Raw genomic sequence first — 57,671 nt, 5'->3', positions numbered from 1 at the left:
TGGTCGTCGGATATGGAACCACTGCCAAGAAAAATCTAACAACGGCCATCTCCAAAGTTGATCCTACCAAAATTCCAACATCGGCCAATAACAATGTCTCCGAGCTTCTTTTTGGTCGTGCGGCGGGGTTGCAGGTTACACAGCAAAGTTCGCAGCCGGGCGGTAACATTTCTGTCTCAATCCGCGGGAAAGGCGATCCATTGCTGGTCATCGACGGCGTGGTGTATCCGGGAAACAGTATGGAACCTGGTAACGGTTCTGTTGAAATGCAAGGTGTTAATCGCGGCGGATTAGCTGGGTTGAACCCTAATGACATTGAATCCATTGAATTTCTGAAAGATGCAAGTGCGGCCATTTACGGTGTGTCGGCGGCCAATGGCGTAATGATTATTACAACCAAAAAAGGAAAAGCGGGCCGTATGAGTGTAAGCTACGACGGCAATCGTTCTTTTTCACGAAATATGCCGTATCTCAAACCATTGAATGCATCGGATTACATGCTGTATTTCAATCAATTGAATGTAGACAAATACCAGTCGGACCGCAATATGGCGCCATTTGGAACTGTACCAGCCGACCTGAGCGGCTACACGCAAAAATTTACTGATGAGCAGATCCGTAACGCGGGAGAAGGAACAGACTGGCTTGGAGAGGTTTTGCGCCCGGGAAGCATTGATAACCATAATGTGAGTGTTAATGGAGGCACCGAGAAAGCAACCTACTTTTTTTCCGGCAACTATTTCAACCAGGTTGGATCCATGGAAAAATCCGATCTGACGCGATTCTCGGGCAGGCTGAATGTTTCGTTTGTTTTAAGCAAAATATTCAGACTGAATGTGAATGTGAATGCAAACCGCAATGCCTATTCCAATCCGCAGGCAGGCTGGCAAACGGGCGGGTCGGGTTCGCAGGGTTTTAACGCATTACAAGCCGCACTGGCATACCCTTCCTCTGTTCCTGTGTACAATGCAGACGGAACATATAGCCAGTTCGCTCAGACCGGCAATCCCGTGTCTTTATTAGATATTAAGGATAAAACAAAAGCACAGGGCTTGCTGGCTAATACGTCACTCGACATTGACATTATTCCAAACACGCTGACAGCTAAATTGCTATATGGTAATAATAGCGAATATTCAATTCGTGATTTCTACATTCCCGTTACCGTTTTTTGGGGGCAACTTTATAAAGCAAGGGCTTCACTGGCTGAAACACGCAGACAAAATCAGACGATGGAAGCGACCATGTCATACAAAAAGTCATTCGGCGACTGGCTGAATCTGGATGTTGTTACGGGCGTGGGTCAGTATCTGGAAGATTTTTCAGGTTTCAGTGTAGAAACTTCGGATATGCAGGATGCGATCAATACTGACAACCTGGCTTCTGCTACCGGCCCGAAAGTCATCGGTTCTTACAGGGGAGTTAACAAGCTGCGCTCTTTCTTTGTCCGTAGCAATTTCGATTTTCTGGATCGTTACCTGCTTTCGCTGACCGTGCGTCGCGATGGTGCAGATAAGTTTTTCCCGGATAATAAATACCAATATTTCCCTTCTGTTTCGGCAGGTTGGAAGATTAATAATGAGGCGTTTATGCAAGGTATTCAAACGATCAGCACATTAAAACTGCGCGCCAGCTACGGTATGACGGGCGAGCGTCCGGGCAGCGTTGCTTATGGCGCTTACGGTGCTGATCCTAATGCGGTTACATTTAATAATGGCTCGGCGGTCTATTTTCCTTATCGCCTCACAGCATTTGATAATCCAAACCTGCGCTGGCCGATTACAAAGACGTTTAATGCGGGTCTGGATTTTGGTTTGTTTAAGGAGCGCGTAACCGGTTCTGTGGATGTTTTTACAGAAAACCGCACGCGTTTGCTAAGCAGTGCGACCACCCAGCAATTGTCCATTATCTCAACTTCTCCGATCAATGGCGGTCATCAGCGACGCAAAGGTTTTGAATTCAGCATTAATACGGAGAACTTGAAAACCAAAGATTTCAGCTGGAACACGACATTGAATGTCACGCATTTTACAAACCGCTGGGTGACCCGTTTCCCGAACGATCCTCCCGCCCAGTATGGTCAAGTGAATGATCCTGTGGGTGGCGATATTATTTATGTGTATCAGACAAACGGCATTTTACAAGCAGGACAGGAAGTGCCTGCCTGGCAGCCGGCATCTGCCAGTAAGCCTGGAAACCCCATTTTTGTCGATAACAATGGCGATGGAAAATTGGATTTCAATGATGTTAAAAGCTACTCCGGGATCCCCAAAGCCATCGTCGGATTTGGTAACAACTTCACCTATGGCAAGTTTGACCTGAGCGTATTTTTCTACGGGCAATACGGTGCGTGGGGTAATGACTTCACTACGCTGTGGGGTGATCCGGTAAGTTTGCTGTCGAGCAACCAAAGCGGAACAGAGCGAATCAAAGATGCATGGAGCACGTCCAATCCAAACGGAACGCTACCTGGCGCAGCTTACAATGAAGGTGCGATTGCATTGGATGCCGGACTTGACACTCGGCTTGTAAAAAGGGATTTTCTTCGCTGCCGGAATGTCACTCTGGGCTATACCATCAATTCAGGTGGTTTGACCAAATATGTGAAGAGCCTCAGACTTTTCGCGGATGTACAAAACGCATTCATCCTGACAGGTTTCAAAGGCGTCGATCCAGAGATTCAGGCGAGCTCTATCAAAGGCGGGCCAGCCCCTTATCCGATGGTAAGAACGGTATCACTTGGTTTGAGAGCTAATTTTTAACATTTCGACATCCAAAATCACATGAAAAAGATAATCATTGCCGGTATACTGGCTGCCAGCTTATCCATTACCAGCTGCGAGAAAAACTTTGATCCGGTGCTCACCGGCGTACTTTCCCCTGCCAATTTTCCAAAAACCGAGGCAGACTTTAAACTTTATGCTTTGCAGGCCTATAAGCCCTTTGGTTCCAAATGGGGATATAGCGATGTGGAATACCAAAACATGTTTTTCAGCCCGGAATACGGACATCTGGCGATGTTTGATCTACCCACGGATCAAATGAATGTGTTTACGGAGTGGGGCGGTTTCTGGGAATTTTTTAGCAAAGGAGATTTTACATTTCTGAGAACGCAGGGCAAACAAAGTCATTTTGAAAAAGTGCGTTATATCACCAGAATGACTCAGGTTATTGCCGATATTGAAAAAGCAACCATTAGCGATGCCGCCAAAAACAAGTTTATTGCCGAGGCCAGAATGGGACGCGCCTGGACGATGTACTATCTGTTGCACATGTACGGTCCAGTGCCAGTGATATTTGACGCGTCCAAGATCAACACCGATGCCGAAAGTGACCTGACGCGCCCATCGCGGGAAAATTATGTATCGATGATTGCAGCTGATCTCAATTTTGCGGCTGAGAATCTGGAATTAAGTCCTTCGGAATATGGCAGGTTCAACAAAGGGTTGGCACTGGGGATGCTTACGCGGTTATATTTGAATGAAAAAAATTGGGCTGAGGCCGAAAAAGCGGCGCGGGCAACGATTGCATTGGGCAAATACAGCCTCGTTTCCGATTACGCCGGATTGTTCCGCGAATCGACGGAAGTGAATACAGAAACCATTTGGGCTGTGAACTGTGACCCGGTTGCACCTACTAATGGTGAAGGCGGCGGCAATTTTAATGCGATGGCGTTGTATTGTCTACCAAACGACTTCAAAAGTATCAAGCTTGGTGGTGGCTGGGCCAACCCGAGCGGCGTCTTCTGCCCTACCTGGGCATTTTACGACACATTTGATCCAGCTGACAAGCGGAGGAATCTGCTGGTTGCGACGTATACCGACAAAACCGGCAAAGCGAGAAACCGCACCAACATGCGGGGTCCCGTTTTGAGAAAATATCCTGACGAATCTTCGCCGGGTGCTGATGTTCAGGGGAATGACATGCCGGTTCTTAGGTACGCTGATGTAACGCTAATGCTCGCTGAGGCCATTAATCAGTTAACAGGCCCGACGGCTGAGGCTATTGCGCTGGTGAATGACGTGAGAACGAAACATGGTGGCGTTGCAGCACTACCCGCGACGGCTAAGGCTTCGAAAACTGCATTCAATGACGCTATTCTGCGGGAAAGAGGCTTCGAGTTTTATTTTGAAGGCATCCGGAAGATCGACCTGGTTCGTCACGGAAAATGGTCATCCGCGCTGGAAGCAGCGGGAAAAGTAAACCACGGCCCGTCTGAATTATTTCCTTTACCGCAATATGTGATCAATGTAGGTGAGGGAAAAATCGAACAGACACCCGGATATTGATATTAAAAAAACAACTGACCCATTAACCTTTTCTTAAAATGAAGATTGCCCTTACCTTTTTACTCCTCCTCTTTTTTGCTTGCCCAATCGCTTTTTCGCAAAAGTCTCAGGATGTTTATGTGGACAAAGATGGCGTGATGCGCTGGGGTACGACGAATGAGGAAGTAAAGGGGTTTGGGGTAAATTACACCGTTCCTTTTGCCTACGCTTACCGTGTGGCAAAACAACTGAATGTGTCCCCGGAAAAAGCCATTGACGATGATGTGTACCATTTCTCCCGCTTGGGTTTTGATCTTTACCGGGTTCACGTCTGGGATACAGAAATCAGCGATACGCTAGGCAATTTGTTGGAAAATGAGCATTTGAAACTGCTGGATTATGCATTAAAAAAAATGAAGGACCGCGGTATTAAGTTCGTGCTCACACCCATTGCCTACTGGGGAAACGGCTGGCCGGAAAAGGATGAAAAGACACCGGGATTTTCCCGGAAATATGGAAAAGCAGCTTGTCTGACTAATCCCGATGCGATCCAGGCGCAGCAAAATTATTTGTATCAGTTTTTGAATCACGTCAATCCTTACACAGGAATTGCCTACAAAAATGAACCGGACCTGATTGCCTTTGAAATCAGTAATGAGCCTCAGCATGGCGGGAAAGCCAGCGATGTGACAGCATTCATTAACGGCATGACGAGCTCGATGCGAAAGACCGGCTGTAAAAAACCGGTCTTTTATAACATTAGCCACAGCATTCACCTCGCGCAGGGTTATTTTGATGCTGATATTCAGGGCGGAACATTTCAATGGTATCCCACCGGATTGCAGGCCAAACATGAGATCATGGGCGATTTGCTGCCAAATGTGGACGACTACAAAATCCCCTTCGCAGCCAATCCGAGGTTTAAACAAATGGCGAAGATCGTCTATGAATTCGATGCTGCGGATGTGGGCCGCTCTTACATTTATCCCGCCATGGCGCGCAGTTTCCGGACGGCGGGCATGCAGCTTGCCACGCATTTTGCCTATGACCCAACCTTTTTTGCATATGCCAATACGGAGTATGACACACATTACATGAACCTGATTTACACGCCGCAGAAAGCTTTAAGCTTAAAAATAGCGTCGGAGGTTTTTCACAATGTGCCGCTTTATAAAGATTTTGGCAAATTTCCCGCAGATACCGCTTTTGGTGATTTCAGGGTGAGTTACGGGCAGGATTTGGCGGAAATGGTGACGAAGGAAAAATTTATCTATACTAACAATACGGCCACCCTTCCCCGCAATACAGCAGCATTAGAACATATCAGCGGCTCGGGCAACTCGGCGGTTGTAAAATACGAAGGAACGGGCGCGTATTTCCTGGACAAGCTTGAAAATGGCGTGTGGCGATTGGAAGTTTTGCCTGATGCGATCTGGGTGCAGGATCCATTTGGCTACAATAGTTTGGACAAAGTGCTTGCTGTGATCAACTGGCGACAGTGGCCGATGTCGGTACAGCTACCGGATTTGGGAGATGAATTTGAGATCAGACCATTGAATAAGGGAAACACGGCTAAAAGTGTCATGACCAAAAATCAGAGATTTGACATTACTCCCGGCACTTATATGCTCGTTAAAAAAGGGGCTTCAAGCAAGTTGAATGCAACCAGCAAATGGAAGAATATCACATTGAACGAATTCGTAGCACCTGAAACAACGCTGACAAAAACCCACGTGCTTCACACGCCAATGAAGGAGGTTTCAGCGGGCGAAAGCGTACCAGTCAAAGTGCAGATTGTATCTTTAAAAAAGCCCGAAACTGCCAATATCAGAATTCTTACACAAGGTGAAAAGCCTGCGGACTTGGAATTAGCGCACGTGGGTGGCTATCATTACTCTGCACTTATCCCATCTGAAATCTTGAAAGGCAATGTATTGAAATACAGCATTGTAACCAGAGATAACGGAGTAGAAAACCTGTATCCCTCCGACCAAGAAAAACCTTTTGAAACCCAAATTCAGCCGAAATCTTCACCGGTCACCATTTTTAACGCTGCGCAGGATCACGAACAATTATTAAGACCATATCTGAAAACTTCACGCTTAACGCCCACAACCGAAACCGGACCTTCCGAACTGAATATAAGCCCAGAAAAAGCGGAAGAATATGCGATGCGGTACAATTTTAAAAGCAATATAGCGGGCCGTACTTCGGATTTGTCATCGAGAAAGAAGCTGGTCTTTTACGGACGCTCACTCAATGAGAAACCTTGCACCATTCAGCTTGCTTTAATCGGCAAGGATGGTTCCGTATACGGCGCGACATTGGATGTGAAACCGGAAAACAGCACATATGCTGTGTCGCTGGACAATCTTAAAAAAGTAGATTTCATCAGTCTCCCGCGCCCTTACCCGGGATTTTTACCCTATTCGTTAGACACCACTCCGAAGGCTGGCAAAGTAGATTTAATGAATGTTGAGACATTACAGATTGCCATCCTAACACAAGCAACCGATCAGCCTCAAAAATCCCTTGTGGGTATCGCCATTCAGAAAGTGACTTTGGAATGACATAACCTCCCGGTAACTTACATTGGGTCCCAGTAATTTATCCGAGCACTTCCCGGAGGATTTGTATAAATTGCCTTTTTTACGAAACACCTTTTTCCAATGTCACATACTACCTCTAATCCGAAGATCCACGAAGGCCGTAACTTGAAGAGATTCAGGGAAATGCTTCAAATCAAACAAGATTATCTGGCGTTTGAGCTCGGCGAAGACTGGAACCAGCAGAAAGTCTCTTTACTCGAACAAAAGGAAAAGATTGACTCCGATATTTTGGAGCAAGTGGCGGCGATCTTGAAAATTCCAGTTGAGGCGATTCGGAATTTTGATGAGGAGAGAGCCGTGAATATTATTGCAAATACTTTTCAGGAATTTCACGATCAATCTGCCGGGGTGAATTTTCAGCCAAATTACAATATCAACCCGGTTGAAGAAATCATGAAATTTCACGACCAAAAAATGGAGCTTTATGAGCGGATGTTGAGGGAGAAAGATGAGATGATGGGACGGTTGGAGCGGTTGATTGGGAACAATTGAATAGGAAGCTCTTTTTCCAATAAAATATAAAAAAATAACACACCTATGAATAGATCTGACACTCCAGCAACATCTTTTATACACGATGTTGTACAAATTTTACAGCTGGCGCGGCAAAAAACTTATAGTGCGATAAATAGTGAAATGGTGATCGCCTATTGGCAAATGGGAAGAAGGATAGTTCAGGAAGAGCAAAATGGAGAGCAGAAAGCCACATATGGTGAGGCAATTTTGAAAACGCTTTCCGTCGCCCTTACCGCTGAATTAGGCAAGGGGTTTTCTTACGCTAACATTAGAAATTTCAGACAATTTTATCTTACATATCCTGACGAAGCAATTTGCTACACAGTGTGTAGCAAATTGTCATGGAGCCACAACAGGCTCATTATGAGAGTAGAAGTTCCAGAAGCAAGGGTGTATTACCTAAAAGAATGTTCAAACCAAATGTGGAGTGTAAGGACGTTGGAGCGCAATATCAATTCCCATTATTATCAGCGTTTACTTTCTTCGCAAACCAAATCAGACGTTTCTATTCTTGATCAAGACTCCGATAAGATTCCAGCCAACGATTTTATTAAAGATCCATATGTTTTCGAATTCCTAAATATTGCCGAACCAGTTAGTGCATTGGAGCAGGACATTGAAAAAGCTTTAATCGGAAACTTGCAACAATTTTTACTAGAATTAGGAAAAGGCTTTTCCTTTGTCGGACGACAATTTAGGATCAGCACAGAAACAAGTCATTTCTATATTGACCTCGTTTTCTACAACTATCTTCTTAAATGCTTTGTACTTTTTGATTTAAAAACAGGCAAGCTAACACACCAGGATACGGGGCAAATGGATATGTATATTCGAATGTTCGACGACCTGAAAAAACAAGATGATGACAATCCAACGATTGGAATTATTCTTTGTACTGAAAAAGATGAAACTGTTGTGAAGTATAGTATTTTGAATGATAGCAAGCAATTGTTTGCTACGAAGTATATGCTTTATTTGCCAACAGAGGAAGAATTGATTGCGGAGATTGAGCGGGAGAGACGGCTTCTGTCAATGCAATTGAAAGGAAATGAAAAATTAAAATAAATGGAAGAAAATTCCACCGGGGAAAGAATAAGAAGTCAGTTTTAATCACGCCAATTGATGAAAGTACTGAAACTGATGTTTTTTTTTCGGATACCACAAGTGTTAAATTCTATTAAAGAAGGTATTGAAGGCTGGAAGAGTAACTTCCAGCCGCGATCTTAAAAACATATGGGCAGATATTCTGTAAACTTGTAATCAAGTCACCCAACCCTAACCCCAATCAACTCCCCTCCTAGCTCCTCCTCAATCCGGAAAATCGTTTCAATCGTTAAATTGCTACTCCCTTTGACCCAAGAATTGACAGTTTGAAGAGTTACCTGCGACTTCTCCGCCAAATCCTTTTGGCTCATTCCAAGTTTTTGTAGCTAATCAAAAATACATCAGATTAGCCGCCGGTCAGTATCAATTATCCTACAACCAGACTTTCATCGGGGCGTTTCAGCCACTCTCTGTAAATTCCGAGATTTATAAAACACACTAAATCTGAATGCATCTTACTTCCAACCAGTACCCGCAAATTCTCGCGGAACTAAAAGTTACCATCCGTCAAAGTCGCCTTAAAGCATCCCTTTCGGCCAATGCAGAAATGCTGATGCTGTATTGGCAGGTCGGAAAAACGATCGTGGAGCAGCAGAAAGCCGCAAGTTGGGGAGCGAAAATCATCGATCAGTTGGCATCAGACCTTCGAAAAGAATTCCCCAACATGCAGGGACTTTCGCCCAGAAACCTCAAATACATGCGACAATTTGCGACTGCATACCCCGACCGGGAATTTGTGCAAGCGGCACTTGCACAAATTACGTGGTACCATCATATCACACTTTTGACCAAAGTCAAAGAGCCGGAGGAAAGGCATTTCTACATTCGAGAAACCGCGACGCAGGGATGGTCCAGGGACGTGATGGTCGCCCAGATCGAGACGGGTTATTACCGTAGAAAAGGCTATGCACTCACCAATTTCAACAAAACATTGCCCGACCCAATGTCGGATTTGGCTAAATACATTACAAAAGATCCATATGTATTTGATTTTCTGACGCTGGCAGATGAACACAATGAAAAAGATCTCGAAGATGCATTAACCGATCATATCACAAAGTTTCTGTTAGAGCTAGGAGCTGGATTTGCCTATGTGGGCCGACAATATCATTTGGAAGTTGGCGAACAAGACTTCTTTATTGATCTGCTGTTTTATCATGTGAAGTTGCATGCCTATGTAATAGTCGAATTGAAAAGAGGAAAGTTCATGCCGGAATATGCCGGGAAATTGAATTTCTATCTATCTGTAATCGACGACCAACTTAAATCAGAAATAGATCAGCCGAGCATTGGAATATTAATATGTCAATAGAAAGACAAAGTTGTGGCGGAATATGCATTAAAAGACATCAGTAAGCCAATTGGAATTTCTTCCTATAAATTGACTGAATCCATTCCGGAAAATTTGAAGGGAAAACTGCCTTCGATCGAAGAACTGGAAAAGGAGCTCGAAGTTTTGACGAGTCAGGATGTTGCAGACAATAGTTGATATATTCCTTTTTTAATTCACCCCACCTCAACCCCAATCAACTCCACACCAAAACCTCCCCAATCCGCACAATCTTTGCGGCTGCGCGCTCTTTCCAACTTATTAAAAGGTAGCGCTCAGTACCCTTACTTTTTCTGAACCATCCCAATATCCGTTAACCACCACAAAAAACTTTCAGGCCAGTATTTCAGGGTTTCTCCTTTTGTAAAATCCATGGCAAATCCATGAGAGCCTTTATTGTAAATATGCATTTCGGCCGGAATCCCTGCTTTCAGCAACGATGAATAAAAGTCAACACTTTTGGAGGCCTTAGTCAACTTATCGTCGTGGGCATTGATGATAAAAACCGGCGGACAACTTTCCTTTTGAACAGTATAATTCTTTAAAAATGCAGCATAAAAAAGACCTGCGAAATTGGGTTTCCAGCTCACCTTCCCGGAGCCCTCATTTATTTCGTCGGTTGCAGCGAGTTCTACAGCCAATGTTCCACCAGCCGAAAAACCTGCTATGCCAATTTTGTTCGGATCAATTTTAAGTTTAGCTGCATCTTTTCGCAAAGTGATAATGGCTTGCTTTGCATCATCGAATGCCGCTTCGAAATATGTATCTCTGGGAATTACAAAATTTTTGCTGCTATCTCTGGTATTCAAGCGATATTTTAGCACCATCGATGCCACGCCCTGTTCTTTTAGCCAAAGTGCAAGGTCGGTTCCTTCCCGATCGAACCAATTATCTACAAAACCGCCTCCGGGACATATCACTACGGCGACCCCAGTTTCTTTTGCGGGCGGTGGCAGATGAAGAACGTAAGTTGGAACGGACACTTTGCGAAAGACCCGGTTCTTCTTTGAAAGAGACTGGGGATTTACATCGAAATTTACCACCTCTTCGGCAGGATATTTCACGGGATTATCTTTGATACCCGACGGCCATAGTGGTTTTTCTTCGGATGTTTGGGCATCAACGGTAAGTCGCAGGGTAAGCGAAAGACCAAGTGTTAAAAGAATTATCGAAATGTTTTTCAAGTTCATAGCGTAAGATTTATAATCAGAAACTCTTCAAAAAATAAGAATTTAGTTTTTTCCTTAGGACAAAATCAATTTTTAAAGATTTCCTGCAAGGTCGTAGCGAGGTATTGCTTGCAATTTATCCAGTTGTGCCCGCCAGGTACGATATAACTTTTGACACGGATTTTCTTGTCCTCAAACATGGCAATGTTCTTTTTCACGCTTTCGTATAAGAAATCATCTGTACCCACACTGATGGTAAGCAGCTTTAACTGGCTGTTGATTTTGTTGGCGTCAGGAGAATAATTCGAAAAGTTTTTTTGAAACTCTTCCGTAGCGGTATAGGGTGCATAAGAACATATGTAGGCAAACTTGTCGGTGTTAGTTAATCCAATATTAAGCGTTTGGCCTCCACCGACAGAGAATCCTGCAACGGCTCTATGCTTACTGTCCGTAAGAACCGGGTAGTTCGATTCAACAAAAGGGATAATATCGTTCACTACATCTTTGGTAAAATCGGACATTGGAGCAGGCCTGACATTACCATAAGGCATCACAATGATCATTGGAACTGCATTGCTTTCTGCAATCAGGTTATCCGCAATCAGATTAGCACGTCCTACTTTGGTCCATGTTTCTTCTGTATCTGACCCTCCATGTATTAAATAAAGTACAGGATATTTTTTTGTGTCGTTTGGTTTAAATCCGGGAGGTGTATAGATCAACAATTGGCGGGTTGTTCCAAGTGTTTTTGATTGATAATAACGATAGCTGATCTTTCCATGCGGAACATTTTGCAGGGAATGAACCAGCGGTGTTTTTCCAGGAATCTCAATGATGCTGCGCTTAAAGCGTTCATTCGCAAAAATATGGGTGTTATTTGGATCTGCGATCTGTACACTATCCACCAGGAAGGAATAGGGATAAATTTCCGGCTTCACCGGGCCAATCGTAACGCTCCAAATACCCGACGTATCTTTGGTCATGGACTGTGGAGCATCCAGGAACTCTCCGCTCACCATTACCTTTTTAGCCGTCTTTGAATAGTATTTGAATGTTACCTTGTTATCAGCATGTACTTGTGGTGAACCGATAGAAGGTGGCCGTTGGGCAAAAGAGTTGGTCGACCCCAAGAATATCAGGATTATGATAGAAATGAAGTATTTCATCGCTGATTGATTGTTCATTTAAAAAGCAGTTGAGCGGTTTCCGTCAAATAAGTCCTGACGTTTATCCATGTGTGACCTCCTCCTGTGATCAGGCTTTTATAGTTGATCTTTTTTGCGGTGAGATAGTTCAAAAATGTCGCAACGTCATTGTACATGAAATCTTCGTTTCCTACACTTACCCACAGCAGTTTCAATTGTTTATTGGTGGCCTCCGCATTGGAAGTAATGGCTGAATAGGTGCCATCCAATTCACTTGTAGGTAGGTTGGCAGCATAGGCACAGATCCAGGAAAATTTAGCAATGTTCCAAAATGAAGTGCGTAAGGTTTGTCCCCCACCACGGGAAAAACCACCGATGGCACGACTGTCCCTGTTAGCAATGGTGCGATAGGTTTTGTCGACAAAAGGAATCACATTCTCTGTAAGGTCATCTGAAAATCGGCGCATTCTGACAATTCCATCCGGGCTGTCTCTTACCGGGTCCGGGGGCGTAGGGTCACCCTTTTGATGCGCCATTCTTGCTTCCATATTGCCATAGGGCATGACAACAATCATAGGCTTTGCTTTGCCTTCTGCAATCAGGTTATCAAGTATGAAGTTGGTACGGCCGACCTTGAAAAAAGTCTCTTCTGTATCTGTTGTCCCGCTTATTAAATAGAAAACCGGGTATTTTTTAGACGCATCTTTATCATAACCGGGAGGTGTATAGACAACCACTGTACCGGTTGTACCTTCAACAGAAGAATAATATTCGTAATTCACGGAGCCATGCGGAACGTCCCGAACAGCATGTATCAAGGGCGTAAAGCCGGAAACTTCAAATAGACTTGATTTGAAACGTTCATTGGGAGAAAAATCTTCATTTGCCGGGTCCATTACACTTACACCATCTACGACAAAATTGTAAGAATAAATGTCAGGTCGTACCGGGCCAACAGTTACACTCCATATGCCAATGCTATCTTTTATCATGGCAACGTTTGAAGCCCCAAACAGCCCACCTGCAAGCTTTACTTCCCGTGCCGACGGAGCCAGGTAACGAAATGTAACTTTCTTGTCGGCTAATACCTGAGGCGATACCACAAAAGGACCTCTTGGCGGCTGCGCCTTCCCATAAAAGAAAAGACAAAGCATCACCCAGGTAAAAAAGATTCGTGCAACAGTTGTACGGTGCATTTTATGTAAGTTATTTGAAAATCTTCTAAAACGGTTTCATATCTGTTTTAAAAACGCATTCAATACTTCCACCGTTTTCGCCAGCTTGTCGTGATGCAGATTGTGCCCTGCTCCATCAATATGGATCAATTTGCCGTTTTGCATGACGCGAGCCGCTTCTTCATTGGCCTTGCGTACTTCGGGCTTCGCATCTGCTTTTAGAATCAGTGACGGCACCTTGATTTTTGCGAGGGCATCTGCAGTACTCATCGTGCCTGTAAGGGCCTGGGCTTGCTCGGGCGTGTAAGGCCCGTGATATTGCTTTTTTGAGACTGCCCAATAATATATATCCAAATCAGCCCACAATGGATTTTGGCGCTTGCCTTTTGCTACAACCTCTTCAAATGGCGTATTATTCTGGGCTACTAGGGTATCCGGACTTTTGAACATATTGGGCCTGCGTACTTGCGCCGCGCTTGATTGTGCAGATGCAGTTTGACCTCTACGGGCAGTATCAGCTGCCGATGGTGCAGGCTGGGCTGGACGATTACCAACAAATGGATCAAGCATGATAATGGCTTTGGCCAGATCAGGATACTGCGCCCCTACCCGCATGACGGTGGCTGCTCCCATCGAATGCCCCATTAGTATCGGCTTGTCAAATTTCATGAACTTTACAAAATCCACTACGTCTTTGATCATCGTTTCGCCATTATCCGTTGCCGTAGGCGGATCGGTCAAACCGTGACCGCGTGCATCAATCATATAAATATCATAAGCGTCCTGCAATTTCAAGGTCAGTGTAGTCCAGCTAAGCCCGATGTCGGTATAACCGTGCACCATGACCATCACAGGTTTACCCGGCGCCGGCTTGGCGTGATAGTAATGCGAGCGTATTCCATTGACATAGGCATAACCATCGGTCCAGCCTTCGGGAAATTTCACAGATTGAGCATTGACGGATATCGTCGGGATTAGCACCGACAGCATCAGCATGGATAGATACTTTTGAGCTTGTGACTTCATGGTTAATTTCATTTGTGGTTTTATTTTAAATCATGGACAAAAAATGAAAGCACAAGATTGGTTTATCCACCTGCGCCAAACCGAATTGCTTTGATTCTGATTGGAGCGCCGGTAAAGACAAAATAAACATCCTTTACACCCGATGCTGCACCGGCAGCAATGTCAAGAATCATTTTATCACTGTATTCACCGGAAAACTTACCTAACAGAATTCCGTCTGCGCTGCCTGCATGTGCCTCGATTGTTCCGGAAGGAGGTGTCGGTGCATTACGCCCGGGAGCACGGATAATTTCAATTTGTTTGATGCCGGTCAGATCAGTTCCTTTAAGCCTGAAAGACGCGCCGGAATTCCTGACAAATGCCATGGTACTGTCATTGTTAAAACTTATTTCTTTGACCTGGTCGGCAAGAGTGACCGGCACTACTGGATTTCGAAGGATAACAGTTGCTTCCGAGGATTGGGAGGACGCTGTTTTTGTACCGCGATCGGCGTATGCGGCGCGGAATATGAAGCTGCCTTCCGTATCACCCTTAGGCACAGCCGTTGTATAAGTACCTTTTACAGGCAATGTTTTGGCTGGTTTCGGTGCATCCGACAAACTCATAATGTAGCGGACAATTCCTTTCACATCGCTTTCCGCCATGGTCGGGTGCGCTGGCATAAATGCGTCGCCCCAAACACCCGAGCCACCATTTAATATCTTCTTGGACAAACCTGCAACAGCGGTTGGATCACCCTTGTATTTGGCAGATATAGCCGTAAAAGAAGGGCCCAGCACCTTTTCTTTAATGGCATGACAAGCCTTGCAATCGCCATTATTGATCAGCGAAATCGCGGTTGCATATTGCGCCGAAGCATCCACACTCATTTGCTTTTGTGCGATCCGGGTTAAGTTAAAACCCTCTGACAGATAGTTGGTACTGACAGAAACCTGAGAAGGCGCTATTTTCTTGTTGGCAAGACTGCCATCTTCCTTGTCGCTTACACGCACCTCATAGTCAATGCTTTTTCCTGGGAAATAGAAGGTCGAGTTTCCTTTGGTAATTTTAAATTCGACCACCGGAGGTTCATTACCTGCTTTCATTTCAACTGATTTGCTATTTTTCTCCCCCGCTTTGTCCGTTACAGTCAGGGTTGCCTGATAAGTGCCCGGCGTGGTAAAAGTGATGGACGGATTAGCCTCTTTCAGTGTTTTGAAAACAGCATTGTTTTTCCTGACTACCCATTCATATTGCAGCGCGTCGTCTTCATCAAAGTCTTTTGTGCCTTCCGAAGATAGCGTGACTTGCATCGGAAGCGCGCCTGCCGTTTTACTGGCTGATGCCTCTACCAAAGGTTTTCTGTTCCCGCTGTTGTATTCGATCCGGATCAATTCTGCCTCCGGATTATCTTTAAAATACCCGTTTCCATATTCCAGCACATACAGGTCACCGTCAGGCCCGAATTTCATGTCAATCGGCCCTTTTAATTTCAAATCGGGAAGAAAGCGCTCCATCGATTTGTATTCGCCGTTTTCATCCATTTCCACCACATTGATCCAGCCCCGTACCCAGTCGGTGATGAACCATTTTCCTTCGTAGTAGTCGGGAAATAATCGTGATGCATTTTTGAAATCATCTTTCCTGAATACCGGCCCGCCGACTGCGCTGTTGCCCCCGCTTTCCATCAGCGGAAATTCCTGGCTTTGCGCTTTTGAATACCAGATAAATGCAGGCTGTGCAGCCGGAAGCTCTTTTAAGCCTGTGCTGTTTGGAGAATTGTTGACCGGATGGGCAGGGTCAAATGGTGCTCCGGAAACTTTGGTGGCGAAGTCATATTTCACGTAAGCCTTGTTATTGGCTACGAAATACGGCCATCCGTAGAAACCCGGTCCTTTGGCTCGGTTGAATTCATCATAGGATTGCGGTCCGCGTTTTTCGATGTCGTCACGCGACCCATCCGGACCTACTTCTCCCCAGTAGAGCCATCCCGTTTTCGAATCGATCGTTGGCCGCCACGGGTTTCTGTTGCCCATCGTGTAAATTTCGGGTTTGGTCTGTGGCGTTCCCGGAGGAAAAAGGTTACCCTTTGGAATGGTGTAGCTACCGTCCGGCTCAGGATGGATACGCAGAATTTTTCCTCTCAAATCATTCGTGTTCGGAGATGACTTCTGGGAGTCGCGAGGCGATTCTCCGGGTCTTTCGTCAAGAGGAGCAAAACCGTCGGAAGCACGGGAAAATGTATTGTCACCCGTAGTCAGATACAGGTTTTTGTCTTTGTCGAAAAGCATCCCTCCGCCTACATGGCAGCATTCTTCACGCTGAACGGGCACTTCCATAACCACCTTTCGCGAGCTTTCCAGTAACTCCTTACCATGCCACTCGTAGCGCACCAGCACGTTTTTCGCCTCGTCGCCAGCCAGGGAATAGTAAATGTAGATCCAGTGGTTTTTATCATAATCAGGATCCAGAATGACGCCCTGCATACCATCTTCCCCTTCGGTGACTTCTCCTGCTTTGTTTACATATTTTGTACTGACGGCAAACTCAGCCACCATTTCCATAGTCTGCGACTTTGGATCATAAACCTTCAACTTACCCTTCCGCTCCGCATAAAGTACCCTGCCGTCTTTTAAAATTTGAAACTGCATGGGCTCTTCAAGTCGTTGCGCAAGAACCACCTTGGTGAACCGGTTACTTTCCGGCTTTTTAGGTGTTTGCGCTAATAATGAGCGAATTGGCAGAAAGGCAATGAACAATGAGAAAGCCCCTAATAAAGGCTTTCTCAAACATTTTGTCAGGAAATTGTAAGTATGGAACATTATTTAAACAGTTGGTAGGCTTTACTAAGAAATGGTTTATACATCGGCTCGTGCTTCGGCATATTCAGGTAAAAAAGCACGATCATATTGTTTTCGGGATCGATGATATAATCCGTACCGTACAATCCTCCCCAGGCAAACGCGGTGTTGGAAACTTCCGGAACCGGTTTCTTTTCTGCATTGTAGAGTTCAAATCCAAGCCCGAACTGAAACCCCTTTCCACCGGAATTCTCGGCAGGCAGGCGGTTGACCTTTGTCATCAGTTCAATTGTCTCGGGTTTGAGAATACGCTTGCCATTGTACTCGCCTTTATTGAGCAGCATTTGGCAAAACTTGGCATAGTCGCCAATAGGTCCGTTCAGGCCAATCGCCCCTTCCGCATAAGTTTGAACCGGGCTGATCGTCGTTTCGCTGAACTTATTGGATTGCGGCACCAGTTTGCCATCAATGTCACTGTAAGCTTTGACGAACCGGTTCATTTTCGAGGGTTCATAATACCAGTCTGTTTCAGTCATCCCCAAAGGATCCAGAACCGTTGATTTTACATATTCACGCAGACTTTTGCCCGATATAAGCTCCACCATGTAAGCCAGCATATTCGTGCTGATATGGTAACTCCACTCGCTGCCGGGATCGAAGCCGAGCGGGTATTTTGCCAGCGCGATCATCTCATCTTTGAGATATTTCGCCGTGCCAGCCCCGCCTGTTCGTTGTCCCGGGCCTGCCGGTGGTGTGGCTCCTGAGGCCGCAGCAGCACTTTTTTTCTCCATTTCGGCGCGACGAGCCTTTCCGACCAGTCCGGCGCTGATTCCGGACGAGTGCGACATCAGATGTGCAAATGTCATCGGCGTCTTCACTGGCCTTGTTTCGAATGTTCCATCCTCATTAACTGAAACCGCCACTCTATCTGAAATCTCGGGGAAATATTTAGAAACCGGGTCATCGACCGAAACCAACCCTTTTTCCACCAGGGCCATAAAAGCCACGGTCGTCACTGCTTTGGTTTGAGAAAACAAGATATAGTAATCATCCACAGCGGCCGGCACCTTGTTTTCCACGTCTTTGTAGCCAAACGCTTTGTTGTACACGACATTCCCGCCTTTGGCAACAAAACCTACAATGCTGCTGGCTTTCTTCTGATCAATAAAACTTTGCAGCAGCGAGTCAATGCGGTTTGTTTTGTCTTCGCTTGTGCCGGTGGCTTTGAGATCAGCCTTGTAGTTTAATTCTTGTGGCGCGGGCGATTTTTGCTGGGCTATTGTGCTGGTAAATGCAGCCAAAAGCGCAATGCTCAAATATATTTTTTTCATAACTATAATTTTTAAATTGATAAAAACTATTCAGCAGCAGATAGCCTTTGAAATTCAGTGCCGTGTCAAAAAGCATATACATGTTGAAAACCCAAAAACAGATAAGACCTACCTATTACTAGAGGCCGTAAAAAGCGCTATCTGCCATATATGTTCTTCAAGTCGCTTTCAAACAGCGTGTATTCATTTTCATAAAACTTCTTGAAATCAGGTACGGCGGGATGCCCCGGAAACGGTGCGTAATAATGTGTTTCACTTCTGGTATCGTTGCGCCAGACAAGCACATAAGCCAGAGTCAACCTATTCTTTTGCAATACTTTAAGCAATACCTCGGTATACCAAACAGGATTTACAATGGATTCCAGACCTGTCTCGGTCATGGCAGCAAGCTTTTTGTTTTCCAAGGCAAAATCATTTACGATTTTGAGTTTTTTGATCGCTTGTTCCAGATTGTACTTCCCGTCGCGTCCCATGTCTCCGTAGTTATCCATCCCAACGAGGTCAACCCAGTCGCTGCCCGGATACCGCTCGGAAAATTCGGCTTTGCTATTGAATTTATTGTCAGGAGAAAAAGCATAAATCAGGTTATGCACATCCAGACTATCTCTAAGATATCCAGCCGTAAACTGCCATAATGATTTGAATTCATCCGGAGTGCAATGTGATTTGCCCCACCAGAACCAATCGCCGTCAAACTCGTGATAAGGCCTGAAAATAAGCGGAATAGCCTCTCCCCCGGCACCTTTCAGACTTTTAAACCAGCCTGCAAGACCTTGTAAAATGACCTTGTATTCCTGGTGGTTTTTACCTCCAGGAACAATGTATTTTACTGCCGGTAGCGAAACGGAATCTTTCCAGTAAAAACCGCCGCCCGATACTGGATTAGAGAAATGCCAGGAAATGGTTGTAATTCCTCCACGCGCGTAGGTATCGGTAACCAACTTTCTTAGACGGTCTTCACTCTTTTTTATCGATTCCTCAGATCTTCCCGTTAGTGGCGCAATGTCCACACCAATTACTGCCGGGTGTGAGCCAACAACTGATTTTACGTCCGATCGTCCCGGTTCGTCACGCCAGCCATGTCCGTAATCCGTAGCATCCTGATGTCCAAAAAGTGTATGTTTTTTGGCTAACTCATGCATATTGCGGTAAAGTGCGGCGGTTTCCCGTGTTGCTTTGGGATCAATTAGTTTTTGAGCCCAGGACAGCGAGCATGATGCAATAAAGAGTGCAGCGAAAGCAATTGCTATTTTGTTGATTTTGAAATTAATGTGCATTTGAAATTAGTATTGCTGTATTGAGATGAGTTCTTTGCCCTGGTAGAAAACCGTTTTTTTATCCGATTTGCCGTCACCATCATAAATAGCTTTAAGCTTGGGAATTATTTAACGGAAGGGATAATTGGGAATAGAAAAAATAGAACTTTTTATTGCAAAAGTAGGACGGATGAGAATGCAGATGGATTAAGGAAAACCCTACATTTTCAAAACTTAGGGTTTACCCTTAAAGTCAGTCCAAGAATCCACTCACGATATTCTTCGCAATCATTTCTTCGTCATCGCCCCTATATCCCGGAAGAAGAAAACCAGCTCCTTGAAACTTACGAACCGATTATGTCCACGTGGATCATACCCAGCTTCCTGGCTGAAGAGCGTGAAGCCGGTGTACATATCCCAGAGATCTTCGATCCAGGTCTCGGCATCACTTTGGCTTAGCAGATCCCTAACTTTCCGGCCGTATGCCCTGTAAAGACGGTCGGATTCAGAGTCTTCGGGCTCCTCAGAGTGCAGACTACGCGTCTGCGGCAGTGTGTCCATTTTGTTGATTTTTAGAGTGTGGTACAAATTCTTGAATTACGTTTTCTGCAAAGCACAGGCCGCCTGCGCCTGTTCGCAACACAATCCTACCGGTAACATACATCGCCAAGCCAGTAAGATATCCGAGCACTTCCCGGCAGATTTATATAAATTGCCTTTTTTAACCAAACACCCTTTCCACATGGCACATACTACCTCCAATCCAAAGATCCACGAAGGACGTAACTTGAAGAGATTCAGAGAATTAATGAGTCTTAAACAGGACGCGCTGGCGTTTGAACTCGGAGAAGACTGGAACCAGCAAAAAATCTCACTCCTCGAACAAAAAGAAAAGATCGATTCCGACATTTTGGAGCAAGTTGCGGCGATTCTCAAAATTCCGGCTGAGGCGATTCGGAATTTTGATGAGAATCAAGCAATCAACATCATTACTACTACTTTCAATGATCAGGCTGTCGGAAGCTCTGTGAATTATGGGACTATTCAGAAAGATCCAATTGATAAGTTAATGCAGCTTCATGAGGAGAAAATTGCTTTGTATGAGCGGATGTTGAAAGAGAAGGATGAGATGATGGGGCGGTTGGAGCGGTTGATTGGGAGGTAGCAGTAAAATAGCACACTATTAAAAAAACAGTTGACACGTGACACGTTTCGTGTTGCATTCATGTTATGATTGTAAGTTACCGACATAAAGGCTTGGAGCTTTATGCGACCAAGGGCGACCGTTCAAAGTTACAGCAAAAGCATATCCCTAGAATAAAACTGATTTTGACCCGTTTAGATGCGGCCAATGCACCAGAGAAAATGAACGAAGTAGGGTATCATTTTCATGCCCTGAAAGGGGATTTGAAAGGGTTTTATTCGGTCAAAGTATCAGGAAACTGGCGTATTATCTTTCGTTTTATTGGAGAGAACGCCGCAGATGTTGATTATGTAGATTATCACTAAAAAGGAGGTACTATTATGGCTTTATTTGATCCAGCTCATGCGGGCGAACTTATTCGAGAAACCCTTGACGGGATTTATGAGGAAACAGGGCAAAAACTTACAGTTGAGCAGGTTGCCGCAGTATTAGGGACAACCCGTAAAACGCTGTCTGCGATTATCAATGGAAAATCTGCGGTGTCGCCTGAAATGGCAATCCGTTTAGGTGCGGCATTCCCTAATACGGATGCCGAGTTTTGGTTATCCGTACAGAAAAATTATGATCTTGCACAGGCTAGAAAGCGTGTAGATGCATCTAAAATTCGTGTAATATGGGAGCCGAAAGCATTGCAGCCTGCGTAACATCGCACAAGATTTATTAATAACGACTAAACGTTGACCATGATCGCGACTAAGCCAAATATTCATAGACTCACCCAGGGACTAAGAAAGGCTGTATCTACTACGGCAACAATAAAAATTGTAAAAGATCAGAAAGATCTGGTTTCCTCCATCAGTCTGGCAATTAATAAGTTACAAGCCGGTCTGACAAGAAAGACTGCAAGCGCTAAAACTGTCAGCACCTACCTAGCGGAACTCACGTGGGTCGATATTTCGGATGAAAAAGTAAGAGAGACAATCGTCGGATTACTCGACTCCTCCCAAATCTGGTATAATTTGGAGTTGGAATACATTGAAACGATTCAACCTGTAATTATTAATGGGATTGCAGCAAAGGAATTCAAGGCATACAAAGAATCAATTGAAGAATTAGGTGAAGCGATTTCTGATCTAAAATCCGCAGTTATTACATTGCCTAGTTCCAAAGAATTTAATGATGCAATAAATGAGCTTTCAAATCTTTTATGAGAATATTCTGCACCGCTGAATTTGAGAAAATATTCAAAAAGCTTAGCAAGAAGAATGCTTACAAAGATTTGGAAAAAGAAATTGTCGATTATTTCTTCGCAGAAAAAATAGATTTCTCGGGTGGTAAACGTTTGGGAGGCCATGCCGAAAATCCGTATATCAAAAAGCGTCTGGGAGGATCTGGCGGATACCGCACCTATTTTTACGTTATCGTAAAAGACGATAACCTATATTTAATGTTCCTCCATCCAAAAACCGGCCCCGACGGATCCCCAAATATCATGGACGACGCCAAAACACAACTTCTTAAAGACTTGATTTCAGATATTAAATTGGGGAGATTGCTTTCAGTAACGAGGCATGAAAGTAAGAAGCAGCTGATATTTAGTGCGGTTGGTTAGGTTGTATGTATACACCAGAACATCAGATGTAAAGAGATAGAAAAAAAATAGGGCCTGGCTACGTGCATTACAAATTCATTCAGAAATTTAAAATTATCCTAAATATTATTCATTTGACTCAATAGTATCCCTCCTATCATAAATGCTACCTTTATCATGACGGTTCCTACTAGATTAATTGTATTTAGCGGCTCATTTTTAACTATGGACGATCAAGCCCTAGATATCGAAGAGTTCCAAGACAAGATACCTGAAAGTACATATTCAGTAGTCGAAAACAAAAAAATTCATAGTTACACTCTTAACTATTACAAACATTATTTAAAAATAAAATTTGGAGACGGCTCAGCTATGCCTCGAAATCCGACAGTCATTAACATCAGCACGAACGAAGCTTTGCCAAATCCAAGACAAGCTGATCAAGTTGAACAAAAAGAGACATTTGGGATCATCGATTTTAAAACTGGATTTCTTTGGGTAAGCAATTATAAGAAAAGGAACGCACTTTTAGAATTTCTTAGGCAAAATTTCAGAGGTAAAAAAATTCTATCAAAAGATGTATACAGTGAGGAAAAATTCATTCAAGCAATAAAGAAGCTTGACAATATTAAACTCTCTGCCACGCCAAATTTATTTACTCAATCCAACACACTCTCAGGAGTACTAAGTGATGAAATAAATGGATATGAAGCAACTACTGCAATTTTAAGTTTCCAGTACCATGACAAATTTGTGGGCAGAAATCTCACTGAAAAAATTAAATCTATATTTAATAACAGGCTCAACTTTACAGGTATTGTTATATCCGGTCGTGATGAAAAAGATTTAGGTATGCTATTTAACCCCGAGGGATTCTTTCGAAAGATAGAATTTAAAGCAGCAATTGACGAAAATGAAATGTTTCTCGCTGATGAATTATTTAGGCAAGTGATCACTAAAATTGAAAATGAAAATACTTAGAAGTGTTATCTTTATCTTGATATCGACAATATTGATCTTTCTATTATTGACTAAATGGAATTATGACAATGCAAGTGCTTTCGATACGATAGCATCGATTTTATCTATTACTACGGGATTTACAATAACGGCTCTTTCAATTATTGCTACATCGCCTTTTTCATCACTACTTTACAAGTTGGAAGATGAAAAAGATAATTCGAGGACTTTACTACATACACTTGTGGCAGAATTCAAGAACTCTATGTATCTGTTTATTTCTACAATTACACTTATATTAGTCCATAAATTTTTTCTATTTTCTCAGAATACACTATTTGATCTTAATAGTTGTCCTATTTCATTATTTACCATATCTAAGTCTATAATTTGGTATCTCACGACATTGTCAATTATCTCATTTGTAAGGTTGTTTAGCAAATTTTCACAATTCGTAGTTAAAAGTGCTGCTCCAAAGCATAAATAGATTGTTTGACTTAAATAGCACTAGGTTTCAAATTCCCGTATTGATCTTTTTGACATGCGAGAAAGTTGCCCAACGAACACAAGACATATGTTCTAGCACATCGCCGCGCAATACTACCATCATCATGGTGAACTTTCAGTTTTCCTTCATGCTATTTTTCGCAGAACTACAAAACTCCCCTATCTTTGTGTACACAAAACCGTACACCCATGAGAATTATAACAGCCAGGGAATTTCGGGGGAAACAGAAGGATTATCTGGATCTTGCCGAGAAAGAGCGGGTGATCATCCACCGGGGAAAGAATAAAAAGTCAGTTTTACTCACGCCAATTGATGAAAGTACTGAAACTGATGTCTTTTTTTCGGACCCGCAAGTATTGAATGCCATTAAAGAAGGTATTGAAGACGTGAAGGCTGGAAGAGTGACTTCCATTCGCGATCTTAAAAATATATGGGCAGATATTCTGTAACCTTCTCTGACAGAGCAAAAAAGGACCTTTCATTTTTACATAAATCCGGCGGCAAGTCACTCGTAAAACGCATTGAACGCATTTTCGAGGAGCTTGGTGAAAATCCTTACAACGGAATTGGCAAGCCTGAGCAACTCAAAAATAATCTTTCCGGACTATGGTCGCGGCGCATTGATAAGAAGCATTGCCTTGTTTACCAGATCATTGAACAAACTGTAACTGTTTTTGTGATTGCCGCAAAAGGGCATTATGACGATAAGTAGTTGGATCGCAATGAGTCACCCAACCCTCACCCCAATGAACTCAACCCCCAAAACCTCCTCAATCCGCACAATCGTCTCAATTGTAAAATTGCTATTCCCTTTCACCCAGGAATTCACGGTTTGAGGCGCTACGTGCAAATGCCCCTAACGTGAACAATGTATTATCCGCCTGCTATTTCCACGAAACATTGGGTCAGGGCTTAGCCTGAACGATTTGAACATTCCTGATGATTGCTTCTTCTACTTTTTCAGGATTATGGGAACAGATATACAAACCCACAAAAAGTGGCGTGGGTAAGTCGGGCATGTGATGCGAGCCAACAGTCTGCAAGGCTTCCCCTTTTTTTGCGACCCGCATGGTATACTCATTGCCTTTGCGCTCTACCTGGATTGTCTGAATATTTTTTTGGGGACTAAAAATTTCGTCTTCCGGATCACGCATCGCCATGCCTTTCTTCACCCGCCACTGAAATACGGTCAAGCCATCGCCATGCGCTACGGCACTGATGTGCGCGGCATCATCGGTCAGTGATTCACGAACCATCCAGCCCACTTTTCGATGCGGATCTGTACCGGCTCCTACAAACTCAAAATCGGCAGTTACGGTAAAATCACCACTTATTTTTTTGAACAGAAACTGAAATTCATCCCGCGCAAACCAAATGTTGTATCCGGAACCTTTCAACCTGTATTCCTTGGTCGCCGCGTTATAAGTTGATGAGCCGGCCAGTTTGGGCTTGCCAATGTCCTGATTGTGCTGGAAAGCACCAGTTGGATTGTCGGCGGTGAAGCTGATGGAAATACCGATCGCTACGAAAAAGAGAAAAAAGCGTGCTGTACGCATAGATTAAAAATGTTTAATAAATATCAAAACTAGTGCAACCCTTCATCGCCTTTCACCTGCAGTTGCTGACCTCTACTGTCTGTTATGGTGACATTAGCAACGTCTTTGTCAATCGTGAGAAAACGGCCCGATTGCGACAGAAATGAGGATCCGTAGGTGAATTCCTGTTTCAGAATTTTTCCGTTTTTATATTGCACTCGGGCACTCATATCCGTGATTTTTAAGGGAATGTAATGGACGTTACGTTTTAATTCAAATGCCTTTACTACGTCTCGATTCTGGCTGGCAATCAGCATATAGCGTCCATGACTACTTCGTAATTTTACCAGCGCTTTTCCGTTGCCTGGAATGTAAAGACCACTTTGTAGAATCGACTGAGGATTGAAATTGCCTCGCCCGTCGCCTAGTAATACCAAACCGTTTAACGCATCATACCGGCCTATCGAAACGTCGGTGCCGTGATCGTTGCCAGTTATTGCGACGTCCAGATTTCCGTCTCCGTCATAATCATCGACGACCATGCCGTTCAGGATAGAGATTTGTGCCTGTTTCGGAAGAGGAATCAGCGCGAATTTCCCATTGCCATCGTTTCTCAGAAAACAGGATTGCAGCATGTTCGCTTTCAGGCGAATGGCCCCTTGACGTTGTTCGACAGAGAGCAGATCCTCCATCGGGGTTTCGGCAAAAGATTTGAAGTCGCCGTACTTCTTTTTAAAACTGTTCATTTGTTTGATCAAATCCTCCCGACCGTGCATGGGAAATTCTTTGAGCTCCCCATTCTGGTTTGGCAAGAAGAGCGACGGAATAGCTGAGTAGTTGCCGCTATTGTCAAAATCTTTGGCCGTTATGTACACCGGGTGCTGTTCACTCGCCTGAAACAGTGTGTTCAGCCCCGCATTGCCCACAATGTAATCCATCCGGCCCGTGTGCCGAAAATCACCTGCGACAATGCTATTCCACCAGCCTGGTTTGTCACCAACGCCGGTTGTTTCGGTAATGGAGTTAAATCGACCATTCTTATTCTTTAAAAATGTAATGGGCATCCATTCGCCGACAAAAATCAGATCTGGCCAGGTATCATTATCAAAATCAGTGACTAAGGCATCGCAAACCAGACCAATATCCGTCAGGGCGGGCGCTACTTCCTTAGTAACATCTGTAAATTTGGTATATCCATTCTGGCTGTCGTTTCGCAGCATAACGCTGGACACGGGTTTGGGATAATGCCAGGGTTCGACCCGACCTGAAACAAATAGGTCCAATTTCTCGTCGCGGTTGAAATCGACGGCACGAACACAGAATTTGCTGGTCAGATTAGTAGGTAAGGCATTCGAGGCCTCTGCGAAATTGCCTTTACCATCATTCATGTACAGTTTGTCCTGATAACCGGACGTGTTGGGAGCATTTTTGTAGCCGCCCCGGGCGATGTACAGATCTAACGCCGAATCGCCATTAGCATCAAAGAGCAGGATACCTTCGTCTTTATAATCGCCTTGAACAGCTTGTTGCGGCACAACATTTCGCTGTGAAAATTTCCCGTTTCGCTGCTGTAAAAAAATTTTGGCGGGATCGTGCGCATTTCCTCCGATTACCAGATCATCCGTACCGTTGCCATCCACATCGCCAACCGCCAGACCCGGGCTATATTCCGATAATTTATGCGGTAACAGTTTTTGAATGTTAAAGTCGATGAAATCAAATTCTTTGTGTCGGTATGTTAAACCGACTTCTTTTGTTACATCGGTGAACAGCGCGTTAACGGCTAGTTTTGGCTCTGACCAATCATAGTTTACGGACGCATTTTTACTGGACACAGTCAATCGCTGATCGACTTTGACATTTTGCATAACCTGCTTTTTCCCGTTTGGCCATTTAACGACGACAGAGTCAAGCTTCACGACGTTGCCCAGACCGAAATGGGCGATCAACTGGTTTGTAGACAGGTAGCCACGATAGGGCGTATGTTCATAAACCTGTTGCTTGTTTCCAGCGTAGTGAATGGATACAAACGTACCCAAACCAGCAACGTTCAGGCTATCTCCCACTATTGTCAGTTGCAGATAATGTGCGTTTTCCTTATCCCGTTCGCGGGCGTTGTTCTTATAAATTAGTGCTTTGTCGTTGATGTTGTTGATGACGATATCCAGCGCACCGTCGTTATCCAAATCGGCGTAAACCGCGCCGTTTGAAAACGTCGGCTGGTCAAAGCCCCAATCCGAGGTAACATCCCGGAAGGTCAGATCACCCGTATTTTGATAGGCGTAATTGGGAATCTTGACGACCGGGATCTGGGCTAAAATCTTCGCTTTTGTGGTCGTTTCGTTGGGGTGATCCCGATAGGCGATGAAATCATGATCTGTTACGTCTTTCGGATAGCCGTTGGTAACGATTAAATCCCGGAAACCGTCGTTATTGAAATCAGTCAGCAAGGGCGTCCAGCTCCAATCTGTTTGGGCTATGCCGCTCATAAAACTGATTTCACTGAAGGCCGGACTACCAATTGAATCCTTCGGCCCAACGCGCGGCCCCTGATTGAGTTGGAGCGTATTTCGAACGTATTGATACTGATACCCGTATAGATCAAAGTTGAGATAACTAGCGTAGTTATTGGCCATCATCATCATTTTCTTCCGGTAATTATCTTCCGGATTCATGTCCAGCTCCACCAGATCGGCCAATCCATCGTTGTTGATGTCGCCAATGTCTTGCCCCATGGCGTTGAGTGACGTATGCTTGAAATACTCACGGGAGCGGTCGGTAAAACTCCCGTTCTGGTTGTTGATGTAGAGAATATTGCTGGACAAAAAATCATTCGCAACAGATATATCTTTCCAGCCATCCTGATTCAGATCAACCACCGTGGCCGTGTGGCCAAAGCCATCCAGCGACATGCCCGACTGTGACGATACGTCAGTATACCGGGCATGTTTAACCGCAGCATCCCAATCGTTACAGAATAAACGTCCCGTACTGCGTCGGCCTTCAAAACGGATCAATCCAAACTGATTCGGATTTTGTTCTGGCGAGGCTTCATTAACCGTGAGGTACATATCCAGATCGCCATCGTTGTCATAATCAAAAAAGTTGGCCATCGTCGATTGCACATGGATGTCCAAGCCATATTCGGCGGCCAGTTCTTTGAAAATTGGCACGCCGTCGTTTGTTTCTTTTTGATTAACATACAATAAGTTACGACGCTGCAGCGAGTCTTTTGAAAGGGTGTTACAGACATAAATATCTTCCCATCCATCATTTTTGATATCGACAATGGCCACCCCTCTCCCCCATCGGCCGTCGCCATCGACCCCTGCCTTTTTGGTTACGTCACTAAACTCAAACGTTGCTCCCTGCGCCCCTTTATTCAGATATAACCGACTCGAAACGCGGTTGCCAACGAAGTAAATATCCGGCCAGCCATCTTTATTAAAATCGCCTATCCCCACGCCCCCGCCGTTATAAATATTGACCATATCCAGTGGGTTAATCGAGTCATTTTCAGCAATAAGATTGTTAAACTGAATACCCGACTTCGATGATGAAATGGCCTCAAATAAGGTATCGTCTTTGCAGGAAGCCAGAACAAATACAAAATAAAGAACGTAGTGAAATTTCATGACTCTGTAAAGTGCACTGCAGATCAGTATCCCGGGTTTTGCACCAGTTTTTCGTTGGTCGCAATTTGTCGTTGCGGGATCGGCATCAAGTCTTTTCCCGGGGGCACTGTAATGCCATACCGTTCTTTTACATACTTGGCTTGCTCACCTGACCGACGTAGTAAAAACCAGAGCGAGAATTCGCCCGCCAGCTCATGCCGGTACTCTTCCAGCAGAATTTTCATTACGTCCGATCCAGCCGCCGCACCAAGACCAGCACGTTTGCGAATTTGTCCGTTAATGATGGCCAATGCACCAGCAGAATTACCACTTTTAAATAGGGCTTCGGCTTTACTCAGCAGCACTTGCCCGTAACGCATCAGAATCAGGTTTTGACCGCTGAAGATATAAGCCGGATTACCTGAATTCCCCGTCGCAGCAGGGTCCCGCCAGGTTTTTACGCCATAGTACCCCGACCGCAATCCGTCCGATCCTTTCCACGGCTTCGCTACGGTTCCCAACGTGTTCATGCCAGGGTAGTTTTGCTTCACCAACGGGTAATCGCTAATCTTGATTGCCGGGCTGGGGTGAACATCGCCGGGACCAAGGACGGTTGGTAATTTCCGGGTATCACCTGCTTCAAACGAATCATACAGCTTCTTATCCGCGAAAGAGTATCCAAATTGCGACACTTCTTCCGGCATTCCGAAGGTTGCCAGCCAATGAGAGTCGTTCGCATGGCCCCACGACATATCGCTGCCAGCAATGTACTGAATCTCAAAAATGGCCTCTTTACCGTTTTGATTATTGAACTCATGGATGTTGACGAACTTATCTTCCAACTGGTATTTACCGGTTAATTGCTCATACGTAGCGGCAGCGTCGGCATATTTCTTCAACCACATCTGCGCATCACCAAGGTAAGCCAAGGCTGCTCCTTTGGTAGCCCGGCCAATATCAGCAGCTGCCAGATCCTGCTGCCAGGGCAATAAGTCAGCGGCTGCTTTCATATCAGCTGCAACTGCGGTAAACACCTCATCCTGCGTATTTCGGGGATGACGACCGTCGTCGGTTACGGTCTTTAATTCAAGTGGAACGCCACCAAAATTGGATGCCAGGTAATAGTAAAAAACACCTCTCAAAAATAACGTCTCACCCGTCAACCGATTGGCCAGCGTGTCCGAAATTACCTTGTTGGTTTTCATATTTTCAATAATCGGGATGGCTGAGTTAGCGCGCGCAACGCCTTGATACGCTCTTGACCAGAAAATATTCAGCGCGTCAAAACCGGTGGGCACTTCATACGTTTCAAAGAACGTATCGGCTCCAAAGTTTTTAAAATCCTGCGAAAGGAAATTGGCCTGATACCATAAGGCTTTCAGCGTAAAATCGACGTCGTGGAAAGTATCATAAATACCCGTCACGAGGGCAATGCCGTCTTCAGGCTTTTTGAACAGCGCGTCTTCCGTGATGCCCTGCGTATTTTTCTGTTCCAGGAACGACTCCTTACAGCTTATCGGCAACAGTACCACTGCCAGAAAACCGAGCAGACCTATTGTTTTATATAATTTCATATTCAGTTTATGTATATTGAGATAGATTAAAACTGCACATTAAGGCCTAGCGTAAAGAAGCGTGAGGTTGGGTAATTGCCCACATCAACACCTTTTACGGTCGCGCTCGTGCTGCCATTGTTTGGATCGCTAACTTGCCCTATTTCAGGATCTAGGCCTGTGTATTTGGTGAACGTAACCAGATTCTGACCGCTTACATATACCCGAATTCGGTTAGAAGTAATTTTGCGTACCAATGTAGATGGCAGCGTGTAGCCAATTTGCAGGTTCCGTAATCGCAGGAACGAGCCGTCCTCTACGTAGGCATCCGACACACGCGTGTTACCGCTTTTATCATCCCGGACAGCACGAGCGTAGGTAGTCGAGCGATTGGTTTCGGTCCAGCGGTTCAAATAAAACTCTTCGCTGACATTCTCCACGCCCACGCCTCCGTTGGTGGCCAGACTTTGCAGATTCCGTTTTGCATAGTTCAGAATGTCGTTCCCGACCGATGCATACCAGAACATGGAAACGTCGAACTGTCCATATGAACCATCGAAGTTTACGCCCCCAAAGAATTTCGGAATCGGGCTGCCAATGATCACCCGGTCATCGTCGGTGATACGTCCGTCAGGCTCAAGAACTCCGTCTTTATTCCTAACAGTAGGTTGATCGACAAAGCGCCGGTCGCCGGGAGCTGTAGAGGATGCCTGGTAAAACGTACCAGCGCCATTTTTCGCAGCTGCGGCCGCATTCAATGCATTGATTTCATCCTTCCCCTGGAAAATCCCAGCTGATTTGAAGCCGTAAAAAGCACCTACTTCACCACCGACCTGCGATTGGGAAAACGTCGTCCAAAGGTTGCCGCCAAAGGTCGGGAACCCCAGATCGGAAAAGTTACCGACTGAGGTGAGTCCGTCAGCAAAGCTTAGAATCTTATTGCTAACCGTCGTCACATTTGCACTGACACCCCATTTAAAAGGGTGACTCGACTCGCGGTATTCCAGCCCCAATTCCAGACCACTATTGCGAATGCTACCTACGTTCCGGGTGGCCGTACTAAAACCCGTTTGGCTAGGTACGTTCACGTTCAGCAGGAAACCGCTCGATGAGCGCACGTAGTAGTCAGCCGTGAAATTGATACGGCCATTGAGGAAAGACGCGTCCAGACCAATGTTCGACTGCGTCTGATTTTCCCACGTTAAATTCGGATTAGGTAACGCACTCAGGACAAGGCCATCGTAATACGTTTTCGTTTGCCCAAACACATAACCCCTGTTGTCGTTCCGGCTGCTTCCAGAACTATAGATACCCTGGTACTGAAACAGCCCAATATTCTGGTTGCCAGCTTTCCCCCAACTACCGCGTAACTTTAAGTCACTCAGCGCATTCACCGACGCAAGGATAGGTTCATCTTTCAAACGCCACGCTACCGACAGAGACGGGAATACGCCGTATTTGTTACCCGGGCCAAAACGTGACGAGCCATCCCGACGTACCGTACCGGTAATGATGTAGCGATCAAGCAATTTATAGGTCAAACGCCCAAACTGGGACGCCAGCGACCAGGTCTGCTGATTGCCATACGGCGTTACGGTCTGTATGGACCCCACATTGCGCAGTTCGTCGCTAATCAGCCCGGAGCCACTGGCGCCACTCTGGCGAAACCTATTTTCCTGTGCCGATACCCCGCCCACAAAATCAATCGAATGGATGCCAAATGTTTTGTTATAAGCAATTGTATTTTCCCACAACCACTCCGCCGTGTTGCTGGCATTCTGAGAATAAAAGGCTAATGGCGGCGTCAGTACCCGGTTGTTTGTTGGCGTGAAATAATAACCCGATCCATCGCTGGTGTTCCAGCCAAAGTTTGTTTTCAGACGCAAACCAGTAATGGGCGTAATTTCCAGATAAGTACTGGTCAGCAGGTTATTGGATTCCTGCTCCCGGTCGGTGGTTTCCAGATCAGCAATGACATTGGTACTCCCCGAAACCGCCGTGGCGCCTTTGGTGTAGTAGCCGTAATTCCCATTGGCATCCTTTACCTGGTCCGTCAACGGATTACCCGTCATTGTCGGTATAAGTTTGGTCAGGTTACCAACGCCATTCTGGCCCGAGCCAAAACCTACGAAACCACCCGTGCGGGTATACTTCATGCTGGTTGAAACTTTGAGCCATTTGGCGGGCGTATAATCCAGGTTCAGGCTACCATTGTAACGCTTGAAATTTGAAAACTTAATCGTTCCGCGCTGATCAAAATAGCCCAGAGAAAGGGACGTCTGCACCTTGTCGCTGCCACCACGCAAGGCCAGATTATAGTTTTGCCGGTAGCCGGTTTGGTACACTTCTTTCTGCCAGTCGATATTCCGTAGTGTCGATGGATTGCGCCATTCCGGTAAAATTGGATAGGATTCCTTGTCAGCGATCTCCGTCGCAAACGAAGCGAAATCCTGTGCATTCAATACTTTATATAATTTGGGAGTCGCCTGCATCGATCCGTAGGCATCGAACGAGACTTGTAACGCGCCCTGCTTCCCGCGCTTGGTCGTCACGATAACGACCCCGTTGGAAGCCCGGTTACCGTAAATGGCCGTTGCCGATGCATCTTTCAGGATTTCCATCGACGCAATATCATTGGGGTTCAACGTATTGAGACCGCCGGAAATAGGATAGCCATCTACAACGTAGAGGGGCGAGTTGTCGCCAAACGTACCCGTTCCGCGAATTTGAACGGAAACGCCACCACCCGGCGAACCATCGTTATTCGTCACCTGAACCCCGGGCGAGCGACCTTGAAGTGCCTGATCCAAGGTAGTAACCGGCACTTTTTCAATCTGTGCCGCACTTACTGAACTGATGGCACCGGTGATGTCTTTCCGCTGTTGCGTACCGTAACCCACCACGACAACTTCGTTCAAGGATTTAGCGTCCGGAACCAGATCTACATCAATGACCGACTTCGTACCAACCGCAATACTCTGACTCGTGTAGCCGACGCTACTGAACACCAGCGTTGCCGTGTTGTCGCGAACGGTGATCGTATACGTACCATCGGCGTTCGATACCGTACCGGTCGTGGTGCCTTTAATGGTAATGTTGGTGCCTGGCACAACACCGGCCCCCTGGCCCTCGGTTATTTTACCAGTAATCTGCCGGTCCTGTGCAACGGCTGTGCAAAGAGTTAGCACAACCAGAAAGAGTGAACTTAACGTCAGCGTTTTGTACTGATTGATTCTGTCAAATAATACAGTTTCTTTCATATTATATTAGAATTTATTGGTATGACGGGATAAGATTCTTTACCTCCGACCGATGCGTCAGGGTAAGTGGTTATGGTTTGATGATTTTTACGGTTGAGGACTCATTCAGCGTACTGACACGTAGTAAATAGATGCCGGTGCTTTTGCCCAAATGCAGTACTTGACGCTCTATTTCAGCGGCTTGATCTACCTTTTTTTCAAGTATAGTTGTGCCATTTACGGCAGTTAGCGACATCCACACCGCAGCTCCCGCGGCACCCCGAATGTCCACCTGGGCATTTTCTCCGACCACTGGATTTCCCAGCACTGAAACCTGTAAAGAAGTCGTTTTTTCATCAGCCGCCATACGTGCGGTGCTAAGCACAGCCGGCTCGGTCCCGAATACCAATTGACCTTTGTAATAGACTGTTACGTGGCTATTTGTATCCATTGCTGCCGCGGGCTTGTATGAATAGTCATTGCTCTCGTTAAATTTAGACCAGTCTGCCTTGGCAATTCGATACTGAATATTGCCGGTATTGCTTGCCGGGTACAGCATGCCCGCCGTTGGCTTGACATTCAGTTGTAAATAGGTATCGCCCTGGCTTCGACCCGCGTTCCGCACAAACTGACCCGTCACATTGGCGTTACCCAGCTTGGCATAGTCCGTGAAAAAATTCAGACTCTGCGTTCCTTCGGCCGTAAACCAGTAGCGTACTGATAGATCACCGTAGGAAATGGGCACATTACCCTCGTTAACGATGCTCATAAATGTATTGATCGAGCTGTTATTCGTTCCGCTGTTTCGGTTTTGGGTCAATGCTTTCAGTTTCACGACCGATGGAACCACATCCGGTTCAATACCCCAAATCAATTGCGCTACACCATCTGAACCAGTACGGTATAATGTGATGTGGTTGTTGAGGGTAAAATTCGTTGCAGCCTGATAAGAATAGTCGTCTTGCTCGCTCAGATTCGTATAATCGCTGTTGACAACCCGTGATTGGATTACACCTGAGTTACCAACCGCCAGATTACCCGCCGACGGATCAAAGCTGTATTCGAGATACCCGGTAGCACCGTTACGTGGATTGGGCAGAGCCACGTATTTTGTTTTGATTTTATTGCTGCCAAGTTGGGCATAGTCGATATAAGCATTGATACCCGCATAATTTTCAGCTGTAAACCAATACCGGACCGTAAGCTCACTATATGGAACTGGTGTTGATCCTTCATTAACAAGCATCAAATTTGGCCGGATAGTCGTGTTGTTGGCATTGCCTTTATCGGCATCCTGATATTGCACTTTTAGCGTAACAGGTGGCCGCCAGTTTGGAAGTTCATCCCGCGTGATCACATCGGTATCCGCATATACCGTTTTCAACTGATCAATTGGCTGTTTTTTGATATAATCCGCTCCCGTCCATACAGCAAACCAAGACCACCACGTAGCAAATCCGCGAACTTTGTCGGGGTTTGGCAAATTTCCCGTTTCGGTTAATGCTACCAGTTTTTTACCATTGAACAGGGCCTGCGCATTCGCCCAGTTACCACTTAAATTGGCCGTTGGGTCTGCATAAATATCTTCGCCAACGACATCCACATATTGATCGCCAGGGTACCAGTCGGGGTTGATTGTATCTGTACCTGTATATACCCAGATGAGGTTATGCAACTGGTGGTAATTGGTCATTCGATTGTACATCAATTGCCAGAGTTCCTTGAACGGACCCGCTCCTTTTGCTCCCCACCAGAACCAGCCGCCGGGGGCTTCGTGCAGCGGGCGCCAGAGAACTGGTACGTCAGCCGCCTGAAACTTTTTGAGTTGCAGGGCAATGGCGTCAATGTCGCTGAGCAACAGTTGGTAACGGGTGCTGTTTTTATCGGCCAGAGCAGCAGCCAGATCGAAGGTCGTAGCCTCGGTATAAAATCCCCGCCACCAGAGCTGATCGGGTGCTTGATTGATCAGATCGGTCGGCGCGTTCCAGTGCCACATCAGACTGATAAGCCCGCGGCCTTCGCCTTTCTTTGCCCAGTCGATAATGGCTTCGCTGTTACGCGTGGGCGACGTGCCAAACTGAACCCGGCTGGGCGAATAGTCCATCAGGTCGAACGAACCAATAGCCGGTTCCTTGCCCGTTTTTTCCAGGACATATTCGACATCATCTTGTTGGCCTGAAAGTACTTTACTACCATATTGATCAACCAGATACGAAAACAATCCCTTCGTTGACAACGTAGCCTGTGCATCGACCAGCATTTTTGAAGGCTTAATTGGCAGGGAGGCCGTTGTTCGCGTTAGCTGAATGTAGTCGATATCGAAGTATCCCCAACCTCTGTAGATGGTGATGGTATTTAGTCCGGCGGTCAACAGAAATTTGCCTGCGGCTGAATTGCTAAATCCCCCAAATGTTTGTTTTAATGTACTACTTCCTTTTTCATCATTCACCTGAAAGTCCACCCCTTTGTCGCCATTGGGTGATGCGTAGCCGATGGAAAAGTCATATAGCCCTGCGGTGGCGTTGACCGTAATACTTACCTGATCTGTCGCATTGTCGAAGCCTGTTACGTAGCCGGTTCCTGAATATCCAGCATTTGTGCTTGACATAGCCACGCCCGTCAGATCGCCAGCTTCGGCTTCGGCCCGCCCATTGACCAGCGGAACGACAGTCGGTGGCTTGACCGATGCGGGTGTCAGCACAATGAAGTCGATGCCGTAGTAACCCCAGTTCTTGTTAATGGTTATTGTGTTCTGTCCGTTCGGCAGTTGAAACGAACCGATTACGGCAGCTCCAAAGCTTGTATCGGTTAATTTCAAATCATGCTCGCTGCTGGCACCGTTCACCGTCAGCCGGGTCTTTTTATCGCCGTAAGGTGAGTAATACCCAATGGTGAGTTGATAGTTTCCTGCTGGGGCTGCAAAGGTAAAAACCATGTTATCGCCCCCGTTGCTGTCGTCATCGAACCCCCAGGCATAACCCGTCCCGGAATAACCGGGTTGATCTTGCACAATCTGTACGCCATTAAGGGTCACACCCTGAGCGGCTTCGGCTTCCAGTTTAATTGGATCGGCGCCAAATACCGATGTGCTAATGCTTAGTAAAGCAATGAGACAAATTGTGATAGTCCCTGTCAACCCTCGAAATGTTGACATAAAATTATTTAGTAAAAGAGTTTGCATACTCTAATAAGGTAAAAGTTAGGAATAGCCGAAATAGAATTTTACTTAGCAAAAATAGGACGGATCGACATGGAGATGCATTAAGGAAAACCCTACTTTTTAAAAACTTAGGGAAAACCCGAGATAAGGAAGCAGTATTCAATTTTGGATTCTCAAGCCACAGACGCTTCCGTTTTTTGTAACTTTTGCATAGGCAACGAAATCATAACCGACGTTCCTTTTCCGGCTTCGCCGTGCCACATAACCTGCCCGCCGAGGTAGGCAATGCGGGACTTAATGTTGGCGATACCACTTCCTTTTGATAGCAGATTATCGAAATCAGCCCCCAGGCCATCGTCATCGACACTAATCAAGATTGTTTCTTCATTGACCATAAGCTGGACCCTCACCACTTGAGCGTGTGCGTGTTTCAGCGCATTATTGAGCAACTCTTGCACTACCCGGTAGATCATGACGGCAGCTTCATCGCCCAAAGGGGGCATCTCGCCATAATGGTCTAAAATCAGCTTTGTTTTATTAACCAGATTCAGCTTTTGCACCAGGTCTTCCAGCGCCGGAACGAGGCCGAATGTTGATAGCGCATATGGGCGCAGATCGTTGGAGATCAGCCGGGTTTCGGTGCAGGCTTCATCCAGAAACTGGTTCAAGGGTTCCTTGACGGATAAAGGCAATTCTTCCTGATGCGCTTCAATAAATAGTTTAATTCGTGAAAGTTGAATGCCCAGACCGTCGTGTAGATCACGCGCAATCCGACTCCGTTCGCCCTCTTGCCCTTCGATCATGGCACGTAGCGATTTAAGCTCCAATTGTCGAATCTGTTGCTGTGCGATGACCGTGTGCTGATGATCAATCAATTTTTGCTGGCGCCTTAGATACACCAATGTAAACACGCCTATAATACTGATTATAAAGCCAATAAACAGCGCAGAATTCAATACGTTCTGGTTGCGACTTTGTTCTTCAACCAGTTGTTTTTCAACAGCCAACGTTTTGATCTGACTATCCAGTTCCTGCAAACGAATACTCTTTGTTTGTTCCGATGCGTAAAACTGCACCGTAAAATCGAGCGTTCTTAATGACCAATCGTATGCCTTTTTATAGTCGCCCATACGGGAATAGCTATCTGCCGTGTGACGCGACAATTCCCGCATCATGCCCAGACTATTTTCAGTCTTCGATAAGTTGTAGCTCTTCTGGTACGCTTCTATAGCAGCCATACTATGATGTCTGAATTGCTCAACCAGGCCCAGGTAAAAGTGATTCAAGGCAATTAACCAGTTAACCTTTAATCGATTTGATATGATCAGACTTCGGCTGGCAAAATAGTATGCAGAATCGGGCTGCTTGGCCAGTAGGTACGTATTGGCCAGCACACTAAGAGCATAGGCCTGAGAATAGGGCTGGTTGTACTTTACGCTAAGTCGCTCGGTTTCGCGCAGGTGCGTTTTCAAACTGGGCGGCATTGGCTCTACATGTTGAGCGATATTGTGCAAACCCAATCGGGATTCAATGACTTTGGGCATGTTATGGGTTCGCTCAAAATATTGCTGGGCTTTTTTCAGGTATTGTTCGGCGTAAGCATGCATGAAGTAATCCTGGCTGTAGTAGTCTCCTATCACCAGGTACTGATTAAAATATCCGAGTGAGTCGCCCATCAGGCTGTAGTATTTCAAGCTACTTAGGTAAGAATCCATCGTGTATTTATTGTATCCGTACTGCCGATGGTATAGTTTACCCAAGGAATCGTAAGCCTTTGCAGCCTGACTGTAATGCTCATCCTGCACCAAAATTTCAATCTGTCTTTTTAAGCTATCAACAGACGTCGTGTCCGATACCGCCTTAACGGATTGAAACCCGCCAGTTAGGATAACTAAGAAAAGGAAAATGATCCGCCAACCAGACCGAGGAGAACAGCATTTCATGAGCATTACGTGTAATGACAAAATAGAACTAATCAATCATTTGCATCTCCATAGCCGTCTTTATCAGTAGGGCTGTGTTAGGAACACCGAACTTCATAAGTAGACTGCTTCGGTGAAATTCGATTGCTTTGGCGCTCACAAATAACTGAGTTGCCATCTGCTGCGTTGTTAATCCCTGCGCAATACGGGTCAGCACTTCCGATTCGCGAGGGCTGAGGTGTGGTTTTGCGCCAATGCCGGCCGTTGACCTTCTGGTTTTGGGGCTATCGTTCAACAGAATTTGCGTGATCGATTGATTGAAATATTGCTTCTCGTGGTGAACCGCCTGGATGGCCCGTAGCAACTCCGTTTTCGTGGTATTCTTCAACAAATAGCCTTTCGCGCCCTTTTTCACGACCCGCTTAATGAGACTGGCATCGTCGTGCATAGTGAGTGCTACCACTTTCGTTTCCGGGTACGTACGGACTATATACTCACAAAGGCCAAGGCCGTCTTCAATGTAGGGAAACGAGATATCGAGTAACACGACGTCGATCGCAGTCTGGCTTAATCGCTCAATAACTGACTGTACCGTGTGGCAGCGCTCAGTCACTTCAATATCCAGTGATCCTGAAATAAGCGACTCGATGCCTTCAACAAAGACATTATGGTCATCCGCGATGAGGACTCGTATCATGTAATTTATATCTACCGATCGAAAGTACGATGAATCAGCGGTGAACATAATGCAAAAAGCTTCCACATTATAAATCTTAGGGAAAACCCTAGGACATTATTGCGGAATCAGACGTCATGTGTTAAGTTGCTAATTCGGATGTAACAACTTTCGAAAAGCAGCGGGTGACATGCCGGTTTTCTGTTTGAATAATTTGTTGAAAGACTGCGGATGCTCGAAACCCAATGCATAAGCCACATCTGCTGTGGTGAGTGAATCGCTGCCCATCATTTCCTTGGCTTTCTCAACCATCTTTAAATGAATATGCTGCTGGGTAGTCTGGCCTGTAAGCGATTTCAGCATGTCGGACAAGTATCGCTGCGAAACTTTCAATTCCTCTGCTATTTCCTGGGTCGTCGGCAAGCCTTTGACCAGCGCCTCGTTCTTCTCAAAGCGCTCATTCAAAAATGCATTCATCTGATCGATCAGGTCGTGATGAGCTACATTGCGAGTCAGGAATTGCCGATTGTAAAACCGATTGCAGTGATGAAGGAGCAGTTCGATTTGCGAAACCAGCACTTCCAGGCTGAAATGGTCAGTTTGTGTTTCCAGCTCCGTCGCTATTGACTCAAATACACCTTTGATTACACTCTTCTCTTTCTCGGAGAGAAACAATGCTTCGGAGACCGAATACGCGAAAAAGCCATATCGGTGAATGCGGGATGCAAGCGGATGTTTGTAAAAGAGATCGGGATGAAAGTATAATGCATAACCCTCGTGTTCCTCCAAATCATCGGACAGCTGGACGATCTGATTGGGCCCAACGAAAGCAAGCCCGCCATCGCGAAAATCATAAGATCCAGGTCCGTATTTGGCCTTGCCATTGAACCTCAACTTAAAAGCTATTTTATAAAAATGTAGCAAATATTGACTCCCGGCATCGGCCAGACTGGGCCTGTTTTCATCATAATTAACCAGAGTGATCAGCGGATGCAGGGGCGAGGGCAAGCCGACCCGCTTCATTAAGGCTGAAATATTATTAAAAACCACTGGTTGCCCCTGCATATCTGTTTACCTTTTTTCAATTATTAATTTAAAAAACTATCACCTTAATCCTGAACAGCCGGGCGGATCACAATGTCGCCGATATCCACCTGATCCGGCTGGGCGATCGCATAGGCAACCGCTTCGGCAATGGCCGTTGCTGGGATGGCAATTTCGCTCGCCCGCTGGGTCAGAACATCCCGTATAGATTCATTCTTGATTTTGCCCGCGAAGGGTGTATCCACAAACCCGGGAGAAATCCCTGTCACACGCCACCGGCCTTTTGACTCTTGCCGCAAAGCTTCGCCAATCGTACGAACTGCATTTTTAGTTGCCGCATAAACGCCCATCGTAGGCACAATAGTAATGCCAGCCGTTGAAATAATATTGATAATATGTCCGGAACCCTGCAATTTGAAAACGGGCAACGCGGCGGCAATGCCATAAAGCGTGCCTTTCAGGTTCACATCAATCATTTGTTCCCAACCTTCCACATCTACATCCTCCAATAATTGCAGCTGGCTGATGCCTGCATTATTAATGATCACATCTAAACGGCCAAATTCATTCAAAGCCAGTTGTACCAGGGACGCGACTTCTGTCCGCTCAGTAACATCCATTTGCAGGTAAACCGCCTGGCCGCCTGCGTTCCGGATGCGTTCTGTTAAAGTTGCTAAAAGATCTGCCCTGCGAGCACCGAGAACGACTTTGGCCCCCTTTGCCGCCAGCAGCTCCGCTGTGGCTTCACCTATGCCGCTACTTGCGCCGGTGATGGCAACTACTTTATTTTCAATTCCATTTATCATATCGTAAGTTGAATGTTACGATACAAAATTCCGGAAACGAATAGCCCAAAGTGTAGCCAGAACCGCCGAATGTGTAGTCAGTAATTGCGACTAAATCTTACTAGGCGGTCTTTATTTCACTAACTGAACTTGTCATGAAAAAAATAAACAAACCAATGGCCGCCAGCAGTAACTAAATCGAAAGAGACAATTGTAGTTTTTACAAAAGGGCAATCAACAACCAAGTGACCTATCAAGGTGTCCGCTCACTTGAAAAGCCTAGGAAGATAATATCGGAGTGCTGTGCAGTACAGTGGGCCGGTCGGCGCAAATCATGCGCGGTCGACTCGCAGATAGCTGTTCTAGGGTCGTAATAGCCGGCAGGCACCAAACCAGTTACATCATGTATCAATTCATGTTGGTCATCCGCCGCTTCCAAAATATATCGAAGGAAATATCCGTAGGTTATAGTTGGAAAGCCTAGCCTGAAGTCCTACGGTATCTAAACCTAATATAGACGTGAGAAGATCGACTTGTTCGCGATCTCTACCAAGATCCCACGAATTTATCCGCTATCTATGATTTGCTTGACTGTTTGATCCAGTGGGTCTGGCCGTTTTCCGACAGTTCCGCAAAATATTTAACGTGACGGCCCTTATGATTATCGTCGGGCGGGCTCTGGACAATGTTTTCATCGAAAGATTTTGGAGGTCGCTCAAACAAGAGTACATATACTTAAATCCTCCAAATGGCGGGATGGATCTGTATCGAGGAGTAAAAGCATATGTAGAATTTTACAACCGTCGACGCAAACACACAAGGTCCAGCGAACAGGGAGTATTTCAGTAGACACGAACAACTATTGAATTAAACTGGCTTATGACTGAGCCATCCCTGAAAGAGGAAACGTTTGAGACGAACGAACTTACAAGCTGCCTTGTAGCAGTTTCAGCCACGTTAGAACATTTTAATATTAGAAGAGAAAATAAAGCTATTCCAAGATCATATATTTACTTGGTTTCAGAGCACGGACGACATTATCTGCCATGGCAGAAGTCAGAGCTGACGTCTTATCAAATAGTAATTGCCGAGGTGCTACTTCAGCGAACCAAGGCCGAAACTGTTCATAAATGTTACTCATCCTTTATAGACAGATACTATTACTGGCCTGTTGTTGTAGATGCTGACATTATCGAGTTGGAACAGCATTTGAAACCAATGGGACTCTATGGGGGCCAAACGATTAAAGGCACTTGCAGCAAGCCTCGCCCGTTATACGTTCCAGGAATAATCTACCGGGGCCGTACCGCAACAACCCTCATATTCATTTTACGCCTTTCCTGGTCCATCCTGCGAAAGACATGTTTGTGCAGTACATAACAGGAGCAGAGCAAGCAAATTTGTAATCTTTTTCATGTGTCTATTTGTTTTATATTTCTTTAAAAATGATCTCAATAAAATCGGATGACAGATTTATTGGGCCATCCCAGAACTCAAAGGTTCCAATTCGTTTTGGGATAGTTATAAACTCCCCCAGTTTTGTCCTCCGCAATACTTCGTCAGCCACCTTTTTTTCAAATAAATATTTCGAGATTTGGCTTCCTGACGCGTATACTGGGGCATTGTCAACTTCGAGGCGCTCACCGCGCCTTAATACCAAAAACTGTGTTTGAAACTTGTCTTTTAAACCATTGTAATCCGATTTTATAAGCCCTGCATTCAACTTTGCTAATGTATCGACGATCGCCCGTTTCTCAGGCTTTGATAAGATCAGGCTTTCCAGAAAGTCATCGGAATTTACGCAATGCCGCATTATCCTGGAACTAAATTCCGGGTCGGGGATTTTTTGGTATTGGTTCAATGAATCCCTCTTGTTGAAACTACGAGCCCATGGGTAGCTTTTAATTAAATAAATATCCCGCCCAGTTTTGTTTTCATAGATCGTTGTCAACAGGAGCATGGTTTTGCTTTCGTCCACCGAATCTTTCACTGACGTTATGCGCAAAGTTGCTTCCACGTTGCCATGGTTGTCATTTGAACATTGGAATGTGAGTAGAGCAAGTAGTGCAATTAGTAGTTTCATTTGAATAATACTCTAATTGTTCCGTAACTGAAAAGCTTCTTCAAGGTATCCGGATATCTGTTATAGATTGTGCTAAATTAGGTTGCCGAATGAATATATCTGACAGAGGCGATTTTGACCAGGTTTCTCAAACATCAATTTTTCTAATCCCAAACTGTGCCTCTCAAATTGTGACGTTTTTCAGAACACTTTACAAGGAGCTATTTCCAATCGCTGTCTTCCAAAACAAATACTTCTTCCACACGAGCATTAAACACTGCGGCAATCTTCAATGCCAGTACAGCCGACGGAGTGTATTTACCGATTTCGATGGAGTTGATCGTTTGCCTAGACACGCCTACCTTTTCTGCTAGGTCCGCCTGTGTAAAGTTCTGCCTTGCTCTTTCAACCTTTAAACAATTTTTCATTAAACAAAAATTATTTGGTTGACAGGTAAACTCTTGAATAGTAGAGAATTATTGCCATCGCAAAAACGAGAATAAGGAAGTGGTTTATTTCTGATAACTGAAAGCGGATAAGCTTGTGATCGTAAAGATTGCTGGTCAGCAACTTAAGGCTGTATCCTACAACAAGAGAAACATAGGCCGATGATGTTTTGAGGTGTAACGCTCGTTCATCTTCCATCTTGTCTCGGCTCACAAAGCCCATGAAGAGCCCAATCAATAAGGGAAGTTCAGCTCCGGCATGAGGATCGGAAAACAAGACAATGGCGCCAATTGTAACTAGAACTACACTTGCGAGCTTAATTATTTTAGCCATGACTTAGCAATTGATTTGACGTCATAAATGTAAAGTATACTTATTAAAAAGACAAGCAAATTTGTCACGAATAACAAGTTAGAGCGCCGCGGTAGCTATATCGCAGACCTCGTAAATACTTGGCTTTTTCTAAAGAAGGCGCTGCATCAACTCTCTTGCAAGTAAACCGCTGGGTAGAATTAAACACGCATTACTCTGTTAACCTCACAACTGGTTAATATTCTGATAATCATATATTTACCTTTATTTCTGCATGCGACAAACAGAGAAGCCATTCCCTAAGATTGGCTAAAAATATCATGGAAAATAAAACTTTGGAAAATATAAATTGACCCTGGAAATGGTCACGCCTAAAGCCCAAACTGAATTTTGTTTTTTCTGAAGTTGACGGCTATGGTAAGGACACGAACCAAGGCAAGGGCAGTAACAAGCGCTTTGGGCTGCTTTAGATTTTAAATAACCTGTTTTTCAGGTATTTCCAACTTATACCCTTTCCCATGAACATTCGTTATTCTCAGCTCAGGATCACGACTTAATTTCTTTCGAAGTTTCGACACAAACATGTCCAGGCTGCGACCGGTGATGACCCCTTCGTTGATCCAAACTTCCTGCATAAGCGTTTCGCGGGGGATCAGTTCTCCGAAATTTTGGTAGAGCAATTTCAGAACCTTGCATTCTTTGTCTGTGAGACTAACCACCTCGCTTTCCAAAAGCAAGCGCTGACCCTGAACATTAAATAAAAATTTTCCGAGCGCAGCCAATTCCGGAACGGACTCTTTTATTATAGCGTGGTTTTGATTCTGGCCGGGCAACGGTTTAAAAAACTTCCCAAAACGCCCAATCAACAAGGTAACACCCAACAACACCAGAATACCGGCATAAATCACCTTGATTAATGGAAAGTCAAAGGTTCTCGTTTGGGATTCTTCAAGTGTTGGATTGGCTTGCTGAGGATCCACTTTAACTGATTTGAGGTCGTCAGTCCGCTGGTCGCTGTCGTAGCCGAAAGTTGGCATTTTTAATTCTTCAAGTTTTGGACTGACTTCCTGAGTATCCGCTTTAACTGATTCAGTCAGCTCGTCGACGTCGGCTTTCTTCTGTTTTACGCTTTCATAAAAATCTGGAAAGGCAAATTCGATTGTGTAACAACCTGAGGGTTGACTTCTGCCACTACAAGCCAGGATATCCGGCGAGGTATTATTTACCTGGAAACCATAGACGATGCCGTCTTTCATGCAATCATGTACTGTGACGGTGTAACCGGAAGGGAACTGCTTTTTGGGGAGTAAGTGCTGTGACAGCGCGATGAGCGAGTCGTGGTTAAAAACGAATTCATTTTCGAACCTGAGCAGAAACGTGCCTTCTTTAATCTCAGTAACGGGCAATACACGTGAGGTTGAGTCACCTGCCTGCAGCAACAACCGATGACCAGTTTGACGGATCAGAAGGTTCACTTGCTTCGCCCTGAAGTCTCGGCCGGAATGTTCTGTGAAAGAAGAGGCGATAAAAAAAATAACAGGCAGCACCATGGCAATGCCAGACCTCAACACCAGCCGGTTAGTGAAAAAGCCAGTAAAACCAGAATTTACACGCATTTAAATTTCTTTTTACAATTGACTAGCAAGATTTTATAGTTGATTTACAAGCACGGCTACGCAGGTGCCTACATTTGGACATGTGAAGTTAATACAATTTTACGCTATCATTTCACCAAACCATTTTAGTCATGAAAATCCATCACTTCGCTTTTTTGCTCCTTTTCCAATTCCCATTTGCCTTTGATCAGGCCTTAGAATTTCCACAATCACCCCTACTCCCGGATAGCAATCAAAAACGAGATTTGGAATGTATTATAGCAAACTAAATTCCACTGCTCCTTTTTGGGAAAAGAGGTTTCTCCGGACATCCTTAGCAGCATTGTCCCTGGCAAGGCTGGAATGCTTGCATTCAACTACGGCGGCCAGTTTTTGCAAAAATAAACGGAATGGGTTTATGGTTGCCGATATATACGGATTTCCCAGGGAAGAACGTTCGCACCATTTTTGAAAACTGGGGACACCGTTTTCATCGGTTGCGATAAGGGCATTTTCAAATCTGATGACAGTGGAAAAACCTGGAAGCAAGTCTATGACGGAGGCTGGGTAATGAAATTGGTAGAGTCAAATGGAGTGCTGATGGCTACCAGCCAGAGAGGCATAATTCGGTCGATAGATGATGGTGAAAACTGGGTTAATGTGATCAATGAGGGGGGAGTGGGCATTGCTATCTAACGCATCAAAGTATTGAAAATCAGTACTTTTTGCTTTTTGCATTGCTGACAAATTCAGACTAAATTCTAGGCAAGCCATCAATGACTGATGGCCTAAGCATACATACTATTCTGCTTCTGTTATACCCGAATATGTCAAATTTAGCGATATTTGAAACGAAGGGCAACATGTTTTACCCGTGGACAGTTTACATCACATGCAATACTTTTCATTCCCGCGGCGAATGTTTGATCGGCCCGTATTCCAGACCGGCTGTAGAGACTGCGGCGCGGTGAATGCTAAGGGTGATATTTCCACAGGAACTCAAACAGCTAATGCCGCGTAGCGCAGGAAGCGCACTTAGGTGGATGAGAAGTTGTCTCCGTTGATCCGTCATGGTCGTCCAGGCGCTTCGCCCTTTGATGGGCGATACAAGTATCAAGTAAGCATTCCATTATTATGAAAAATAAAGAAGTATTGCAGGCCGCTAATGCCGCAGTGATGAAAGGTGAAAAGGAAGTTTTTCTAGCGTTTTGTACAGATAAAGTAGTATGGACTTTTGTCGGTGATCAAACACTAAGGGGCAAAGAGGCTGTGCGACAATACATGGCACAGACCTATCTGGAGCCGCCCAAATTTGAAGTAGAAAACATGATCGAAGAAGGCGATTATGTTACCGCAGTCGGCACAATCGATTTGAAGGATCGAGACGGAAATCTTGTCAATTATTCATATTGTGACGTTTGGCGATTTGAGGATGGAAAGATGGCAGAATTGACCGCGTTCGTTATCAAAGTTGCATAGTGTAGACACCGATTTGGAGCTTTCAGAAATATGTCTCAAATAAAAATTTACGGACTCAGATCCAGATTGTTGCCACGAAGGGAGCAGGTGAGTGAACTGATCCACTCTTGCGTGGTGGAAGCTTTTGACTATCCTCGATCAAAGAAATTCCATCGGTTTTTCTATTTTGATGAAGGTGATTTCATATTTCCATCCGATCGCACCGACAATTACACAATTATAGAAATTGCACTTTTTGAAGGTCGTTCGCTGGCAGCGAAGAAAAAACTATACAGACTTTTGTTCGACCGATTTGACGAGGTCCTGGACATCAAGCCCCTGGATCTGGAGATTACTTTGACTGAAACACCCAAGCACAATTGGGGTATTCGCGGACAGCCTGGCGATGAATTAGGGCTTGGCTATGTAGTGGAAGTATGAATAATGTCGTTGCCTTTCCTACCTTCCCAGACTACCGATATCCGATGAGTTCGCCCTTAGTTGCCACATTATTAATCGCCCCTGCTGCACAGGCGTATTTTGATGACTTGCGACGTCAGTATTTTCCGAAGGAAAGGAATTTCCTGAATGCCCATCTGACCTTGTTTAATGCTTTGCCTGACGAGCAATGTATCCTTGATAAGATGCAGGTATTGACCGAAAGCTAGGCTGTGTTTGATGTAAAAGCTGATCAGGTCGTTTCACTAGGTGGCGGAACAGCCTTTAAAATTGTATCACCGGAGTTGACTTTGCTGCATCGAAATTTGCAAATACAATATCAGGAGTTTCTTACCAATCAGGATAAACAGAGAAGGAATTTTCATATAACCGTTCAAAATAAGGTGCAGGCTTCTGAAGCTAAAAAATTACAGGCTGAGCTCAGGTCGACCTTCGAGCCATTTTGCTTTGCGGCCAACGGCGTGCATTTGTGGAGGTATCTTGGAGGGCCTTGGCAGTTTATCCGGACTTTTCGTTTTTGTACCTAATGTTTTAGCCGATTATCCGATCTTGACTTTCCACTCTTTCTTCATTTGTGCATAACGAGCATTGTTTTCTGCTTTTTTCCATTTCGCATAAAACACAGCAGCAGCGTCCGCTTTTTCTTTCTGCCCCGTGCCTTTCTTCAAAAGCTGATAATCCTTTTCCTTATCATACTTTTTGCCTCCCTTGTAATTGGCATAACGGCGTGCCCGGGTGAAACCCATTTGCAGATATTTACGGGCCATATCAGCTCCGACAAAATCTTGCATGTTTAGATAGTGCAGAAACAATTCATAAATCTTGCCGCTGCTTTTCTCGGCAATTACCTTGGTCTTAAACCGCCAGAATTGGCCTATCTCCGATTTATACGGCTCGCAGATCAAAACGCCTTGCTCACCTTTTCCGACGCGGTACAGTTCTGGGTGCCTCCGGTAATCCACATCCGGCTTCCAACTGTATTCTTCCTGATTGAAATTCAGGTAAGATGGGGTTTTATTTACGGTTTGCTTATGCATTGCTACTACTCGGGCTTCTTGCTCTGATTCCTCTCTATCTCGTTCCTTCGCATCGGCATGGCATCAATTAGGCCGAAAAGCTTTTCGGCGCTAACTATATCGCTCGATCTTAACTTTTCACCACCATCGCGGCCAATTAATATGAAGGTGAAAAGACTGGTGGTATCGACATTCCACTTTTTCCATTCAGCAACATTGCTTGCGGAATAAGAAAAGCTTTGCACTTTGATGTCACGCGCGCGGACACCCTTTTGATACGCGTCCAGGATGGCCAGCTGCGCTTTCTGCTTTTCTAAACTGCTGTTTGTATAGAAAAGCAGTACCTGTCGGGCAGGGTCGGCGGCGATTAACGTGATAAGCATTATTCCAAATAGTGTTTTCATGCAATCTGTCTATAAAATACTCTGCCAGAAGCATGTAATTTCGCAGATACTATACATGTGAAATAATCAAAAGCAAATTGAAACGATCATGATCGAATTCCGCCCGGCCACCATTGACGACTTAGCTCTATTGCGGCATTGGGATGAACAGCCTCATACCGTCGCTTCTGACCCCAACGATGATTGGGAATGGGAAACCGAACTGCTGCGGTCGCCGGAATGGCGAGAACAACTGATCGCAGAATTGGATGGTCGCCCGATAGGATTTGTTCAAATCATAGATCCCTTGCTGGAAGACGGCCACTATTGGGGTGAAGTGCCGGCGAACCTTCGTGCGATCGATATTTGGATTGGTGAAGCTGATGACCTCGGAAAAGGTTTTGGCACTGAAATGATGCAACAGGCGATCGAACGCTGTTTCACATCGTCAGAAGTAACAGCAATCATCATTGATCCGCTTGCCGCCAATGTGAGAGCAAGGAGGTTTTACGAAAGGCTGGGTTTTTCTTTTATCGAAAACCGCACATTCGGCGAAGACTTCTGTGCGGTTTATGCGCTAGATCGAAATGTCTGGGAAAGGTAATGAACAACCGAACTTTTCCAACAATTTACGAGCCGTTTCTATTCATGCTCCGGCTTTTTAAACTCTTTAAAAAAATTTCTTACAACCCCTCCGTAATTGGTGACTGTTGCACAACATACCGATGGTTTTAAAGCCTTTTGCATTTATCCTACCCATTCCGGTATATTGATTAGTGAACCAATTACCGGCTCCACAGTACTGAAACGAAGCTTTTTGAATAACTTGGCTTTATCGCCATTCATTCGTTTGTGCAACTGATCATACAGCGGTTTATCGAGCGAGTGCTTGATCCTCCTTGTCGAGATCGACCCTTAAAGTGATGGTCGATGCCAGCCCCGTCGATACATTTGAACTTCCAAAACTGTTTCATAGAGTCCGATCCCATTTGTGAATGACAAGTTTCTGCTCCAAAGCCGTCTCTCGGTACGCGAGATAGATCGATCCTGAGTGTCCGCCTACTATTACCGGTGAGGAAACATTACCTTCCGAAAACCTATTGCATTTGCTGCACCGCGCGATTCAACTGTAATCCCCAGATCTATGCTTGCCCAGGTCCATTTTTCCATTGTTTAAGGGCTGCCTTTTTCGGCATCACACTATAATCACTATACGAAAGATAAAGCCTCCCCGGGAGTCATCGGTAGAAAGCGACATCAGGTCGGTATAGCCTGTTAAGATTTTCTCACCGACATTAGCCCATGCAGCTGATTCCAGCTTTTATAGCAGATAAATGTTTTAGTCTGAAAACTCACTGATGACAAATCGGAGAAATAACCGCACGATGCATAATTCTCGCCAGATGACCCCAGCGGAACAAGATTACATTGACTGAACCCTGGAATCGTTTTGCATGAGGAAGAGTATTGCCAGCCAAGCCCTAGATAATTTAGCTTTATCACATCCATTTAACGTCATACTTGCGTCTGGCATTTCCCTCTTCATATTGGCTATTAGTCGGAGGCGATTAGCAGGGCTGCGGAGGAAAGCACCGCTCACGTTAGTAACTGTTCGAAAGTGTTTGCTTTTGTTCTGTCTTTACACTGTCCTTACGCAGAATAGCTATGGGACTAACTGCACATTAACTATGCACCTTATTTTAAGGTCGATTTTACTATACAGGCTTGAATTTTCAATTATACAGTTTATTTTGATCATAAAATTCGCCTCACGATATCATTTTTATTCTGGAAAACACATCATGACCATCTCGCCATGCTGATCCAACTGTCGTAAATTTGAAAAGAAAATTAGCTTGCTAACTTTAATTGACCCGAACCACGCCGCAGTAAAAGATTATGTCGCAAAACAGTTCCGAACTAAAAGGTAATTTACTTATAATTCCAGCTTCCATAAAAAGCCATGTGGTACCCGCATTCTCTATCGCCGAAAAACTCAAATCTAGGTTTAAAATTCATTTCGCCGTTGCTAACCCCGAACTGAGCCGCTTAGTTAAGGAAAACGGATATGTACCCATCGAGGATGACTTCTTCCGCGTAGCAACTTGCATGGAATGGACTTTTGTGGCTAAGCACAAAGGAAAAACTAATTTTAAAAACATCGCAGGCGCCTACTGGTCAAATATCATTTATAAGCATCGAAAAAAAACTATGTCCGCATTGATAGAAGCCGTAAAGCCAACTGTTGTAATTATAGATATTTTTAACATAACGGATTATCCTATTCTATTTTCATTACATCCTGAATTAAAAATATTGTTCTACAACCCGATGCTCTCCACCTATAAGGCAAATGGTGTGCCGGCCGTCAATGAGGGGAATTGGAAACAAGAAGCTCCTATGGACAATCCATTCATATACAAGCCGCTAAACTGCTTTCAAGACCTTCGGTCGTTCATGCAAGAGCTTCTGCATTGGGTCCTGCCTTTCCAGTTCAGACGCTTGGTCCGTGACTCAGGCATCGGCATTGAAGAAGTTAGCTATACAACGTTTGGTGCAATTTTTGAGAAGGTCCCCGAACTGATACTCGCGCCCGCGGAGTTAGAGTTCTCTCTAAAACATGGTCGCGGAAATCAGTACTATATGGGTTTATGTATAGATAGAAACCGTAAAGAAATCAGCGTCGACGACGGCTTTCTGAGTAAATGGACAAATATCCTGCACAAAAAGAAAACAGGCGAAAGGATAGTATATTGCAGTTTCGGAACGTACTACAACGCGTCAAATCAGCTGTTAGAAGCATTTCTATTAAAGTTATTGGAAGCAATCGGAAAATTTTCAAATGTACAGTTGATCTGCTCCGTGCGCGGGGTGCTTATTGATAAGATAGGAAATTTACCAGACCATTGTCGAGAAAATATACACCTATTTACCTACGTACCACAATTGGCTGTATTGCAAGAGGCCCATTTGCATATTTCACATGGCGGGCTAGGATCTGTTAAGGAGAGCATCTACTACGGGGTACCAATGCTAATCTATCCACTTGATTTGTTACATGACCAAGGTGGCAATAGCTTGAAGGTAGAATATCACGGAATAGGACTAGCGGGAAATATGGGATCAGATCAAGTGATGGATATACAAAATAAAGTAAGTAAATTACTAACCGACGAATCTTTTCTAAATTCAATTATTCTATTACGGAAAATAATTGAAGGCAACGATTCCTACACTGAGAACTATCTCACAAAATTAGTTACAGACAAATTCGGTATTCAGAATTAAGTCGATTTCTTTGAGATACGGCTGATCTTAGCGCTATGTCACAAAGGAAAAAATAGCAAAAAGTAACAATTATGTTAAATAACTATTTCAAGATAGCGAGAAGGCGACTTTCGAAGTATTGGGTACACTCGCTAATTAACGTCGTAGGAATATCTATGGCATTTTGTTCTGCAATCCTGCTATTTCTTACCGCGAATTTCGAGTGGAGCTACGATGATTTTCATCACGATAAAAACAGCATTTACAGACTAGCGCTGAAAGAATCCCAGGCAGACGGGCAGGCATTTAGCACCAAAATGCCAGTTCCTATGATGCATAACTTAAAACTGGCCCATCCAGATGCCATTCAACAAGCAACGCGATATAAAGAAGGTTCTGCTCAGATTAGGTGGAAAGACAATATTTTTAATAAAAATATACAGTATGTTGATGCCGATTTTTTAAAAATGTTTTCGTTTCGTTTAGTAAAAGGTAATACAAATTCTCCACTCGACGATGCAAGCAGCATCATTCTCAGCCAACAAATTGCAAGTTCAATTTTCGGCTCCAATCCCCCTATCGGCGAAATCCTTACGTTAAACTTAAATGGGAAACAGCAACCATTTGTTGTCCGCGGTATATTAGAGACGCCTCCCGCCAACTCTTCCATTTCAGCAGATGTTTTGATCCGCTTTGAAAACGAGCCTTATTATCACATGGATCTAAACGACTGGAATGTACGTACACATCAAGTATATCTACGCTTGAATGACCAGACGCCTGCTTCCGTATTCGAAAAGAATGTCCGGACATTTATGCAGCGAACTTATATCAACTATATTGAAAATGCACGCAGCAATGGCCTATCTCCCGACAGTGAGGGACAGTACATCAGCTTGCATACGACGCCATTACAGGAGGTGCATTTCTATCAACTTTCAGAAGACAACAAATCAATAAACCCTGTATATCCAAAAGTCTTGCTGGCAATCAGCATCTTAGTGATGGTAATTGCATATGTAAACTATATCAATTTGACGACATCCAATGCCATGTCCCGGGCAAAGGAAGTCGGGATTCGGAAATATCTTGGTGCGAAAAAAGACCATTTGATCTTCCAGTTTTGGGGCGAGGCTTCAATAGTATGTTGTGCCGGAATGTTATTGGGAGGTATATTGTCCGTGTTACTGCTACCTGTGTACAACAGTCAATTTAAGGTCGACTTGTCTTATTCACAATTCATACGACCAGAAGTGATTTGGACGATACTCTTGTTTTTCGTGGCTACCACATTATTCGTCGGGTTTTATCCCGCAATAGTTGCTTCCAGATTCAATATTCTTGAGATTTTGAAGGGGAAGATAAATAGCAAGATAAAGATCAGCGTCATAAACAACGGTATGCTGGTTGTACAATTCACTATTTCAATCTTCCTGATAACAAGCACCTTAGTTATTAATCAACAAGTCAAACTATTACAAAATAAGCCATTGGGTTATAATCGTATGGAAGTAATCAGCATTCCGGTAGGTTACGAAATTGATGGCTACAAGCTACTCGATGCGATGCGATTAAGGCTCGCAAATTATCCTCAGTTCGTCAGCATAACCGGTGCCGACCTAAACCTTGGCAAAGGCAAAGACGAAACTAGTCGGCAATCGAAATACGGATTTACCATGCAGGGAAAGAAAATCCTGACCAATGCACTCAATGTGGATTTCGACTACCCTGAAACGCTTGGATTGGAGTTTATTGCTGGAAGAAGCTTCGATAAAAAGTATTCGACAGATTCAACACAATCGTGTATCATCAACCAGGCAATGGCCAATCAACTAGGCCTTCAATCCGCTATCGGTGCTCAATTGCCACTGAATGGAGGAAAAACAATCATAGGAATAGTCAAAGACTATAATTTCTCATCCCTGCATTCTGAAATTGAGCCGATTACAATACTATTTAACAAGCCTTTTGGTCTTTCCTATTTATTCGTAAGGATACGACCCAACAGTTCATCAATCGCGACCATGAAGTTGCTGGAAAAGGAGTATTTAAATTTGGCGCCCAAATCAGAGTTTTTAGGGTCCTTTCTGGAAGACAATGTAAATAAGCAATACGAGAAGGAGTTACGGATTTATCGTATCTTCTCAACGGCTTCCATCATAGCCATATTACTATCTTGTTTCGGCCTTTTTGCTATGTCGCTATTAAACATTCAGCAAAGGACAAAAGAAATTGGTGTACGGAAAGTGCTTGGCGCCAGCGTTTACAGCATTTTGGCATTGATCTCAAAAGACTTCATCAAACTAGTTTTGGTCGCTATTTTGATGGCATCCCCACTAGCTTACTATGGAATGTACAACTGGTTACAGGGTTTTCCCTACCGAATCCATATTCAATGGTGGGTCTTCTTACTTTCAGGGGTTATCGCTCTTGTCATTGTACTCATGACCATTACATTACATAGTATAAAGGCGGCCTCAGCGAATCCGATAAAGGCCGTTAATGGCGAGTGAAGCTTTGCCAAACATGCGTAGATAGATGCCCTTCTAATTGACGAGCGATATGAACGGCGACATAAGCATCGCAGACTTCATCACCGGCCCATTAAAGTGCAGGTGAAGCGGATACGTGCCTGTAAGGCGATTAAAAATTGCAGATTCAGCAAAATCAAAGTCTTGTAAAATTATATTCATTTCGCTTAAAACGATAGACTTCTTCTCAATATCATTCGAATGAAAAAGAAATTGGTCTACTGTTCTCATAGTCGTGGGGAAGGTTTGAAATAACTCGCATTTTGTGTCCAATACAATTTTTGAATTCATTCCTTCTAAAAAGAGCTTCGTCCACAGATACTGATTGCTAAACTCAAATTCATCGCCTAACAGTGAGCTTCTGATCTGTTCGATATCCCTCAGCGCAGTGAGCAAATTTGAAACGCTGCCAATAATACCCCCCGAATTCAAAAATCGATAGGGGGTATTTCCAGACGGGTATTGGGGTTCGAGCGTAGAATCCGGATAACACGTCCGCTCTGCTGATACGACAACTGATCTGTCCGGGGTCAACCTCATATAACGCCGCATGATTTCCTCCTCGCCACCGGTAACAATCACATCATAGCCATCGGAAAACAGAACTATCTCATCACCTGGGAGGTCCTCAATAGCGTTCCTCAAATGAAAATCCTTTGCCCTATGACTATCCCATAGTCCGTTATGAACAATTGTAATTAAGTCGATACGATTCCTATTGCAAGAGGCTCTGAAAGCATTTCTATACCCAATATCATGCTCGTCTGAAATACATGTCACAATTTTCATCCTAGATTTTCTCATTACATTAAGACAAACACTACATTCTCCTTTTTATGTCTTTTAAGCGGCTTATCTGTTGAACTAATGCAGGAACTTTGTCAAGGCTATAAATAAAATTCCACATATACGATATGATGGAGTATATGGTCCCGGCCGCATACAATCCAAGGGCGCCCGCCCGAATGATTATCATACATGCGATAATTATGATAAACAATTCCATCGTCGCCCAGTTAATAACTTGCGTGTCTATAATTTTAATACGCCAGATCCTTAACGCATTGTAATGCTCCCACACATCAGTTGGATCATTTCTCGTCAATACACCAACTTCCTTTTCGTACTGATCATTAATACCGGAATTAAGATCTAATGATTTTTTTGCGTAGCGTCTGTTAATTACATATAACGGGAGCAAAAGAATAATGCAAAACACAACTATTCCCCAGTCAAACATAATCAACATTCCAAGAGCTCCTAGCGACTTGAACATGGTGTTTATGATATCCGGTACATTCCTCTCGAAGAAATCCACGAATTCACGCGACAGTCCGGAACGCGCGATAATTTTCGTGGTTTCAATACCTCGATCCTGTTGGTCTTTTACGACATTTACCGCTACATCGCGGTAGATTTTTGAGAATGTCCTTATGTTGTATGTCTGTCTGACTACATGGGTCAATCCGTGAACGGTCCATAGGCCAGCATAGTAAATGAGACCAAGAAACCGACCTTCCAATGCATCATTGATCGCCAGGCCGGTGAAGTATGGGATTGATAAACTGATAATATTTTCTGTGATTGTAAAGGAATAGGTTACCAAAAATTTGAACCGGTGTACTCGGAACAGCTCGGTCTGAGAAAAAGCCGCCTTGCTTCCAACACCCGCGCTTTCATGTAAAGTTTGATTCTGAGAAATTTCCATCAAATCTGTCCCGAAATGCTAGTTGACAACAAATTTACCCAACGCGACCATCGTGATATCTTCCAACTCTCGACCTAACGTAGAAGCATCATGTATCAGGTTCTCTGTTGGAGCTATGTACATCTCGTATGGCTGAATGGTAAGTCTCACAATCGGATACATGGGATTATTTTCAAAAAAGGATCTTACCAGTGTGTCTCTGTCTGTACTCATAGTCGCATTAATATTGAATAGGGTCCGATATTTATTTATCAGATCGTCCGCAGACACATTCACATATAACAAATGACGAGGCTCACTCGTAAGGTTTATAGAAACCCGATTCCTTGCGCCGACAGAATCACCGATAGTGCTTCCGGAGTCGCTGTCTATATGCATTCCACAGAAAAGGTATTCTTCTACACCGGCAATATATCGCTTCGTTACTGTTTCAAGTCCTTTCGTTACGATCGGAAACGCGTGAACGACCGGCTTTTCGTCATCGATGGTACCAAAAGAGTATAGAAAATGCTCCATCTCATCATCAAACTCTCTAAACAAATCTCCATGAGATTCGTATTTTCTAACAATATCCCGTCTATCCAATACACTATCAAATTCCATTTGCTTGCACAAGTTGATGATGGATTCAGGAAGTTTGTGGATCGTAATTCCGTTGCCTAATTGATGTTGTTGCGAATTCGAGCTCCGCATTACAGGTATTTCGTCCATGGTTATACGTCTCCATTGTCGGGCAGGAATGTAGGAATAGGAATGATATTTATCGGTTGTCCCCACTACCGAACCGTAACTCAATGAGATCCTATCTGTATATTGATTATCATCTAAAATCAATGCGACGCCAGGTACTAATTTTTCCATATTCAAATGCGTTCAATCAGGTCCTCGTATACCATAGTGTAATACTCCCCAAAATTGAGGCCATCGGTTAAGTTTAGTAACTTGACATTAAACCGATGAGAAAATGAAACAAAGCCGGAGGAAATTCACAGC

The 57,671-nt window shown here is 44.6% G+C and carries 51 protein-coding genes and 1 pseudogene (1 of these 52 running past the window's edge); 24 read left to right on the top strand and 28 right to left on the bottom strand.

The genetic code is table 11. The features are described from left to right. The 5 genes from LZD49_RS19820 to LZD49_RS19800 form a co-directional block, all read left to right on the top strand. On the top strand, positions 1–2,762 hold the 3' portion of the coding sequence (locus tag LZD49_RS19820; RefSeq protein ID WP_234669314.1) for a SusC/RagA family TonB-linked outer membrane protein. Its footprint begins 325 nt before the window's first position; only the last 2,762 of its 3,087 coding nucleotides appear in the window; its start codon lies beyond the left edge, outside the window; it ends in the stop codon at positions 2,760–2,762. Between the two features lie 21 nt (positions 2,763–2,783). Continuing rightward, positions 2,784–4,289, top strand: a complete 1,506-nt coding sequence (locus LZD49_RS19815) for a RagB/SusD family nutrient uptake outer membrane protein (protein ID WP_234669313.1) — start codon at positions 2,784–2,786, stop codon at positions 4,287–4,289. 38 nt (positions 4,290–4,327) lie between these two features. Next, positions 4,328–6,838, top strand: coding sequence for a membrane or secreted protein (locus LZD49_RS19810; protein WP_234669312.1), 2,511 nt, complete (start codon positions 4,328–4,330; stop codon positions 6,836–6,838). Between the two features lie 99 nt (positions 6,839–6,937). After that, entirely contained in the window at positions 6,938–7,369 is a 432-nt protein-coding gene (locus tag LZD49_RS19805) for a helix-turn-helix transcriptional regulator (RefSeq protein WP_234669311.1), read from the top strand. Positions 7,370–7,414: 45 nt separating this feature from the next. Beyond that, positions 7,415–8,458 carry a YhcG family protein gene (locus LZD49_RS19800; RefSeq protein WP_234669310.1) on the top strand — a complete coding sequence of 348 codons (1,044 nt, stop codon included), beginning with the start codon at positions 7,415–7,417 and terminating at the stop codon, positions 8,456–8,458. A 200-nt stretch (positions 8,459–8,658) separates the two neighbouring features. Here LZD49_RS19800 and LZD49_RS19795 read toward each other — a convergent pair. Further along, a pseudogene (locus tag LZD49_RS19795) lies at positions 8,659–8,811 on the bottom strand (helix-turn-helix transcriptional regulator); the annotation flags it as partial. Positions 8,812–8,945: 134 nt separating this feature from the next. Here LZD49_RS19795 and LZD49_RS19790 point away from each other — a divergent pair. Together LZD49_RS19790 and LZD49_RS36125 are read left to right on the top strand one after the other, a co-directional pair. After that, positions 8,946–9,809 carry a PDDEXK nuclease domain-containing protein gene (locus LZD49_RS19790; protein ID WP_234669308.1) on the top strand — a complete coding sequence of 288 codons (864 nt, stop codon included), beginning with the start codon at positions 8,946–8,948 and terminating at the stop codon, positions 9,807–9,809. A gap of 12 nt (positions 9,810–9,821) precedes the next feature. Further along, entirely contained in the window at positions 9,822–9,986 is a 165-nt protein-coding gene (locus LZD49_RS36125) for a hypothetical protein (protein WP_234669307.1), read from the top strand. A 125-nt stretch (positions 9,987–10,111) separates the two neighbouring features. Here the strand turns inward: LZD49_RS36125 and LZD49_RS19780 are convergent, their stop codons facing one another. The 8 genes from LZD49_RS19780 to LZD49_RS19745 all read right to left on the bottom strand — a co-directional run bounded on the left by LZD49_RS19780 (position 10,112) and on the right by LZD49_RS19745 (position 20,270). Further along, entirely contained in the window at positions 10,112–11,017 is a 906-nt protein-coding gene (locus LZD49_RS19780; protein WP_234669306.1) for an alpha/beta hydrolase, read from the bottom strand. Positions 11,018–11,082: 65 nt separating this feature from the next. Next, on the bottom strand, positions 11,083–12,162 hold the full coding sequence (locus LZD49_RS19775; RefSeq protein ID WP_234669305.1) for an esterase: 1,080 nt from the start codon (positions 12,160–12,162) through the stop codon (positions 11,083–11,085). 14 nt (positions 12,163–12,176) lie between these two features. After that, positions 12,177–13,337, bottom strand: coding sequence for an esterase (locus tag LZD49_RS19770; protein ID WP_234669304.1), 1,161 nt, complete (start codon positions 13,335–13,337; stop codon positions 12,177–12,179). A gap of 36 nt (positions 13,338–13,373) precedes the next feature. Then, positions 13,374–14,342 (bottom strand): alpha/beta fold hydrolase, encoded by a 969-nt coding sequence (locus LZD49_RS19765; protein WP_234669303.1) that lies wholly within the window; start codon positions 14,340–14,342, stop codon positions 13,374–13,376. Between the two features lie 62 nt (positions 14,343–14,404). Beyond that, complete coding sequence (locus tag LZD49_RS19760) at positions 14,405–17,110, bottom strand: PQQ-dependent sugar dehydrogenase (protein WP_234669302.1); 2,706 nt, start codon at positions 17,108–17,110, stop codon at positions 14,405–14,407. A 32-nt stretch (positions 17,111–17,142) separates the two neighbouring features. Further along, entirely contained in the window at positions 17,143–18,453 is a 1,311-nt protein-coding gene (locus LZD49_RS19755; RefSeq protein ID WP_234669301.1) for a serine hydrolase, read from the bottom strand. Positions 18,454–18,590: 137 nt separating this feature from the next. Further along, positions 18,591–19,730: a glycoside hydrolase family 26 protein gene (locus LZD49_RS19750; protein WP_234669300.1), complete on the bottom strand. Its 1,140-nt coding sequence runs from the start codon at positions 19,728–19,730 to the stop codon at positions 18,591–18,593. A 267-nt stretch (positions 19,731–19,997) separates the two neighbouring features. Beyond that, positions 19,998–20,270, bottom strand: coding sequence for a hypothetical protein (locus LZD49_RS19745; RefSeq protein WP_234669299.1), 273 nt, complete (start codon positions 20,268–20,270; stop codon positions 19,998–20,000). Positions 20,271–20,451: 181 nt separating this feature from the next. On the opposite strand from LZD49_RS19745, the gene LZD49_RS19740 reads away from it, so the two are divergent. The 8 genes from LZD49_RS19740 (at position 20,452) to LZD49_RS19705 (ending at position 24,624) form a co-directional block, all read left to right on the top strand. Then, a complete protein-coding gene (locus tag LZD49_RS19740; RefSeq protein WP_234669298.1) occupies positions 20,452–20,874 on the top strand; it encodes a helix-turn-helix transcriptional regulator in 423 nt (140 codons plus the stop codon). A gap of 65 nt (positions 20,875–20,939) precedes the next feature. Beyond that, positions 20,940–21,218 (top strand): type II toxin-antitoxin system RelE/ParE family toxin, encoded by a 279-nt coding sequence (locus tag LZD49_RS19735; protein WP_234669297.1) that lies wholly within the window; start codon positions 20,940–20,942, stop codon positions 21,216–21,218. 15 nt (positions 21,219–21,233) lie between these two features. Then, positions 21,234–21,557, top strand: coding sequence for a HigA family addiction module antitoxin (locus LZD49_RS19730; RefSeq protein ID WP_234669296.1), 324 nt, complete (start codon positions 21,234–21,236; stop codon positions 21,555–21,557). A 39-nt stretch (positions 21,558–21,596) separates the two neighbouring features. Next, positions 21,597–22,064: a hypothetical protein gene (locus LZD49_RS19725; RefSeq protein ID WP_234669295.1), complete on the top strand. Its 468-nt coding sequence runs from the start codon at positions 21,597–21,599 to the stop codon at positions 22,062–22,064. Beyond that, positions 22,061–22,465, top strand: coding sequence for a hypothetical protein (locus LZD49_RS19720; protein ID WP_234669294.1), 405 nt, complete (start codon positions 22,061–22,063; stop codon positions 22,463–22,465). Before LZD49_RS19725 ends, LZD49_RS19720 begins: the two co-directional genes overlap by 4 nt. A 204-nt stretch (positions 22,466–22,669) precedes the next feature. Next, positions 22,670–23,425, top strand: coding sequence for a hypothetical protein (locus LZD49_RS19715; RefSeq protein WP_234669293.1), 756 nt, complete (start codon positions 22,670–22,672; stop codon positions 23,423–23,425). 675 nt (positions 23,426–24,100) lie between these two features. Continuing rightward, a complete protein-coding gene (locus LZD49_RS19710) occupies positions 24,101–24,361 on the top strand; it encodes a hypothetical protein (RefSeq protein ID WP_026632176.1) in 261 nt (86 codons plus the stop codon). Beyond that, positions 24,343–24,624, top strand: a complete 282-nt coding sequence (locus tag LZD49_RS19705) for a Txe/YoeB family addiction module toxin (RefSeq protein WP_234669292.1) — start codon at positions 24,343–24,345, stop codon at positions 24,622–24,624. Before LZD49_RS19710 ends, LZD49_RS19705 begins: the two co-directional genes overlap by 19 nt. Positions 24,625–24,639: 15 nt before the next feature. Here LZD49_RS19705 and LZD49_RS36120 read toward each other — a convergent pair whose 3' ends face one another. The 10 genes from LZD49_RS36120 to LZD49_RS19660 form a co-directional block, all read right to left on the bottom strand. Further along, positions 24,640–24,762 (bottom strand): helix-turn-helix domain-containing protein, encoded by a 123-nt coding sequence (locus LZD49_RS36120; RefSeq protein ID WP_409021341.1) that lies wholly within the window; start codon positions 24,760–24,762, stop codon positions 24,640–24,642. Between the two features lie 55 nt (positions 24,763–24,817). Next, entirely contained in the window at positions 24,818–25,468 is a 651-nt protein-coding gene (locus LZD49_RS19700) for a DUF1349 domain-containing protein (protein ID WP_234669291.1), read from the bottom strand. A 29-nt stretch (positions 25,469–25,497) separates the two neighbouring features. After that, entirely contained in the window at positions 25,498–29,082 is a 3,585-nt protein-coding gene (locus LZD49_RS19695) for a VCBS repeat-containing protein (RefSeq protein ID WP_234669290.1), read from the bottom strand. Between the two features lie 23 nt (positions 29,083–29,105). Beyond that, entirely contained in the window at positions 29,106–30,635 is a 1,530-nt protein-coding gene (locus tag LZD49_RS19690; protein ID WP_234669289.1) for a RagB/SusD family nutrient uptake outer membrane protein, read from the bottom strand. A 26-nt stretch (positions 30,636–30,661) separates the two neighbouring features. Then, positions 30,662–33,874 carry a TonB-dependent receptor gene (locus LZD49_RS19685; RefSeq protein WP_234669288.1) on the bottom strand — a complete coding sequence of 1,071 codons (3,213 nt, stop codon included), beginning with the start codon at positions 33,872–33,874 and terminating at the stop codon, positions 30,662–30,664. A 70-nt stretch (positions 33,875–33,944) separates the two neighbouring features. Continuing rightward, positions 33,945–37,007: a glycosyl hydrolase gene (locus LZD49_RS19680; protein WP_234669287.1), complete on the bottom strand. Its 3,063-nt coding sequence runs from the start codon at positions 37,005–37,007 to the stop codon at positions 33,945–33,947. 179 nt (positions 37,008–37,186) lie between these two features. Beyond that, entirely contained in the window at positions 37,187–38,956 is a 1,770-nt protein-coding gene (locus tag LZD49_RS19675; protein ID WP_234669286.1) for a sensor histidine kinase, read from the bottom strand. A gap of 28 nt (positions 38,957–38,984) precedes the next feature. Continuing rightward, positions 38,985–39,632, bottom strand: a complete 648-nt coding sequence (locus LZD49_RS19670) for a response regulator transcription factor (RefSeq protein ID WP_234669285.1) — start codon at positions 39,630–39,632, stop codon at positions 38,985–38,987. A gap of 129 nt (positions 39,633–39,761) precedes the next feature. Continuing rightward, a complete protein-coding gene (locus tag LZD49_RS19665; protein ID WP_234669284.1) occupies positions 39,762–40,676 on the bottom strand; it encodes an AraC family transcriptional regulator in 915 nt (304 codons plus the stop codon). A 44-nt stretch (positions 40,677–40,720) separates the two neighbouring features. After that, positions 40,721–41,461: an SDR family oxidoreductase gene (locus LZD49_RS19660; protein ID WP_234669283.1), complete on the bottom strand. Its 741-nt coding sequence runs from the start codon at positions 41,459–41,461 to the stop codon at positions 40,721–40,723. Between the two features lie 636 nt (positions 41,462–42,097). Here LZD49_RS19660 and LZD49_RS36115 point away from each other — a divergent pair. Then, positions 42,098–42,289 (top strand): integrase core domain-containing protein, encoded by a 192-nt coding sequence (locus LZD49_RS36115; protein ID WP_409021340.1) that lies wholly within the window; start codon positions 42,098–42,100, stop codon positions 42,287–42,289. 580 nt (positions 42,290–42,869) lie between these two features. Here the strand turns inward: LZD49_RS36115 and LZD49_RS19655 are convergent. From LZD49_RS19655 to LZD49_RS19640, 4 genes are all read right to left on the bottom strand, one after another. Next, entirely contained in the window at positions 42,870–43,523 is a 654-nt protein-coding gene (locus LZD49_RS19655; RefSeq protein ID WP_234669282.1) for a hypothetical protein, read from the bottom strand. Positions 43,524–43,723: 200 nt separating this feature from the next. After that, the gene (locus LZD49_RS19650) at positions 43,724–43,930 is read right to left on the bottom strand and encodes a helix-turn-helix transcriptional regulator (RefSeq protein ID WP_234669281.1); all 207 of its coding nucleotides are present in this window, start codon (positions 43,928–43,930) and stop codon (positions 43,724–43,726) included. A 10-nt stretch (positions 43,931–43,940) separates the two neighbouring features. Further along, positions 43,941–44,282: a hypothetical protein gene (locus LZD49_RS19645; RefSeq protein ID WP_234669280.1), complete on the bottom strand. Its 342-nt coding sequence runs from the start codon at positions 44,280–44,282 to the stop codon at positions 43,941–43,943. 452 nt (positions 44,283–44,734) lie between these two features. Next, positions 44,735–45,877 carry a winged helix-turn-helix domain-containing protein gene (locus LZD49_RS19640; protein WP_234669279.1) on the bottom strand — a complete coding sequence of 381 codons (1,143 nt, stop codon included), beginning with the start codon at positions 45,875–45,877 and terminating at the stop codon, positions 44,735–44,737. Between the two features lie 447 nt (positions 45,878–46,324). Here LZD49_RS19640 and LZD49_RS19635 point away from each other — a divergent pair, with 447 nt between their 5' ends. The 5 genes from LZD49_RS19635 (at position 46,325) to LZD49_RS36110 (ending at position 48,300) form a co-directional block, all read left to right on the top strand. Next, positions 46,325–46,552 (top strand): hypothetical protein, encoded by a 228-nt coding sequence (locus tag LZD49_RS19635; RefSeq protein ID WP_234669278.1) that lies wholly within the window; start codon positions 46,325–46,327, stop codon positions 46,550–46,552. Positions 46,553–46,990: 438 nt separating this feature from the next. After that, entirely contained in the window at positions 46,991–47,335 is a 345-nt protein-coding gene (locus tag LZD49_RS19630; RefSeq protein WP_234669277.1) for a nuclear transport factor 2 family protein, read from the top strand. Positions 47,336–47,422: 87 nt separating this feature from the next. Then, positions 47,423–47,755 (top strand): tautomerase family protein, encoded by a 333-nt coding sequence (locus tag LZD49_RS19625; RefSeq protein ID WP_234669276.1) that lies wholly within the window; start codon positions 47,423–47,425, stop codon positions 47,753–47,755. Between the two features lie 44 nt (positions 47,756–47,799). Beyond that, positions 47,800–47,982 carry a 2'-5' RNA ligase family protein gene (locus tag LZD49_RS19620; protein ID WP_234669275.1) on the top strand — a complete coding sequence of 61 codons (183 nt, stop codon included), beginning with the start codon at positions 47,800–47,802 and terminating at the stop codon, positions 47,980–47,982. A gap of 3 nt (positions 47,983–47,985) precedes the next feature. After that, the gene (locus tag LZD49_RS36110) at positions 47,986–48,300 is read left to right on the top strand and encodes a 2'-5' RNA ligase family protein (RefSeq protein WP_409021339.1); all 315 of its coding nucleotides are present in this window, start codon (positions 47,986–47,988) and stop codon (positions 48,298–48,300) included. A 12-nt stretch (positions 48,301–48,312) separates the two neighbouring features. Here the strand turns inward: LZD49_RS36110 and LZD49_RS19615 are convergent, their stop codons facing one another. Beyond that, positions 48,313–48,810 (bottom strand): DUF4385 domain-containing protein, encoded by a 498-nt coding sequence (locus LZD49_RS19615; RefSeq protein ID WP_234669274.1) that lies wholly within the window; start codon positions 48,808–48,810, stop codon positions 48,313–48,315. Positions 48,811–48,815: 5 nt separating this feature from the next. Further along, positions 48,816–49,193, bottom strand: a complete 378-nt coding sequence (locus LZD49_RS19610) for a DUF4174 domain-containing protein (protein WP_234669273.1) — start codon at positions 49,191–49,193, stop codon at positions 48,816–48,818. An 88-nt stretch (positions 49,194–49,281) separates the two neighbouring features. Between LZD49_RS19610 and LZD49_RS19605 the strand changes: the two genes are divergently transcribed. The 3 genes from LZD49_RS19605 (at position 49,282) to LZD49_RS19595 (ending at position 54,952) form a co-directional block, all read left to right on the top strand. Then, positions 49,282–49,776, top strand: coding sequence for a GNAT family N-acetyltransferase (locus LZD49_RS19605; protein ID WP_234669272.1), 495 nt, complete (start codon positions 49,282–49,284; stop codon positions 49,774–49,776). 1,295 nt (positions 49,777–51,071) lie between these two features. Continuing rightward, on the top strand, positions 51,072–52,460 hold the full coding sequence (locus LZD49_RS19600) for a glycosyltransferase (protein WP_234669271.1): 1,389 nt from the start codon (positions 51,072–51,074) through the stop codon (positions 52,458–52,460). Positions 52,461–52,531: 71 nt separating this feature from the next. After that, positions 52,532–54,952, top strand: a complete 2,421-nt coding sequence (locus LZD49_RS19595; protein WP_255721083.1) for an ABC transporter permease — start codon at positions 52,532–52,534, stop codon at positions 54,950–54,952. Positions 54,953–54,985: 33 nt separating this feature from the next. Here LZD49_RS19595 and LZD49_RS19590 read toward each other — a convergent pair whose 3' ends face one another. From LZD49_RS19590 to LZD49_RS19580, 3 genes are read right to left on the bottom strand one after another with little or no spacing between them, the layout of a single operon-like run. Further along, the gene (locus LZD49_RS19590; RefSeq protein WP_234669269.1) at positions 54,986–55,759 is read right to left on the bottom strand and encodes a glycosyltransferase domain-containing protein; all 774 of its coding nucleotides are present in this window, start codon (positions 55,757–55,759) and stop codon (positions 54,986–54,988) included. Positions 55,760–55,790: 31 nt separating this feature from the next. Next, the gene (locus LZD49_RS19585; RefSeq protein WP_234669268.1) at positions 55,791–56,678 is read right to left on the bottom strand and encodes an ABC transporter six-transmembrane domain-containing protein; all 888 of its coding nucleotides are present in this window, start codon (positions 56,676–56,678) and stop codon (positions 55,791–55,793) included. Between the two features lie 18 nt (positions 56,679–56,696). Beyond that, a complete protein-coding gene (locus tag LZD49_RS19580) occupies positions 56,697–57,539 on the bottom strand; it encodes a hypothetical protein (protein ID WP_234669267.1) in 843 nt (280 codons plus the stop codon). Positions 57,540–57,671: the final 132 nt, after the last annotated feature.

Source organism: Dyadobacter sp. CY261 (genome assembly GCF_021440085.1).
Classification (GTDB): domain Bacteria; phylum Bacteroidota; class Bacteroidia; order Cytophagales; family Spirosomataceae; genus Dyadobacter.
Note: the sequence above shows the minus strand (reverse complement) of the source record. Positions and strands in the feature narration are given on the sequence as shown.

Excerpts from the sequence above, each read along its gene's own strand:
- LZD49_RS19815 (WP_234669313.1), top strand. The coding sequence starts at position 2,784 with ATGAAAAAGATAATCATTGCCGGTATACTGGCTGCCAGCTTATCCATT.
- LZD49_RS19810 (WP_234669312.1), top strand. The coding sequence starts at position 4,328 with ATGAAGATTGCCCTTACCTTTTTACTCCTCCTCTTTTTTGCTTGCCCA.
- LZD49_RS19805 (WP_234669311.1), top strand. The coding sequence starts at position 6,938 with ATGTCACATACTACCTCTAATCCGAAGATCCACGAAGGCCGTAACTTG.
- LZD49_RS19800 (WP_234669310.1), top strand. The coding sequence starts at position 7,415 with ATGAATAGATCTGACACTCCAGCAACATCTTTTATACACGATGTTGTA.
- LZD49_RS19790 (WP_234669308.1), top strand. The coding sequence starts at position 8,946 with ATGCATCTTACTTCCAACCAGTACCCGCAAATTCTCGCGGAACTAAAA.
- LZD49_RS19780 (WP_234669306.1), bottom strand. The coding sequence starts at position 11,017 with ATGAACTTGAAAAACATTTCGATAATTCTTTTAACACTTGGTCTTTCG.
- LZD49_RS19775 (WP_234669305.1), bottom strand. The coding sequence starts at position 12,162 with ATGAAATACTTCATTTCTATCATAATCCTGATATTCTTGGGGTCGACC.
- LZD49_RS19770 (WP_234669304.1), bottom strand. The coding sequence starts at position 13,337 with ATGCACCGTACAACTGTTGCACGAATCTTTTTTACCTGGGTGATGCTT.
- LZD49_RS19765 (WP_234669303.1), bottom strand. The coding sequence starts at position 14,342 with ATGAAGTCACAAGCTCAAAAGTATCTATCCATGCTGATGCTGTCGGTG.
- LZD49_RS19755 (WP_234669301.1), bottom strand. The coding sequence starts at position 18,453 with ATGAAAAAAATATATTTGAGCATTGCGCTTTTGGCTGCATTTACCAGC.
- LZD49_RS19750 (WP_234669300.1), bottom strand. The coding sequence starts at position 19,730 with ATGCACATTAATTTCAAAATCAACAAAATAGCAATTGCTTTCGCTGCA.
- LZD49_RS19745 (WP_234669299.1), bottom strand. The coding sequence starts at position 20,270 with ATGGACACACTGCCGCAGACGCGTAGTCTGCACTCTGAGGAGCCCGAA.
- LZD49_RS19740 (WP_234669298.1), top strand. The coding sequence starts at position 20,452 with ATGGCACATACTACCTCCAATCCAAAGATCCACGAAGGACGTAACTTG.
- LZD49_RS19735 (WP_234669297.1), top strand. The coding sequence starts at position 20,940 with ATGATTGTAAGTTACCGACATAAAGGCTTGGAGCTTTATGCGACCAAG.
- LZD49_RS19730 (WP_234669296.1), top strand. The coding sequence starts at position 21,234 with ATGGCTTTATTTGATCCAGCTCATGCGGGCGAACTTATTCGAGAAACC.
- LZD49_RS19725 (WP_234669295.1), top strand. The coding sequence starts at position 21,597 with ATGATCGCGACTAAGCCAAATATTCATAGACTCACCCAGGGACTAAGA.
- LZD49_RS19720 (WP_234669294.1), top strand. The coding sequence starts at position 22,061 with ATGAGAATATTCTGCACCGCTGAATTTGAGAAAATATTCAAAAAGCTT.
- LZD49_RS19715 (WP_234669293.1), top strand. The coding sequence starts at position 22,670 with ATGGACGATCAAGCCCTAGATATCGAAGAGTTCCAAGACAAGATACCT.
- LZD49_RS19710 (WP_026632176.1), top strand. The coding sequence starts at position 24,101 with ATGAGAATTATAACAGCCAGGGAATTTCGGGGGAAACAGAAGGATTAT.
- LZD49_RS19705 (WP_234669292.1), top strand. The coding sequence starts at position 24,343 with ATGGGCAGATATTCTGTAACCTTCTCTGACAGAGCAAAAAAGGACCTT.
- LZD49_RS19700 (WP_234669291.1), bottom strand. The coding sequence starts at position 25,468 with ATGCGTACAGCACGCTTTTTTCTCTTTTTCGTAGCGATCGGTATTTCC.
- LZD49_RS19695 (WP_234669290.1), bottom strand. The coding sequence starts at position 29,082 with ATGAAATTTCACTACGTTCTTTATTTTGTATTTGTTCTGGCTTCCTGC.
- LZD49_RS19690 (WP_234669289.1), bottom strand. The coding sequence starts at position 30,635 with ATGAAATTATATAAAACAATAGGTCTGCTCGGTTTTCTGGCAGTGGTA.
- LZD49_RS19685 (WP_234669288.1), bottom strand. The coding sequence starts at position 33,874 with ATGAAAGAAACTGTATTATTTGACAGAATCAATCAGTACAAAACGCTG.
- LZD49_RS19680 (WP_234669287.1), bottom strand. The coding sequence starts at position 37,007 with ATGTCAACATTTCGAGGGTTGACAGGGACTATCACAATTTGTCTCATT.
- LZD49_RS19675 (WP_234669286.1), bottom strand. The coding sequence starts at position 38,956 with ATGAAATGCTGTTCTCCTCGGTCTGGTTGGCGGATCATTTTCCTTTTC.
- LZD49_RS19670 (WP_234669285.1), bottom strand. The coding sequence starts at position 39,632 with ATGATACGAGTCCTCATCGCGGATGACCATAATGTCTTTGTTGAAGGC.
- LZD49_RS19665 (WP_234669284.1), bottom strand. The coding sequence starts at position 40,676 with ATGCAGGGGCAACCAGTGGTTTTTAATAATATTTCAGCCTTAATGAAG.
- LZD49_RS19660 (WP_234669283.1), bottom strand. The coding sequence starts at position 41,461 with ATGATAAATGGAATTGAAAATAAAGTAGTTGCCATCACCGGCGCAAGT.
- LZD49_RS36115 (WP_409021340.1), top strand. The coding sequence starts at position 42,098 with ATGATTATCGTCGGGCGGGCTCTGGACAATGTTTTCATCGAAAGATTT.
- LZD49_RS19655 (WP_234669282.1), bottom strand. The coding sequence starts at position 43,523 with ATGAAACTACTAATTGCACTACTTGCTCTACTCACATTCCAATGTTCA.
- LZD49_RS19650 (WP_234669281.1), bottom strand. The coding sequence starts at position 43,930 with ATGAAAAATTGTTTAAAGGTTGAAAGAGCAAGGCAGAACTTTACACAG.
- LZD49_RS19645 (WP_234669280.1), bottom strand. The coding sequence starts at position 44,282 with ATGGCTAAAATAATTAAGCTCGCAAGTGTAGTTCTAGTTACAATTGGC.
- LZD49_RS19640 (WP_234669279.1), bottom strand. The coding sequence starts at position 45,877 with ATGCGTGTAAATTCTGGTTTTACTGGCTTTTTCACTAACCGGCTGGTG.
- LZD49_RS19630 (WP_234669277.1), top strand. The coding sequence starts at position 46,991 with ATGAAAAATAAAGAAGTATTGCAGGCCGCTAATGCCGCAGTGATGAAA.
- LZD49_RS19620 (WP_234669275.1), top strand. The coding sequence starts at position 47,800 with ATGAGTTCGCCCTTAGTTGCCACATTATTAATCGCCCCTGCTGCACAG.
- LZD49_RS19615 (WP_234669274.1), bottom strand. The coding sequence starts at position 48,810 with ATGCATAAGCAAACCGTAAATAAAACCCCATCTTACCTGAATTTCAAT.
- LZD49_RS19610 (WP_234669273.1), bottom strand. The coding sequence starts at position 49,193 with ATGAAAACACTATTTGGAATAATGCTTATCACGTTAATCGCCGCCGAC.
- LZD49_RS19605 (WP_234669272.1), top strand. The coding sequence starts at position 49,282 with ATGATCGAATTCCGCCCGGCCACCATTGACGACTTAGCTCTATTGCGG.
- LZD49_RS19600 (WP_234669271.1), top strand. The coding sequence starts at position 51,072 with ATGTCGCAAAACAGTTCCGAACTAAAAGGTAATTTACTTATAATTCCA.
- LZD49_RS19595 (WP_255721083.1), top strand. The coding sequence starts at position 52,532 with ATGTTAAATAACTATTTCAAGATAGCGAGAAGGCGACTTTCGAAGTAT.
- LZD49_RS19590 (WP_234669269.1), bottom strand. The coding sequence starts at position 55,759 with ATGAAAATTGTGACATGTATTTCAGACGAGCATGATATTGGGTATAGA.
- LZD49_RS19585 (WP_234669268.1), bottom strand. The coding sequence starts at position 56,678 with ATGGAAATTTCTCAGAATCAAACTTTACATGAAAGCGCGGGTGTTGGA.
- LZD49_RS19580 (WP_234669267.1), bottom strand. The coding sequence starts at position 57,539 with ATGGAAAAATTAGTACCTGGCGTCGCATTGATTTTAGATGATAATCAA.